The following is a 57671-nucleotide window of genomic DNA, read 5'->3' on the forward strand; positions in this document are numbered from 1 at the left end:
CACGGTTCCAGGCCAGTGTCGCCGTGCCACCCGTATCGGTGATCGCCGTGGGGTTGCCCGTGGCGTCGTACTGGTAGCCGACGGTCCTGGTACCCCCCGGCCCCATGGTGGTGGAGGTGAGCAGCGCGTGGGGGCCGCCCGTTCCGCCACCGGTGTTGGCTGCGTCGGTCGGGGTGTTGGTGTGCCTGGCCGGCCCGAAGGTCTGGCTGGTGGTGGTGTCGTTGAAGGTGTTGCCGGTGATGTCGTGCTGGACGTGTCCGGTGCGGTTGCCGGTCGCGTCGTAGCTGTAGGTGTTCCAGTACGGCGCGGGGCCGCCGACGGTGCGCCCGCCGGGTTCGACGTTGGCGGGGCCGTTCGCGTTGTTGCAGCCGCCGATGCCGGGGACGGTGCCGGAGCTGCCGCTGCCGTGGGTGGCGCCGCTGGAGTCGGTCCAGTCGGCGGTGGTGGAGGTGCGTCCGGTGTCGGTCCAGGCTCCGGTCAGCCGCCCGAGGTGGTCGTAGGTGAAGCACTGGGTGTCGGTCGCGGCGGCGTCCTGGACGTCGGTGACGGAGGTGATGCGGCCGGACGGGGTGTAGGTGTAGGTGGTCTGGTCGACGGAGGCGGTTCCCACCTGTCGGTCCAGGAAGGAGTTGACGATCCGTCCGGTGGCCCAGTCGTACTGCCGGGTGGAGACGACCTGGGTGCCGTAGGTGCCGACAGTCGTCCGGACGGGGCGGGCGAGGGCGTCGTAGTCGGCCTGGGCGACGACGGGCTGCTCCAGGCTGGCGGAGCCGACGAGCAGGCCGGTGATGGTCCTGCCGTAGGTGATCGATTCTGCCGGGAGTCCGCCCGCGGCGGGGACGGCGGTCTCGGTGACGGCGCCCAGGACCGGGCTGTAGGCGTTGGTGGTGGTGTAGGTGCCGGCGAGCGGTCCTTCCGCGGCGGGGACGGTGATCGCGGTGCCGAGCGCCCGGTAGGCGGTGTCGTACCCGGTCACGGCCGTGGTGTAGGCCGCGCCCCCGGTGCCGCCGACGTAGCGGGTGGAGGACGTGGGCCGGCCCTTGGCGAGGGTGTCGTAGGTCCACGCCGCCAGTTGGTTCGCGGGTGCGACGCTGTCGCCGTACGTGCCGGTCTTACGGCCGAGCAGGTCGTAGGTGAAGGCGAGGGTGTTGCCCTTGGCGTCGACCGTACGGTCGACGCGCGAGTTGACGTCGTAGAACACCTTGTTGAGACCGGTGTCCGGGTCGGATGCAGATGTTGGACGCCCGCGCAGGTCGTAGTTCTTGGTCCAGGTGTTGCCGCTGCTGTCGGTGCGGGACGCCGGCTGGCCGGTGGGCGTATAGGTGTAGGTGGTGACGTCCGCGTCGGCGGGGTTGCCGGTCGCGGTGGGAGTGCGGTACTGCCACAGGGCGGTGCCCCGGCCTCGGGCGTCGGTGACGGCCGAGGTCGGCATGCCGCCGCTGGGCGGGATCGTGTCGGTGCGGTCGGCGCCGGGGTAGGCCGTGGTGGTGGCCCACTGGAGGTTGCCGTAGGAGCGGAACTCCGCCCGCACGACGCGCCCGTTGCCGTCGTAGGTGTTCCACGTCTGGCCCGGGATCTGGCCGTCGGCCGCCGGTACGAAGATCGACGTGGTGGGGAAGGACTTCTCCTCGTAGTAGGCGGAGGAGGTCTTGATGGCCCAGCCGTGCGTGTCGTAGACGGTGTCGGTGATCAGTCGCCCGGTCGGCCGGGCGTCGCTGGTGCGCTGGCTCTGGCGGGCACGGCCCAGGCCGTCGTAGATGTCGACGTTGACCGCGAACGTGGCCGCGTCGTCGTTGAGCGACTCGGTCGTGACTGCGGACGGGCCTGCGGTGCCCTTGAGTTCGTAGGTGTACCTGCGGCTCGGCAGTTGCGAGGTCGGGCGGTCCGGTGCCCAGACCGCGGTGAGCCGTCCCAGGGCGTCGTACTGCGCGGTGATGACGCGGCCGTTGGCGTCGGTGCTGGTCAGCGGGGAACCGCGGGCCGGGTCGAGAGTGGCGGTGGTGGTCCAGTCCGCGCCCATCGGGCCGGTGGTCCGCACCTGGGTCGGCAGGGCGCCGGTGGCGGGAGCGGTCTCCGTCGTCGTCACGGCCGCGGTGACGGACGGGCCGCTCAGCTGCGTTCCGGCGTTGTCGTAGGTGGATCCGTCCGTGGTGGCCGTGGTCCGGGTCCGGCCGTAGACGTCGAACGTCGCACTGCCGCCGTGGACGTAGACCGGGTTACCGGACTGGTCGAACCGGTCGAGGACCTGGTTGCCGGTCGGGTCGCCGGTCGGGCCGGCCCGGCCGAAGGGCCTGCCGTCGTAGAGCGTGCGGCCGCTGGACAGGGTGTTGGCCGAGGTGGCCCCGCCGCTGCAGGGCCCCTGGAACGTGGTCTGCTCCGAGACGAGCGTGAGCAACTGCGGGTTGTCGCTCGCAGCGTAGCCGGTGGTGGTGCAGAGCTCGGGGGTGGCGGCGGTGCCGTCGCCCTTGTCGTCGACCTTGACGACGCGGTTGCCGTTGGCCGGCTCGCTGGTGGTGACGACGGTGGTTGTGCGCCAGCTGCCGTCGGCGAGTCTGGCCCTGGTGATGTGGGTTGTCTCGGAGTCCGGGCGCCAGGCGGTGAGTTGGGGTGCCCCGGCGCTCTGGGCGTGGGTCGCGGACTTCTGCTGTCCGTTGCGGGTGGCTCCGGAGACAGCGACCACGCTGCCGCCGGCCCGGTCGAAGGTCTCGGTGGCGACGACGCGGCCGGCGAGCTGGGCGCTGTCGGTCACGGTGCCGCCGAGCGGGCTGTCCACCGGGGGAACGGTGCGCAGGGTCTTGCCGTCGGCGAGGTGGTCGCCGACCATGCCCCGCAGGTAGGTGACCCTCTGCTGGGTCCTGGGTGCCTCGGTGCTGTCGCCGCTGCCGGTGGTGGTCGTCACCGACTGGTAGCCGCGGAACTGGTTCCAGGTCCGGGTCTTGGCGTCGATGAACTCGGCGTCGTTGCGGTGCCAGGCCGCCCCGCCGTTGTAGGTGTACTCGGTCACCCGGGAGACGTTGGGGGAGCTGACGAGGTCCTGCTCGACGACGGTCTTGACCAGTGGCTTGTCGAACCAGTCGTCGACCGGCTCCGGCGAGGACTGGCCCGGCAGATACCACTTGACGGGTATGCAGGCCATCGAGTTGCTGTCGGCGGAGGCTGGCATGCGGTTCTCGACCCGGGAGCACGCGGCGTCGGTGTAGACGACGTCGATCCGCCCGCCCGTCTCGGTCGTGATGCTCTGGATGCGCGGGCGCATGAACATCTTCTCGGCCGGGACGAGGCCGTCGACGCGGTTGGCCCGCATCTTGTACTGGAACTGCACCGGGGGCAGGTTCTTGACCTCGGCCTGGCCGTTGCTCGGAACGCGCTGGACCGAGTCGAGCTGCAGGAGCCGCTTGGTGCCGTCACCGGGGTCGGCGAGCTGCTGGTTCAGGATCCAGGTGTCGACGGTCCGGTAGGCGGAACCGACCAGGACCTGCGTGGTGATCGCGGTCAGGCGCTTGGTGGTGAAGAACGTGGGCGCGGAGTTGATGCAGGTGTTGTCGGTGCAGATCAGGTCGATCGGTGTGTCGGGCCAGGCGGCGGCGTTCGCCGCGGTGCGCTCCGCTTCGCCGCAGGTGATCTCCCCGTTGGGGATGCAGCGCTCCGCGACGGTGAACAGGACCTTGGCGGCCGGCTCGGCGCCGCCCTTCGCGGCCCTCTGCTCGTCCAGGCGCTGGCCGTAGGCGATCTCCGTGAGGTACCCGGACCGCTGGTAGTCCGTGAGGGCGCCCTTGCCGCCGCTCTGGGCGTTGCCGCGCTTGTACTTGTTGCCTTCGGCGGCGTACTTGTAGGTGATCAGGTTGCCGTGCGGGTCGACGACGTGGTCGAGCTGCCAGCGCCAGGCCATCTGGCACCAGGAGTCCTTGCCGGTGCCCGCGTCGTAGCAGGGGTCGCCGCTGTTGGGCGAGTACACCGGCGCGGTCAGGACCGAGTTCGCGGCCGGGTCGGAGGCGTCTCCGCCCGGCAGGTGGTTGAGGCCGAAGTAGTACTGGACACCGTCCGGGGTGGTGATCCGCCAGTACTCCATACCCTGGTGGGCGAGGTCACCGGCAGCCTTGGGGGCCCCGGTGAGCTGCTCGACCTTGGTGCCGTCGTCGCTCTCCAGGTGCCAGATGCCGCTCGCGTCGTCGCGCACGAGGGTGCCCGAGTGGCCGCTCAGGGAGAGCGTGGCGTTCTGGCCGCCCCAGCACTCGTCGGGCGAGCCGGCGATACCGGCCTTGTCGCAGGGCTTGTAGGACCGCTCGACGAAGCCCGGCTCGTACCCCCAGCCGTCGCCGACCCAGGAGGGCTGCGCGTTCGAGGCCGAGGTCTTGCCGTCGACGTCGGCCGAGTTGTAGCCGAGTGCCACGGACGGGGTGGAGCCGCCGAGCGAGGGCGGCACCTGGACGGGGTAGCCGTAGGTGAAGTTGCCCGAGTTCGACCCGGAGGTCCAGGCCGACGACGGGGAGAGGGGCGTCGCCTTGTAGTCGCCCAGAGCACCGGCGGGCGAAGGCGCCGCGGCGAGAACCACCGAGCCGCCGCCGGAGCCACCGGACCCTGCCGAGGCGGCCGCGACCGTCCGGGAAGAGGAGGACCCCGTGGCGAACGACGCCTTCACCGCTCCGCCGTGCTGCGCAGAGGCCTGTGCGGGCGGCAGCGTGACCTCGGCGGTGATCCCGCCGCGGCCGTCCGTCTTCGAGGGGACCGGTGTCTGCGTCCGGCACTCCGGCACGTCCGGGGTGGTGAGGGCACAGGTCGGCAGGGCGACGAGTCCGGCACGCTCGGACCATCCGGCCGCCAGGAGCGCCTTCAGATCGAGAGTGACGTTCGCCGTGCGCCCCCCACTCCCGTCGGCTGCGGCATCGCTCAGGGTCACGAGCGGACCGGTGACGCCGGCAGCCGTGCCTTTGTCCTGTCCGGTGACCTGAACGGCGACCGCACGGGCGCTTTCGCCCGGGTTGCTGCCGGGGGCGACCCGGACCGCCAGGTTTCCGGCCCTGGTACCGGTTGTGCCGTCGGAGGCGGGTGAGGCGCCTCCGGTGGCGGCGCGCGCGGCCGCGGCTTCGGGGCCCTCCGCTCCGAGCGTCACCGTTGCGGTGCCGGTCACCAGCGGGGCGGCCGGCTCGGGCTTCCACTGGGGGGCCTTGGTCGCGGGGGGAGCCGTCGGGCTGACGTCCCGTCCCTTGACCGGAACGGTCTTGTCGCCCAAGGGCGTGTTCGGGGGTGTCCAGACCTTCCCCTTCGGTGCGGGGTAGGTCCATGCCAGTGCCGGCGGTGCGGTCGCCGCGGTCATCGCCAGGGCGACCACTGCCGCCACCACGGGTGATCGCCATCGGTGTGCCACAGGTCCTCCGGCCCGTATGCGGGCAGGCCAAGTCATCGTCACATCTCCTCGTGATCCGTCGTCAATGGCATCCAGGCGGGTTGAACCGCGCCACGGCCGACGTGACGATATGCGGAGGAACGAACACGAACTCACCGATCAGAACGTCATAGCTCGAATATTTAGGAAGTCGTGATTTCGGAGGCACCCCCGGAGGCACTCCCAAACAAGACATATGCATTAAAGAGAACTTCCCGGTTGACGTACCTTCACTCGGAATCACATGGTTCTTGCTCGAACAGGACACGCAGTGGTCTCCCTGCCCTACCTGAAGGACGTACCGCACCGACATGCCCGCGAAATCACGGACAGTTGCGCTTTTCCCGTGCTCCTCGTCAAGACGCCGAAAGACCGGTCAGCTGACGGCTCTGGCAGTCGGATTCGCCCTGGGACTGGGGTTGATATCCGCTCCCACCGCACTGGCTGCTGCTCCGGCCTCCGGCCCGGGCCACGGTCCCGCCGCAGGGTCGGCACCGCTGGTCCCACCGACGCCTGCACCGTCTCGTCCGGCCGAGCAGCAGGCGCTCCTGGACGCGATGACCAAGGCCAGGTCGACCGGAAAGCCCGTCGCCGTCTAGGCGCTGACCACCGAGGTCTCGACGACCGTCGCCAATCCCAACGGGACGCTGACCACGACCGACAACGCGCAGACCGTGCGGACGAGGCGCGGCGGGGCTTGGGCGGACATCGATCCGACGCTGCGGGCCAACGCCGACGGGAGCCTGAGCCCGGCCGTGTCGACGATCGGGCTGAGGCTCTCCGGCGGCGGCACCGGACCGATGGCCACCGTCACCACCGACGACGGCAGGAGCCTCGCCGTCAAAGCGCCGTTCCCGTTGCCCAAGCCGTCGGTGTCCGGCGCCGACGCCGTGTACACCGATGTGCTTCCCGGTGTCGACCTGCGTCTGAGTTCCCTGCCCCAGGGCGGGTGGCGGGACGTCATCGTCGTGCGCACCAAGGAGGCTGCCGAGAGCCCGGCCCTGAAGTCACTGACCTTCCCGGTCTCCGCACAAGGGTTGTCCGTTTCCGCCGATCAGGCCGGTGGCATCACGGTCGTCGACGACCGGGGCTCCATACGCTTCCGCTCCCCGGCCCCCCTTCAGTGGGACTCCAGCAAGCCCGCTGCTTCCTCCGCCACCGGCAAGCGGGCCACGCGGTCCGTCGCGGCCGCTTCTGCCGGCGCACCGGCCGAAGCCGTCACCGGGACAACCGGGGCCACCGGGACCCCGTCGATCGCGGAGGAGCCGGGCGACGGCGCCAACGTCGCCGCAATCGCCACCAAGGTGACGCCCGCGGCGATCGAGCTGACACCGAACCCGGAGGCCCTGGGGTCGGGTGACGGTCCGTGGTACCTCGATCCCTCCCTGGTGGCGGCGACCAGTTCGTCCCAGGGCTCGGTGGAGGTGCAGGAGAACCACAAGGGGGCCGAGAACTTCAACAAGAAGTCGAACCTCGCCACCGGCTACTGCGGCTACCGCAGCAAGGACCCGAACCTGGACTGCGGAACGCTCGGCCGCCAGCGTGCCTACTTCCAGTTCGGCATCAACCCGGCCCTCCACACCAAGCCGGGCGGCGCCGACAGCGCCCCGACCATCTACAGCTCCACCCTCAACGCCCAGGTCACCGCCGCCTCCAGCCCCGGGACGGGCACACCGTTCGTGGTGTACTCGGCCCCAGGCCCGATCCACGAGCACACCAGCTGGAACAGCCAGCCCTGCGGCAACGACGGCAGGGTTGTGATGCAGAACTGCCCCGAGGCCAGTGACACGAAGTGGCTGGCCGGCACCGGCCCACTGGCCTTCGACGTCACCGCGACGATGAAGCAGGCCGTCGACGGCCAGTGGCCCTGGTGGACCGCGGCGATCGCCCCGCAGGGCAACGAGTTCGAGAAGCTCTACCGCCACCACCTCGCCAACAACCCCTCGATCACCACGACCTACGACATCGCACCGACGATCTGGTACCCGCGCACCTCGCCCGCGCCCGGGTTCGCCGGCAACAACAGCACGGCCGAGTGCACCAGCGGCGGCATCCGCCCCTGGGACAACCCCGGGTGGGTCGGCAACAACCAGAACATCCACCTCACCGCCAACAGCTGGTCCCCCGCAGGGCAGCCCCTCTACACCGGCTACCAGATGTGGGACGACAACGACCCCAACTTCACTGCGGTACCCGGATCATGGGGCGGAAGCTACAACGACCCCGGGCCGACGGTCGGCGTCGGATCGCTGTCCGACGGACACCAGTACGGCTGGCTCGCCCGCTCCACCGACGAGCTCCTCACCTCGCCCTCCAGCGCCTGGTGCTACTTCCGGGTGGACAGGACCAACCCCCGGGTCAGCATCGGCTCGACCGACTTCCCGCCCTCCGGCACCCCCAACCCCAGCCCGGCCAAGTACATGAACGACTGGGGCAGGTTCTGGATCAACGGCGAGGACCCCGCCCCCGGCGCGGGTCTGCAGGCCTCCGGCATCGCCTGCCTGCGGGTCAGCACCGATCCGACCCCCGTCGTCGGCTGGCGCTGCGGCCAGAACGACACAATCTCGCCCGGACAGCCCTACGACTTTCAGCCGCGCCGCTGGGGCACCAACACCCTGTACGCCTGGGCCATGGACAACGCCGGCAACTACAGCCAGCCTGCCGTGTACAACTTCTACGCGCCGTGGAAGCCCGGTACCCAGCCGCTGTTCGGTGACGTCACCAACGACCAGCAGCCGGACATCGTCCTCAGCGACAAGAACGGCGACCTGAAGATCATCGGTGGCACCGTCGACCCGATGAACTCCCTGGTCGCACCCGCCGCCGCCGCACCCGGCAACCTCCAGTACGGCGCGACCTGGGCGGACTACCGGATCAGCCACCACGGTGCCCTCCTCGCCGGCCAGGCCGTCGACCAGCTCGTCGTCCACTACACAGGGGCCTCGGAGGAACTGAAGAAGGTCCTCTACGTCATCCCCAACGACGGCACCGGACGTTTCGACCAGACCACCCCGATCGCCCCGACCCGGCCCACCAGCTGCACGGTCTACGGCACCACCACGCCGTGCCCCGGCTACAGCACCGCCGGGTGGAACAACGTCTCCCAGGTGCTCGCCCTCGGCACACCCAAGGGCGAGGCCGTCGGACCCAAGGTCGGCGACCCGACCAAGACGGTCTTCACCACCCAGACGTCCATCATGACCCTGGAGAACAACAACCTCTTCGTCTACACCCCCGCCGGCAACCTCCTCACCGGCGCGACCCTCATCCCCACCGCCTCCGGCAGCTGGAGCGACTACGAACTCCTGAACCCCGGCGCGGCGAACGGCGCCACCACCAACCCCCTCACCAAGACGGCCGCGAACCAGACCACCCTCTGGGCACGCAACCGAACCGACGGCAACATCTACGCCTACCCACTGGCCTGGAACACGGACGGCACGGTCGACTACACGGCCCTCACCAAGCCCGACGCCGGCACCCTGATCCTCTCCGGTTCCGGACTCCGTCCCGACAGTCACCCGCGCATCGGCGCCGGTGACCTCAACAACGACGGCCACCCCGACCTCTGGGTCGTCGACAACACCAACGCCATCGCCGTCTTCCCCGGAAAGAGCAGCGACGGCACGGCGAACAAGGTCGACGGCTTCGACAACTGGCAGCTCGTCGGCTACGCCGACGCCAGCGTCTCCGTGCACCCCAACAGCGTGAGCCAGCAGTGCCTGGACGCCGTCGGAGGCCCCCGCGACGGCGCCGAAGCCGCCATCCACGGCTGCTGGCAGACCGCCAACCAGCGGTTCAGCTTCGCCACCGACGGCACCATCAGGGGCGGAAGCTACTGCCTGTCCACCAAGGACAACGTCCTCGGCGACGGCGCCCCCGTCGTCCTCGCGACCTGCACCGGCAAGACCGGGCAGAAGTGGGCCATGCGACCCGACGGCCGGATCTACCTGCCCGCCACCGTCGACCCCGCCGACAACCCCGCCGGCAAATGCCTCGAACTCCCCGGCTGGGCCACCGACCAGGGCACCCGCGTCGGCATCTGGGACTGCCCCACCCTCCAGGCCAACCAGCAGTGGACCATCCAACCTGAGCGCAATCCGTAGCACCGGCCTTGCGTACGCAGCAGTGGGGCGGGGAAGCCGGTTTCCGGCTTCCCCGCCCGACCGGCATGGCGACGGCGTGCCGACGAGGCCCTCGACGACGCGCAGAGCCGGTTCGGCGGCGATGAGGCGCAGGTGCTCCCACCGGTCGAGGTCGAGGCTGACGTCGGCCGGCCCCGCCCGGACACCAGCCCCGCCCGTCAGACCCCTGACCGGATCATCCCCGCCTGCGCGGGGGTCGGCCGTCGAATGGCTCCTGGCCGCCCGGGTCGCCCGTGGTCGTGGCGACCCAGGTCGTCGAGCAGTCCCTCGACGGGGACTTCGATCTGCTCGTCCGCGACCTCGCCCCGATGAGCCTGCACCTCCAGCGCGCCGGGCGCGGCCCAGCTGCGGCCTGCCTGGGCGCTTACCGGACGAGGCCCGAACAACGCCAGCAAGTCGCTTGATCACACGATCACGGGGACTCCACGAAACTCGGGGCAGCTCACGCCTCCGATCAGGTCGATGAAGTCCGGCGTGACCAGCTGGGTATGGGTTGCCCGGGGCCGGCCAGCGTGGCCGGCGGGGGGTGTGGCGACGGCGGCGTACAGGACGGTGCGGGTCTGGGGCCGGCCGTTCGGCGGGGCGGGCACCTGGCAGAGGGTTCCGCATTTGAAGCCTCTCCGGCCGGGGGCGGTGATTCTTGTCGGAAAGCGAGCATTCTCTTTCCCGGCGGGATCTCCTGGACATGATTGATCCGGGGGCCTGCCGGGCCGAACGGGCCGGTGGTCAGCGGCCACACCAGTACGGAGGGCGAGAATGCCGATCATCGAAGACACAGAGGTGAAGGGCTACCACGGGTGCAAGAGCCGCCAGGATGCGGAGAACATCCGGGCGGGGATCAGGCGTGCCGGACATCAGGGCCATGGCAGCCCGGAGTGGCAGGCGTTCTATATCTGAGCCCCACCCGTCGTGGGGCGGCTGCCTACGCCTATGACCAGACGCACATGGCGACCGCGGGTGCCGTCGTCGAGGTGCGGGTCGAGCGTGTCAGCGTCATGCCGGTCGACAAGGAACTCGTCGAGTCCACGGGCGAGGACCAGAGGGACACGGAGGCCATCAACAAGATCAAGTCCGTCCTCGGCATTCCCGGGGACGAGCCCCTCATGGACGCACTCGGGGAACGCGGCATCGTCCTGCGGGTGGATGACACGGCCGGTGGCGGGGTGGACGAGTACATCGTTCCCTGGTCGATCGCCGAGACGATCAGCCATCGTGTGTTCGTCATGAATTTCGACGACGATGAGAACGGAGCCCGGGCGGCTGCCGAATACAGTACGAACCCGAGCAGCAATGGGAGGGGGCACGCGCACCGCGGTGACTACGTCGGGCCGGTGCCCGACGTGGTGGGAACGGAGCGGGTGACGATGCCGGAAACCCAGATCCCGGCGTACGACCCCGTGCCCGACCCGCCGTCCGCCCACACGGAACCGGGGAGTTCGAGGATTGAGCTCTGAGAGGCCCTTCCCGTCCGGTGCCTCGGCCCTTCGGCGAGCCGTCGGCCGGGGATTCCTGCGGGCCGGATGGGGCCGCACCACGCGCCTGGGAGCGCTCGGGGATCTTGTCGCGCCGGGTGCCGGCACGCCGGTCGCGGCCGTCGCGGCCGTCGCGGCCATGGGTGCCGGAGTGCTGGAGCAGCCCCCGGAGCTGGTGCCGACGACCGCGCTGTTCTGGGGCCTGGCCACGGTGGAACCGAGCCACTACTCCCGCCACCGCGCACAGGCGTGACGATCCACCCCGCGGCGATCTTCGACTGCCGCTGACACACGTCGTGCCCGGGCGGCCCGCGACACCGGTCGCGGGCCGCCTCGCCCGTATGGGCACCGGTCCCGGCCGGTGCCGGTCGCCTTCGCCCGGCTACGGGGTCGCCTACTGCCGACGGTCCCGCGAGCGGCACCGGAGCCGGGCCGTACCAGCAGTGCGGACCGGAGCGGCGCCGTTCATCGCGTACCGGTGTAGCCGGACCGTTCGCTCCGCCAGTTCTTGCCCATGGGCACCGATCTGTCTCTCCACGGTCCGGAGGTCTCGGCCGCGGTCGCCGCGGGTACGGCGTTGTGTCACGACAGGAGCGTGCCGACGATCGCGACCACGACGATGAGTAGTGTCATCGTCCTGACGAACCAGGGGCGGTCACCGATGCCCTTCCGGTCGGCGATGAACGTCGCGCCGGCTACTGCCAGCGCGGGCCAGATCAACCACCGCAGACTGATCGGCCGGCCGATGAAATAGGCCAACGGCATATAGAAGACGGCGTATCCGGCCGCCAGCACGGCTGCCCCGCGCCAGGGGCCCGACCGTTGGCTCGTGCCGTCTGCGTCGAGATTTTTCACGGAGGTCCCTTGAGGAAAGTACGGCGATCACTTCAGGTTGTCGAAGCACGCGGTCTTGATCGACTTGATCCCGAACAGCGTGGATCCGCCGCTTCCGAGCGCGGAGAGGGCCCCCTTCTTGGTGTCCACGCTGGCAAGGGTGGCAAGGACCTTCTTGACCCCGCCGGCATTCTTGATCACCTTGTAGGCGGACGAACCGGGAATGAACGCGGCACCCAGCGCGCCACCGCACTTCATGGAGTTCCACGTGTCGCCGACCATACCGCTCGCGATCTCCTTCGTCTTGTCCCACCACTTGGGGTCGGCAACGACGGGGAAAACCGTGGAATTGTCGGTCTGGACGGTCTGGACGAGGGTATTCCCCTCCAGCCGGTAGCTGGTGGGCACGGGCCTGCCGTTGGCGTCCTTGGCCCAGGGGGTGTCGAAACCGCCGAGGAGGGTGCCGCTCTCGGCGATGGCGGCGACGGCGCCGTTGTCGAGCTCGACCAGGCGGGCGCCGTCGGGCAGGCCGATGTCGTAGCGCTGCTCCCGCGGTGCGGTGGCGTCCTTGAGGACAGCCAGGGCACGGATGCCACCGTCGGTGGTGGGCTGGACGGCGAGGTCGGTGGCCTGGGCTGCGCCGGGGTAGACGGTGGTGTTCTTGCCGGCTGTGGCACCGGTGACGTTCCTGGCACTGGGGAGTGTGATGGATACGGCGTGGCCAGTCGCGGTGCCGGCCTTGACGTTTGCGGTGGACTGCTGGGGGACGGTGGTGCCCGGGGCCGGGGCCGGGGCGATGTCGCTGGTGCCGGTCGCCGCCTCGACGACGGCCGCCGTGCGGGCGGCCTGGCTGTCCGCGTCCGGGACGGGAGCGGCGGCCATCGCCTGGCCGGACGCCAGCAACACGGAGACCGCCACCGAGGCGCCCACGGTTGTGGCCGCAGGCGTGAGGGAACGGCGGAACGACGTACGCACTTCAGAACTCGATTCGTATGCACTGAGCACCGAACCTCGGGACACGCTGTTGTCAGGCGTGCCGGGATTCGGAACGGAATGGGGGGAACAGCGGAATGGCGTCAGAAGACACCTCGAGGCTTCGCGGACGACAGCGAGGCGAGGACCAGGTTCTCCCACACGGAACGGCCTGCGGTAGCCCCCTCTCAGCGGGTTCGACCCAGCCACCCGGGTGGTCCCGCTACCGCCGGTTGGGGGCTTCTGACTCTGATCATGGAACACGGAGGAACCTGTCCGACGCTTCCACTCCCCGCAACACCTTTGATCTCTCAGTCGCCGAGCGGGGCACCGAGCCGTACGCCTTCACCGTCGAGGGCTGCGGGGTTCGCGCAGCGGCGGCCCGGTTGCACCGGGGCTCGACCCCGGACGCCCTCTTCGCCGCCCCGGCCGTCTCCTGTGAGGGCACGCCCGACCGGAGCGGCGACCCCGACGACCGCTGCCGAAGGACGCCTGCGAGCACCCGCGCCGGCACCCCGTGCGGCCCGACAACGATGACCTGGGCGACGCCGTCGAACCGCTGCAGCCGTCCCGGCCGGGCCCGCGCGACGCCGGCCTTGTCGGGCCCCGTGCGACGCCGGCCCTGCCGGCCCCCGACTTCGGCCTCTCGACGGCCGCGATGCTCGAGGACGAGGCCGCCGCCTACCGCGCGGCCGTCGCCGGCGTCCGACGGGGCCGGCCCGCCGACGGGACCTGCCGCGACGGCTGGCCCGCCAGCAGGGAACAACCCGCACTGCCACTACCGTTGGCCCGGGCGGTCGGGCGGCATGACCGCAGCCTGGGCCCCACCGGACCGCTGACGGCGGGCGTTGGCATCATGACCGCATGGACTTCGAACTCGCTCCGCCGACCGGCATCGGCCCCCTGCAGATCGGCATGAGCCGGGAGGCGGCCGACGTCGCGTTGGACTCGCTCCGCGATCTCTCGTCGGTGTCGGAGTCGGACCGTCCGGGACAGCACATCTTCAGGCCCAGTGGGCTCATGATCAGCATTCACTGCACCCGCGGCCTCCTCGAATCGGTCGAACTGAGCCGCCCCTGCGATGCCACCGACTGCGTGACGTTCCGGAACGTGGACGTCTTCGCCCTGCCGGCCCGGGAGGTGGTCACCCGAATGCGCGAGCACACGGCAGTTCACGCAGACCCTGACGAACCGGGCTGCTTCATCGCCCCCGACCTGCTCCTGAGCTTCTGGCGCCCGTTCGCCACCGACGACGATCCAGAGGACGAGCAGGGGTACTACTTCACCACGGTCCTCCTGGCCCGGCCCGGCTACTACGACACGCCGGCCGAGGCCGAAGAACGGCTTCGCCGGAACCGCTGAGTACGTCCCGCACGCCAAGTGCCGTCCGTTTCAGCGTCACCGTGACGCTGAAACGAACGGCACTATCGCATCCTGGCCGCGATGCCGCGCCGGACCAGCCACGGCAAGGTCGAGACACCGCCACTGAGCTTGCCGTTCGAGGTCCGGCTCCGAACATCCGGCGGGACGACCTGCGGTTGCGGGCATCCCGGCGCGGTGGACCGCCCTTCCGGGCCGTGGGTGGTGGTCAGTACTGGCGGGTCTGCTTCCAGTCGACCCGGCCATTGCCTCCGGTGGCCAGGACGTAGATCGCCGCCTGGTAGGCGAACAGGGCGAAGGCGCGGGCGGTGAAGCCGTTGCGCTCCATGTCCCATCCACCTTGCCAACCGCCGTTGGCGCTGACGCGGGTGAGGGCGATCCGGTTGTCGCCGGCCCGGCGGACGGCCACCTGGCCCTCCCCGTTGTCGGTGATCGCCACGGAGGGCGAGCCCTCGCCCTGGATGCCGGCGAGGATCTCGTGCCCCCACCAGTTGCTCTGGCCGTACGTCTGGCGGATGACGTTGACCTGACGGTCGGTGCCGACCCAGGTGCCGATGATGGTGCCCCGCCAGTGGAGGTTCCACGAGCTGAGGTCCATCTCGAGGTGCAGAGGGGCGTTGCTCCTCGCATCGGTGATCCGGGTCGGGTTGTTCCAGGAGTTCGACGTCCCGTCGAGGAAGGCACTCCAGTTCTCGTCGCTGCTGGAACCCCGGAAGGCCATCAGGGTGCTGCGGTTGGGGAGCGCGACCACGGACACGGCCATCGTGTTCGGCGTCGCCACGCCGTTGGGCACCTGGGTCCACCCGGGCCGCACCTGGGGCGTCTGGCTCCCGGCGTTGACCGTCACCTCGGTGTGGAACACGAATCCGTTGGTCCCGGTGTGGAAGACCCGGAACGTCGAGGACTGCCCGCTCGAGACCGCAAGTTCCAGCGCCGGGTCCGCGTACGTGGTGGCCCCGGCCAGCTCGACCTCCTGGCCGTGGCCGACCGAGACGTGGATGGTGTTGCTCGTCGTCCGCCACACCTGGAGGAGGTTGTTGTTGTTCGGGTCGCGGGACTCCGCCATCGCCCCGGGTGTGGTGACGTAGTTTCCCCCCACGGTCTCGTGCGCCCAGTCGCTCCCCTCCCCGGGCTGGGAGGCGTGGGCCGAGGAGACCCCCAGGAACGCCACCGAGACCGAGGTGAGCAGAGCCACAGCCGGCAGGAGCCGCCGCTTCGGAAGATCGCGCATGTCCGGTTCCCTCTTCTTCCCTGTCGGTCGAGGCCCCACTGCCGTGCGGGGCCTCGACCGACGCTCGCACTCGCCGGCGCGGCGGCGCATCAGTCATTCGACTGCCGACTGCTGACTGCCGACCGACAATCCTCCGGAAGGCGGCCGGACGCGCTCCTTCGGCACCGCTGGCGGAGCCCGGCGCGACTGGTCCACGGTCGGCTGCTCCGCGGTCGGGGGCTTGCCGGTGCCGACGGCGTCCACCTGGGCTGGTGCTGGGGCCTCACCGGCCGGGGACGGCGATGCCCTGGGTCGTCCTGCCGGTGCCGCTCCAGTCGCCGGTGACGGGGAATCCGCTGTCGCCGTAGGAGACGGAGGTGGTGGAGCCGTCGGGGGCGGCGCCGCGGAAGTGGAAGACGCTGCCGGCAGCCCGGTAGACGCCGACCTGGGTGGTGCCGGTGCCGTTCCAGTCGCCGGCGAGGGTCGCCGTCGTGCGCGCCACCGTCGCTGTGCAGCAGAGCCCGAGAGCGTGCGCGTGAGCGGAGCATGACAAGTGGGCGCTCTGTGGCTGGACGACGAGGGCGGCGTGTGGAACGACGTCCCGACCGCTGGCGGCGACGGCGGTGACCTGGTGCTGCCACTGGTCCACGCCCGCGAGGAGGCCGTCTCCCGCCGCGACCTCGAGGAGCGGGGCCACCGCCTCGCCCTCCTCGGCTGGAGCTGCTGAACCCCGGCCGCCCGGCGCCGACCGCCGGACGGCCACCACCGCGGCCACCCCGAGGAAGGAGAGCCCGATGGGGGAGATCGACGAGGGCCTGGAGCGCGCCGAGCGCACCCGCCCGATCTCGCAGTCCGTGCCGGCGCGGATGCGGTTCCCGTTGAAGGGGGCCAACGGCTCCACCAAGGCCCTGGCCGCTGACCTGGGCGTGTCCCAACGCACCGTGCAACGCTGGCTCAAGGGCCAGGGCCCCGAGCCGGCCGCCGCGAATGCCGTCGAGGCCAAGGTCCGCGCCGCCTGGCAGCCGTGGGTGAAGCAGCGGGTGCGGCGCGATGCCGAGAAGAACGGCTTCACCCTCCACATCTGCGGCTCCTTCGGTTTCAAGTCCGGTCCCAAGTCCACCGACAACCCGCGCGACGGCCGCGTCCTGCGGCAGAAAATGCCCGGGGAGGTCGCCCGTCGCCTCTTTGCCGCCCGCGACGCCGGAGCCGGCCAGGCCGAGTAGGAGGAGATCCTCGCCGAAGCCCTCGGCGAGCACTGCTTCCGCCAGGGCGGGCGCGCCCGCGGCCTGGAAGTCGCACCTAACGACGTCGCCTGGATGGACCTCGAGCTGTAGGGCCAGGCCGCACCGCTGCGCCGACCGTCCGGTGTGACTGAGCCCTTCAGTTGGCGGCTGAGCGGCTGAGCGGCTGAGCGGCTGAGTCGGCGAGTTGAGCGGTCCGCTCCGAGCATGCGTCCGCGCTGCCAGGCAGCGGTCACGCGGCGGTTGCTGCTGCCCGCAGTGGTCTCCGCCTCTCCAGAGGATGCGAACATCTCCCATGACCTACTCGTTCTCCGTCGACCGGATTCTGGGCGCCCGATCCTTTGCCGAGATCGGCCACCCCGCCCTCACTGTGGCTGACGGCCAGCGGGGCCTGCTCGCTGTGGCAGGGACGCACAGCTTCTCCAAGCACCCGACGGTCGGCGTTTACGACCGTGCCACCCTGTCCTGCCGCGCACTGATCCGCTCCCGCGACGTGGTGCAGGCGATGGCCTTCCACCCCACGCTGCCGCTGCTCGCAGTCGGAACCGGCTCGTACGACGGCGGGTACTTCTTCTCCGGTGACCTGCTCCTGCTCAATCTGGAGACGGGAACGTCCGTCTCGGCCTTCGAGCATTGGAGCGGGCGCCAGGTCCTGGAGCTGGAGTGGCTCGACGAGCAGCGACTTCGCTTGCTCATCGCCCCGCCCGATGACTGGCAGGACGGGGAAGCGCACACCCAGGGCCACACCGCTGTGGTCGTCCGGCCCGACTGGACGTCGGTTGCGCCCGGGTCCATCGCCCCCCACGAACTGGTCGGCCCCCGGATACCGGCGCCGCGCCCCGAGGGCAGGGCGGCCGCGTACCAGCTGGTGAGCGAGCTGGGCCCGGACTGGGATCCGCGTCTCACTGTGCAGGCGGTCCAGGAGCTCTCGGACGGCCGGATCCTCGCCACGCTCGGCGGAGTGCAGCTGGAGTGCTGGCTCCCGTCAGGAACACGGGAATGGGCCGTCCCGGACGAAGAAGGGGGCCGCGAGATCGCCGTGGCCCGGGACGAGAACACGGCCTGGGTCTCCCTCGTACGCCCCGAAGGACACAACCGGCGCACACAGTCTCTGGTCCGGCTGTCCCTGGCGGACGGTGCTGAAGTGGACCAGGCCGAACCGTCCGGCTACGTATCGCTGTCGAGAGCGGCGGACGGCGATCCACTCCTCGCCCCGTCCGGGTACCGAATCCGGGGTGTACCCGTTGCCGCCAAGTACCCCTTTCACATCCGGCACGCCAGCCGCGCCTGGTTCCTGTCCTACGTGAAGAAGGAGGGCACTCGTCGTTCACATCCTGGAATTCCATGGGTAGCCACCGCCGAGCTGAAGTCCGGACGAGGGCCCGACCGGCCGACCGAGACGAAGAAGACGGACGGGCTGCGCCTGTTCCCCTACTCCTGGGTCCCCGATGAAGAACATTTCGGCGGACCGGGCGTGGAGGCCGCAGACGGAAGCCTGATCCACGCCGGCACCGTCTTCAGGCAGAGCCGTCAGCCCGGTGACTCGTTCGTCGTACGCCGCGAAGCTTCGGACGGAACACCGCGATGGGTCTTCCTCACCGACTGCAACGCCACCGCGCTGGACACCGACTCGACCACCGCCTTCATCACCTACGACGACGGTGAGATCGTCGCCCTCGACCTCGACGACGGCACCGTGCTCTGGCGCCACCGTCTCACCCTCGGCAACGTGACCGCGATACCCACCGCACTCACTGTCTCCCAACCGGGTCGCCTACTGATCGGGACCCGCGACGGCCGAATCCTCATCTGTTCCGTCACCACGTAAGGGCCCTCCCGTACACGGCACCGACCCGATGCCGTTCGTCTTGGCCTGTGAGCGCCGAGCCTGGGTGACCGGCCGTAGGAAGCCGGTGAGGCGGGAAGCGCGTCCAGGGCGTGCAGGAGGACGCGCAGTATCGCCCGGGCCGGACCGATCGGCGCACCGGCGTCCTCGTCGACGAGTACGATCCCGACCAGCCGCCCGCCCAGGTTCTGGCCGGCGCGCCCGCGCTCGGCCCACTGCAGCACCAGCCACCCGCCGCCCCGTACCCCGCCAGCGCACCGCGGAGGCCGGTGTCCGCGAGCAACGCCGGTAGTCAAGGCCGAGCCGACGGGCGTGGACGTCGCCGACCGCGGCGCGGATCCGGCATGCGGGCCGCTGCTGACGATGGAGGAGATGGAGCACCGGATCGCGACCTGGGTGGTCGCCGGCGTCAGCGTCCGGCGGCGGGCACGCAGGACGTCGGGGTCGGCCGGCGCGGACACCAGCTCGGGAACGTTCGTGGCGGAGATCGAACAGGCCGTCGCTCACAGCCAGGAGAGGACGAGCGGCCTGCGGCTCAGGGCAGGAGCGCGCTCATCGCGTCTGTGGGGAGGGAGGGATTGGCGGCGGCGGCCGTCGCGACCTGCCAGTCCTCGTCGGCCAGCAGGCTGACGAGGACGGCGGGAGGGAGTTCTGGACGGGCGGCTGCGACGGGGCGGGCCTGAGGGTCGGCCAGACAGGCGAGGAGCGCCGGGAGTGAGGTGTTCGGGTGGCGGGCGATCTCGCGGAAGGCCTTGCGTGCGGAAGCGGGCTGACGGATCAGTTGCTCAAGGACGATCGCGGTCGCGTCGGGGTTCGTGGCAGCTTTCGCGGCCACGCGGGGGCCGTGGCGGTCGATCATGGCGAGCAGCTGGTCCTTGGTGAGACCTGGGTGCGGGGCGATCGCGTTGAGGACCTTCGCGTCGCAGTCACGGGCGAGCGTGTCGCGGATCGCGTCCGGCAGGTCGCGGCGCAGGGCGACCAGCATGCGCAGGGTCGGGTCGGCCGCCGTGGCGAGGCCGGCGACCTCGGGGGGCGTGGCCGCGGCGATGCGCGGGAGCAGCGGGGAGCCGAGCTTGGTCGAGCGGGCGAGCTGCGCCAGGACGTCGAGGGGCAGGTTCGGGTGGTGTGCGAGCGACCGCTGGACGTCGTGGCCGTAGTCCTGGGCCAGCCTGCGGACCAGGGGCTCGTCGATCGACGGGTTCTTCGCCAGTTCCGCGCGGACCCCCGGCATCGGATCCCCGGCCAGCCGCGCGTACGCCTGTTGTGGCAGGCCCTCGCGTGCGGCGACGAGTTCACGCAGCAGCGCCGACGGGTGGTCGACGAACCGGGCCACGGCCGGCGCCGGGGTGGCCGGGTTGTGCAGTGCCTGCCATCGGATGTCGTGTACGGCGGACTGGTGGGATCCGTCGCATGCGTCCCCCGGCAGCAGCCGGCAGTCGGCGCGGGGGCAGTCCGGGGCATGGGCGAAGGGAACCCGCTCCTGGTCGCAGACCCGGCACAACTGCACCGGAGGTATGCCTTCGCCGGTGAGCAGCGCCGCCAGCAGCTTCGGTGGCGTCGCCTCGTTGCCGGCGACCGCGCGGCGGACCTCCGCGTGCGGATGCGGCGCGAGTTCGGCGGCCAGGTGGGTCGGGGCCCATCGGGCGAGTTCGGCGACGACCCGGATGTCGGGGTCGTCCCCGAGGCTTCGGGCCACGTCCGGCGGGAGCCCGGGACACGCGGCCAGCTTCTCACGGTGTTCCACGCGCGGATCCGCGGCGAAGTACCGGCCCCACTGTGGCGGCCCGGTCCCCTGGTCGAGCAGGGCGAGTGCGGCCAGCGGCTGCGAGGCCGGGTCGACGTCCTCCGGCGGCAGCTGGCCGCCGTAGGCGAGTTGGACGGCGGCCGCCTCGGACCGAGTCGCCAGCGTGCGGACCTGAGCGCGGTTCAGGTCCACACGCAGCGCCAGCTCACAGGCGAGATCCTCGTCCGCTTGGTCGATCAGCCGGTCGACCAGGTGGGACGGGAGGTTGGGGTTCACGGCGAGGCCGAGCAGCGCGGGTTTCACACTGCGTCATCCTGCTGCATACGCCGTGGGGTGTCCTCAGGAATTCTCGACCCCCGCCCGGCTTCCGCCCGAGCCGGCGTCGGGAGCGGCCCGCCGGACGCTCCCGGTCCTTGGTGAGGCCGCGGTCCGTGGCGCCGGCCAGGATGGCGTCGCGGGCGATGAAGGAGATGAAGGAGTCGACGACCGACGGAACGGTGACGCGGGTGTGACCGTTGCCGGTCTTCGAAGGTGGCGGCGTCGAGGCGGGCGCTACCGACCGACCGAGGTTTCGTCCACGTGGCTATTTCTGAGCCGCGATCACAGTGATGACCGGATGCGGAGCAGCGGTGCCCTCCCCGCCGATCGGCGGAGGCGAACCCGCCACCTGTCCAGTTATCCGGTTCATGACAGAAGTTCCATGGGCAATCCGGAAGCGATGCACTACGTTCTTCCACAGAGCAGAGCTCGGTCCGACGGCCATTCATATGCGAATGCCAAAAGGACAGTTGCCGCGGGATTGAGGCTGAACGCGAGCGCGGGGCCGAAGAGTTTCCAGGCCTATCGGCCGCACGACCCGTCGTCCAGCCCTACCCCTCGATAAAAACAAAGGGAGAATACATGAACCGCACCACGGTGCGCCTCGGCGGCGCCGCCGTACTCGCCGATCGTTCTGGGGGTCGGTGGCACTGCCGCGCAGGCGAGCACCGGCGCTCCGGAGCGCCCTGCTGTCACCGTCACGACGCCGGACCAGCAGCGGGCGATCCGGTCGCTGGCCACCGGCCTGCTGAACTCGCCGGTCCTGTACAGCACTTCAGAGCGCGCGGAGTTGGAGTCGATCGCCACCGGCCAGGCGGCCGTCACCGGCAAGTTCGACGGCTTCGTCAAGCTGCTGAAGAAGGTCCCGGGCTTCGCCAAGGCTGTCGGGGGATCGTTCGAGGCCTTCAAGAAGTGGTACGACAGCCTGTCCTGGGCTGTGAAGGCCCCGTTGACGATCGCGAACGTGGGTTCCAACCTCTACGGAATCTGGCAGGTCTTCCACTGACGGCCGGGCTGATCGGATAGGTGACGGGGCGTGCCACAGGCACCCCCTGCGGCACGCCCCGTCACCTGTGAGTGACGAAAATATCGACTACTTCACAAAGCAGGGTCTCAATTGACGTTTTCCGCGCGAACGGAACGTACGGGCGAACAGGAGCGGGAACCGGGGTGGTTCCTGACCGCAACACTGTGCGGTGCGCTCCTCGTCGTGCTCAAGTACGCTGATATCTGGTCCTGGTGGAGCGCCTTGTGGCTCCCGCTACTGGGATTCGCGGTCGGCTCCGCCGTGAACGAGTGGGTACTGATGTTCCGCAGTCAGTGGCGTGCGAAGCCCATGGAGTGGGTGCTCCTGGTCGGCACCCACTGCTCCTTCCTCGTCTCGGGATCCCTCCTCCTGGGTCTCCTGCCACGATGACCCCCCCGGCTCCACCGCGGAGGGCGGCATGCTCACCAGATGCCCTGTCCGCTTCAGCACCGCCGGGCTCCTCGGCCGGCACGACACCGGCACCTCGGTCCGGTGCCGCCCCACTGTGAGTTCCTGCCGCTGGCACGAGGGGTGACCGGCCCCTGCCGGCGCTACTCGTGAGTCGAGCGGGAACCGTCTTCTCCGCCCAGCAGTGCACTCCGGGGTGTGCGCCGGCGGTCGTGCGCCGGTCACCGCACCACGTTCGCGTGCCCGTTCGTGGGCGTGGCGCCCGGTGGTACGCGGAGCGGGCCGGCGCCCATGGCGGTACCCCGGCCGTCCGGCCGGGCCCCCGGCGGTTCGAGCACGGCAGCCGGCGTCCGTGCTCGTCGAGCACCGGCCGGGCCGCTCGGCAGCAGCGCAGTCGGGCGCCGCGCCGGACGCTGTCGTAGGCCGTCCCACGCCGACCTCCCCGCCCGAACACCGCCGCTCCGTCGGCGACGACGGTGCCACCAGCGGCCGAGAACCGGGCCGGAACGGTGCACCGGGGTGGCAGGAAGCAGCGTGGTCCAATCCGCTCGGCCATGCCGTCACCAGCGAGTTCGACCCTCGCCGGGGAGTCACCACCGCGACCGTGGATCCCAACGGCAAGCGGACCGACCTGGTCTACGACGCCCTGGGCCGCCTCGTCCGGGGATGGGGCGCGGGCTGGAGAAAGGCCGAGCACTGGTCCTGTCCCAGCGTCCAGTGCACCTACGCAATCACCCGTAGGGGCCGGGCGGTGATCACCTCGAAGAGCCTCTCGTCGAACGAGGCCCACCGCACGAGCCACGCGGTCCACGACTCGCGCGGACGGGGCTCGACGGCGAATGCGTCGTCGGGCCCCGTCCCGGGAGTCGTCGTCTTCCGGCCGGTTCGTTCCTGCGCCTGGGCGGGAGCGTGGTATCGCGCCGGGCGGGACCGGTTCGTGGCGGTGGCCGTTGTCACCCGGCCCGTCCCTGCCGTAACGGTCCGGTGACAGCCGCGCGGTCGCCTGCCCTGCGGGCGGCGCCGGCCGGGGCGTAGCGGTGACGGTCCCCCGGGACGTCGTGCCCGGGGGACCGTCTCACCGGTGCCGGTCGGACCGGCACCGGACTACCTCACGGGGCCCTCACTCGTGCCGGCCGCGGCGCGACCGGTGCTTGGCCGTGTACAGCCCCGCTCCGACCAGCGACAGCAGCAGGGCGATCGGGCCGAGCACGCCCACCGGCGAACCGGTGTCCGGCAGCGGCTGCCCACCGGAGGACGGCGAGTGCCCCGGCGTCCCGTGGCCGTGCCCGTTCCCGTGGTGCTTGCTCGGGGACGCGGAGGGTGTCCCGCTCGGAGCCGGGGTCGACGGTGAGGGGGACGGCGTCGTCGACGGCGACGGGGAGGGCGACGTCGTGACGGTCGGCGGCACGGTGGTCACCGTGACGGTCGACGGCGGGGAGGTGACCGGCGGACCGGTCGGCGGAGTACCCGTCGTCGTCGCCGTGTTGGTGATCCGTCCGGCGGCGAGGTCCGTCTCCGTGACCGTGTACGACGCCGTGCACGTCATCGCCGCCCCCGGCGCCAACGACGCCGCACCCGCCGGGCACGTCACCGTCGGGGCGGTGCCCGAACCCGAGAACGCGGTCTCGGTCACCGACACGTTCGTCAGTGTCACGTTCCCCGTGTTCGTCACCAGGAACGCGTAGGCGATCGTCGTGCCGACGGCGGTGACCCTGGTGGGCTCGGCCGACTTCACGATGGTCAGTGCCGGGGTCGGCGTGTCCGGCACGCTGGTGGACGACGGCGGGGAGGTGACCGGCGGGCCGGTCGGCGGCGTACCCGTGGCCACCGCCGTGTTCATCACCGAACCCCGGTCGATGTCGGCTTGCGTCACCGTGTACGAGGCGGTGCAGGTCACCGACGCGCCCGGGGCCATCGAGGCGGCGCCGGCCGGGCAGGTCACGGCCGGGGCGGTGCCGCTGCCGGTGAAGACCGTCTCGGTGACCGACATGTTCGTCAGTGTCACGTTGCCCGTGTTGGTCACCAGGAACGAGTAGGCCAGCACCTGGCCCGGCGCCGTCAGCCGCGTCGCGTCCACGGACTTGACGATCGTCAGCGCAGGCGTCGGGGTCGCCGTAACGACCGCGTCCGACGGCGGCGAGGCGACCGGCGGGCCGGACGGCGGAGTACCCGTCGCCACCGCCGTGTTCATCACCTTCCCGGCGTCCACGTCGGCCTGGGTGACGGTGTACGGGGCGGTGCAGGTCACCGACGCGCCGGGCGCGAGCGAGGCCGCGCCGGCCGGGCAGGTGATGACCGGCGGCGTGCCGGTCCCGGAGAACGCCGTCTCCGACACCGACACGTTCGTCAGCGTCACGTTCCCTGTGTTCGTCACCAGGAACGCGTACGCCACACTCTGACCCGCAGCCGTCACCGTCGCCGGATCCACCGACTTCACGACGGTCAGCGCGGGGGTCTTCGTGCTCGGCACACTCGCCGAGGACGGCGGGGAGGTGACCTGTGGGCCGGTCGGCGGGGTGCCGGTGGCGACCGCCGTGTTGTCGATGGTGCCCCGGTCGATGTCGGCTTGCGTCACCGTGTACGAGGCGGTGCAGGTCACCGACGCGCCCGGGGCCATGGAGGCGGCGCCGGCCGGGCAGGTCACGGCCGGGGCGGTGCCGCTGCCGGTGAAGACCGTCTCGGTGACCGACACGTTCGTCAGTGTCACGTTGCCCGTGTTGGTCACCAGGAACGAGTAGGCCAGCACCTGGCCCGGCGCCGTCAACTGCGTCGCGTCCACGGACTTGACGATCGTCAGGGCCGGGGTGGGCATGGCGATCACGACCGCGTTGGAGGGCGGCGAGGTGACCGCCGGACCGGTCGGCGGGGTCCCGGTCGCCACGGCCGAGTTGGTCACGCTACCGGCGTCCACGTCGGCCTGGGTGACGGTGTACGGGGCGGTGCAGGTCACCGACGCGCCGGGCGCGAGCGAGGCCGCGCTGGCCGGGCAGGTGATGACCGGCGGCGTGCCGGTCCCGGAGAACGCCGTCTCCGACACCGACACGTTCGTCAGCGTCACGTTCCCGGTGTTGGTCACCAGGAACCCGTATGCCACTGCCTGGCCGGCGGCGCCGACCGTGCCCGGGTCCACCGACTTCACGATCGTGATCGCCGGGGCCCGGGTGGCCGTGACGATCGCGGAGGAGGGGGGCGTCGTCACCGGCGGGCCGGTGGGCGGGGTGCCCGTCGCCGTCGCCGAGTTGGTGACCTGCCCGGCATCGATGTCCGCCTGCGTCACGGCGTAGGTGGCCGTGCAGGTGGTCGCGGCACCGGGGACGAGGACCGCGACCGGGCAGCTGATCACCGGCGGCGTGCCGGTGCCGGAGAACGCCGTGTCGCTCACCGTCAGGTTCCGCAGCGTCACGTTCCCGGTGTTGGTGACGCGGAAGCTGTACGTCACGCTCTGGCCGGCGGCGGTCACCGTGGTCGGGTCCGCGGTCTTCACCAGGGTGAGCGCCGGCGCCGGGGTGTTCGGAATGTGGGCGGACGAGGGCGGCGAGGTCACGGGCGGGCCCGAGGGCGGGGTGCCGGTGGCCACGGCCGTGTTGTCGAGGGTGCTGCGGTCGATGTCGTCCTGGGTGACCGTGTAGGTGGCCGTGCACAGCACGGACGCACCGGGGGCGAGGGAGGTGGCGCCGGCCGGGCAGACCGCCGCCGGTGCGGTGCCGCTCCCGGTGAACGCGGTCTCGCTGACCGACACGTTCGTCAGTGTGACGTTGCCGGTGTTGGTCACCAGGAAGCCGTAGGTGAGGACCTGTCCGGCGGTGGTGAGCTGTGTCGCGTCCACGGACTTCACGATCGTGATCGCCGGGGACTGGGCGACGGGCGTGTTGGTGAGCGTGCAGAGCACGGCCGGGCTGTGGGAACCGGAGACGGTCGGCGGGAAGGGCAGGGCGAACGAGGTGCCGCTCCCGGAGGCGACGGGCGCGTCGCCGTTCGCGGTGTCGACGCAGCTGTAGGTCGTGGTGTAGTTCGCGAGGCTGCCACCGGCCGCCGCGCTCTCGCCGAGCGTGTAGGTCGTGCCGGAGACCGCGATCAGCGGGCCCACCGTGACCGGCTGGACGCCGGTGGCGGTGCCGGTGGTCGTCGCGGTGTTGCCGGTGTCGATGCCGCCGCCGGTGACCGACAGCGTGAACTGGTCGTTCGACGAGGCCGAGGAGACGAAGCGGCCCACCACGTCCTTCTGCAGCTCGATCGTCGGGTTGGTCGAGCAGGCCCCGAGGTCGACGGAGAGGAAGGCGTTGTCGGAGTACGGCTTCGGGCCGCTGATCAGCGCACCGGTGTTCGGGTCGAGTTCCTTCAGGTAGGTGTTCGTCCCGTCCGTGTACTCGACGAACAGGTGGCCCGCGTTGTCGAAGGCGATCCCGTTGTACGAGTTGGAGCCCGGGTTGTCGATCACGCTGACCGTGGTGGAGGCGAGCGGGGTCCCGGTGGCCGAGCCGGTGGTCGGCAGCGGGCCGTCGACGCGGCCGATGGCGGCGGTGGTGCCGAGCGAGCTGAGGGCGTAGAGGTTGCCCGCGGCGTCGAAGGCCAGGTCGCCGTTGGAGCCGCCGGTCGCGCTGATCGGCAGCGGGAAGGTGGCGACGATGCCGGGGATCGCGGTGTTGGTGGCGGTGTCGAAGCCGTAGAGGGTCGCGATCCCGTTGGTGTAGTCGGCGTAGTAGTAGATGCCGTTGGCGGGGTCGACGGCGCCGGCGACGAAGTTGTCGGCCGGTCCGGTCGCGCTGCCGGTGAAGGTCGTCCAGGTGTTGGTGGCCGTGCTGTACGCGTAGACGTCGACCGAGCCCGCGACGAGCGGGGTCTGCCGGACCAGGTAGGCGGCGGTGCCGCCGCCGGCGATGCCGAGCGCGTTGGCGAAGCCGGCTCCGGGGACGGTGCTGATCGCCGTGGCGGTCACGCTGGTCGGGGTCGGGCCCGCCAGGGTGGGCGCGCTGAGCGCCAGCAGGGTGCCGTTGGCCGTGGCGTCGGCGCCGCGCTGGTAGGCGTAGATGACGTTGCCGGTGCAGTCGAGCGGGTCACCGGGGGCCCGGCCCTTGGGGACCGTGCCGGTGGCGCCCGGGGCGGGCGCCGAGCGGGCGGTGCCGTCGGGCGTCGCCGTGGCGGCACCGGACGGCACCGCCGTGGCCCGGGCGGTGGCACCGGACCACGAGGGCTGGGCACCCGGCTCCGCAGAGGCGGACGCGGACGCGGCGGCCGTGGAGGTCGTGGCGGAGGCCGATCCCGGCGCGCTCGGCGACGGGGACTCCGCCCGGTCGGTGTCGGTGCCGGCGTCGCTGCTGCCGCCCGCCCGGCGGTCGGCCACCGACCTGGTGGCCGCGGGGCCGGACCACTCCAGGACGACCAGGCCGTTGCCGCCCGCTCCCCGGGCGACCTCGGCGGTGCCGCCGGCGGCGATCCCGGCGACGTACTGCGCCTCGTCGCGGTGCGGGGCCTCGGCGCCGGGCGCCTTCGCGGCGGTGGCCCCGCCGGCGGCCGTCAGCGAGGACTTGGCCGGCTGCTCGCGCGCGTCGGCGCCGGCGGCCTTGGTGGCGACGTCGCTGCCGGCGTTGGCACCGGCGACCCGGACCCGGGAGCGACCTCCGGCCCCGCCCTGCTGCGCGGGGGTCCCCGCCGCAGCGGAGACCCCCGCCCGGCCGCCCAGGCCGGGGGAGACGGTGAGGGTACGGTCGCCGTCGACGGCGAGCACACCCGTGACGTACTCGCCGGCCGCGCCCGCGCGCTCGCCGTTCGCGCCGGAGCCCGCGCCCCAGACCTTGGCGGTCACGGCGGAGACACCCTCGGGCACGGTGAAGGAGTGGGGTTCGTTCCGGTAGCCGAAGGCCGCACAGTGGTCGAAGCCAGGGTCGGCCACGCACTCGGGGAGCGGTACTGCGGCCTGCGCCGGCGGGCTGTCCATCAGGGGGCCGAGCGCCGAGGCGACCAGTATCGAGGCGACGGCCATGCCCGCGAGTGAACGTCGTACCGGGGCAGCGAGCGAGGCTCGCCAGGTGTGGCCTTGGTGTGCGGACATCCAGAACTCCGAGCAACGGGGCCGGGCAGCGGCCGTCACAACCGCACGGACTTGTGCGATCGGATGCTTATCCCACTCTCGCGCTGGAACAGAGTGCCCGAAACGGCCCCGTCATTCGTCCAGCCCTGCAACAGACCCGATCTGGCCGACACACCATCAGCTCCGGATCCCACGCACCGCCACCGGCAGGGGTGCCGCCCTCCGACCTGACGCTCCGTCCGGCGCGCCGCCACCGGACGCGGGCCGCCCCGGCCGTCCCGTCGGCATGGTGGTGGGCCCGCGAGGTCGCCGAGTCCGCGCTGACCGGGCCCAGGTCGACCACGCCACGGGCCGCCGCCTCGGCGATCACCGCTTCCGTCATCAGCTGAAAGGTGCCCTGCTTGGACCGGACCCGGAACCGGTCGTACGCGCTCCGCCAGGGCCCGAACTCGTCCGGCAGGTCGCGCCACGGGCTGCCGACCCGGAAGCGCCACATCACCGCGTTGAAGTGTTTCCGCAGGTCGGGGACAGGCCCGACCGCAGCGACGGGGGAGATGCGGCTCGATCAGGGTCCACTGCTCGTCGGTGGGATCGCCTCGCGCCATGCTGACGGCTTACCAAAGCCGAACCGCCGCGCGCAGGCAGTCCACCAACCGGGTCACCGACGGAAGCCTACTGAGCCGGGCCGTCTCAGGGGCTGCTGTTCGACGCCGGACGCCGCATCGCCGCCCACCGCGCGGCCGACGAGGTCCGAAGGGGCCTGATCCGGCTCGCCGACCACCTGGACGCGGCCGCGCACCTTCCAAGTACGCGGGATGCCCGACACGGCAGGGGCGGGGTCTCCTTCTGGAAGGGCTCGTGGGCGTCGTTGGCGGTTCAGAGCCACCCATTGTGTGCGGCCCTGATGCCGGCTTCGAAACGACTGCTGGCGCCCAGGCGTTCCATGATGGAGGACATGTGGCGGCCGACGGTCCGTGAGGAGATGCCAAGTCGCTGGCCCGCAGTGTCGTCGGTGAGGCCGGTGCCGAGCAGGCGCAGGAGTTCGCGTTCGGTGGGGGTGAGGCCGCACTGGGGGTCGTCGGTGTGGGCGGCACCGAGGGGTACAGCTGTGCTCCATGCCTGTTCGAAGAAGTCGAGGAGAGCGGCGAGGATGCCGGGTTCGGTGACGTACAGGGCGCCCAGGCGGTTGTCGCCCGGGTCGATGGGCACGAGGGCCTGGGCGCGGTCGACGACCACGAGTCGCTGGGGGATCGTGGGGGCGGTGCGGACCTCGCCGCCCTGGCTGAGGAGCCAGTGGGCGTAGTTGGCGACGTGGGGCTGGTTGCGGGTGGCGTCCTGGTAGAGGGTGCGCATGGTGATGCCGCGTCCGAGCGCCTCGGCGTCGGCGAGACGGCCGACGGCGAGGTCTTCGGCGCGCTGATTGCCGGGCTGGCTGCTGAGGACCTCAGTGGTGGCGCTGTGGCCCATCCGTTCGAGACGGCTGTGGATGGCGTCCATGCCGAGAAGACGTTCACCATGCGTGGTGCGATGCTCGGCGCGCTCGGCGACCATGCGGGTCACGGCGGCTCGCGAGGCTGCCAGCCGGGCCTGGCGGGCGGCGAGTTCGGCCTCCTGGTTGGCGAGGATGTCGGCGAGACCGATCTCGGGACTCACCGCGCGCATCTGGCCGGGGCGTTCGGCGGAGACACGCACGAGGGTGAGCCGGCTCAGCTCGTCGAGGTGGTCGTGCACCTGCGTGACGGTCAGGGCGCAACGGGCGGCGATCTCGTCGACGCTGTAGCCGGGGTGGTCGAGCATGGCCCGGTACACCGCCGTGGCTGCGGTGGTCAGTCCGAGCACCTCGAGCATCGTTCCCCCGGTTCGTCTGGTTCGTCTGGTTTCGCCGGCCCCTGCCGGACGCCCGGAACACTCGGCCTCATCAAACACTCTTTCGATGCTTCGTTCAAGATCCATTCGGGCCGAATGCTGAGTTCGCAGTCGGCCCTACGCAGTGTCCTGTGCCTCGATCAGGTCGAGGTCGCGGCCGCAGAAGCGATGGTGCTCGAATGTCTCGTTGAGCACCGTGCCGAGGCACTGTCGCACCGAGCGGCCCCGGGCGTACGGCGGCCAGACATCGTCGTCGGGCACCGGCGCCGCCACTGCGAGCTGCGTGGCGGTGATCTTGTCGAGCCAGGTCTCCAGCTCTGCGGCCTGCGCCTCACGCACGCTCACGATCTCGTCGAGGGATGGATCGAGCGCGAGGTCAAGCCCGTGCGCCCCACGGTAGGGCTCGACGGTCGGCCCGATGCCCATCGGGGTGAACAGCTCCGTCGAGCCCAGACAACAGCGGCGGAACCACGAGTCGTGAACGAAGACCAGGTGGCGCAGAGTCTCCACCGCCGACCACTCGTCGTTGACGCTGCGGCGCTCGATGCCGGGCGTACGGCGGATCCGCTCGATCGTGGCGGCCCAGCCGGCATGGAGCCGATGCGCTGCCTCGCGCAGATCGGCAGGGTCCTCGGAGCGGATCAGCACCCGTACCGGATGACGCCGGTCGAGCTCCGCCTCGACGTATTCGGTGACCTCGACACCGTTCACCACGAGGTTGGTGACGAGCCCGTCGATCACGGCATCCTGCATGACGACGCCGATCAGGCGCGACCCCGTCAGGTCGCACTCGCGGAACTCCGCACCCTGCAGATCCTCATCGACATATCGTGTCATGCTCCGCATGCTAAGCCCCACCACCGACAAGCCAGCCCCCCTGCTTGATCCGTGGCATGCGGCTGGGCGGCTGGGCGGGTCGTCCTCCGGCCTGCCGGTGGTCGGCCCGTACGTTCTCCACAGGGTGCGGAGCTACGCGCACCGGTCCTGGCAGACCCACGGAGGGCCCGGGTACCAGCCCGGGTGCGAGGAAGCCGGTGTGCCCAGCGCCACGGCTTGGTCCGGGCGAGGAGTGGGCCTCGAACTGGCGTCGTAGAGTGCCGTGTGTGCCTCAGCTTGAGATTTCTGACCTGATCACCGCGGTGGACCCGGCCGACGGCCGACGGTTGCCGGTGCGGCGCGCCGAGGTCGTCGAGCAGCTTCGTGCGAACGGCGACGGGCGGGCGGCGCGGATCGTGGCGGGGCTGCCCGCCGACCGGGACGGGGTCCTGGACGCGGGCGCCGTCGACCGCCTGCTGATCAGCGTCCACACCGAGCTCCAGCGACTGAGCGAGGAACTGCGCATCGGCGAACGCCTCGTCCACCTGCTCGACCCCCTCTTCACCGCGATCCGGGCCACCGGCCACCCCGGGCCGTACCGCCTGGTCGACATCGGCTGCGGGCTCGGCTACCTGGTCCGCTGGCTGGCTGCCACCGGCGCACTCCCCCCGGAGGTCGAGCTGGTCGGAGTCGACCTCGACGCCGCGCTGGTCGGCGAGGCAGACCACCTTGCCCACGCCGAAGGACTCGACTGCCGCTTCGTCCACGGCAACGCCTTCACGCTGCCGGAGGCTGCCACCGTCTATGTCTCCACCGGCGTGCTGCACCACTTCCCCGAGCCCGCGCTGACGGACTTCTTCCGGGCCCAAGGCGCCTCCCCGGCCCTGGCGTTCTGCCACTACGACATCGCCGCCACCGGCCTCGCCCCCATCGGCGCGTGGATGTTCCACCGGGCCCGGATGCGCCACCCACTGGGCCGACACGACGGCGTCGCCTCCGCCCGACGAGCCCACAGCGACGAAACCCTGCTGCGGGCCGCCTCGGCCTCGGGCATGCGCCCACTGCTCTACGAGCCCCGACGAGCCGCCAACCCTTTCTGCACTACCCTGCGTCCGGTCCTCGGCCTGCGGCCGCACCTGGAGGCGCCGCTGCGCCAGGCCCTTGGCCGCGCCTCCCGCCGACTCCTCGGCCTCGAGCAGTTCGCGCAGGCCGCCCGATGACGCCCGCCCTGCCACTGGCCGTACTCGGGTTGGTCGACGCGGCATTCAGCGGTTTTCGTGCCTTCGCCGGCCGCGACGCGCGAATCCGCAAACACCGTGCCAACGCGCACGCCGCACTGCGCGGGCTGGCGGTCGGGGCCGTCCTACTGCTCGTTCCCGCACTGGCCGCCGTCCTCTGCCTGCTCGCCGCCGCCGACCCGGCCCGCGTCCACGCCGCGCTGGCCGCCGGCGGCCTCGGCTACCTGCTTCCGCTCGCCGTCTACGCCGCCGCCGTCCTGCTCTCGCTCGCCGCCTACTTCCTCCTGCCGTTCCGTGCCAGCACCCTCGCCATGGTCATCGGACTCGGCCCGCTCACCCTGTTGCGCCCAGTGGCCATCGCCGCCGCCTGCCTCGCCGCGTTCCTCAACGGCGGCGGCTGGAGTTCCCTCACCGTCGGTGCGGCGGCCGGGGCAGCGGTGCTGTCCGTCGAGCCGGTCGTCCACCGCCGCTGGTACCGCCAGGGCCACACCCGACGCGAGCAGACCACTGCCACGACCTGATGACCACCCCGATACCGCGAGGCACCGATGGGGCCGTACGCGGGCCGATGGACTCGATCCGGCAGCGGCCTGCAGAACCGGAGCATCGGGCCACAGGCCGGCCGCGCTCGGCATGGTGAGCGGTGCACATTCCCGTGTTCCGAGCGGAGCATGCCGTACGTACGCCGACACCTGTCAGGTGGCGCTGTCGGTGCTCCGCAGTGCATCGTGCGGTGGTGAGTGAAACATCGTTGGCTGAGCACGAGGACCGTTGGATCATGAACCTTCGGGGCCTGGCCGTTACCCGGATCAGTGTCGGCCACCAGCTGTTCCTGCACCTCGACTCGGATGCCCGCGTGGATCTTGGTTGCCCCTTCAAACTCACCCGGCCTGTCGGCGAGGGGCGCCAGGATGTGCTCCTCGACCCGGGACGACAGGACGTGGCGGCGGCACTCGGGCTGTTCGGAGCGAAGGTTCTGTCTGCGGTGGCCTTCAAGACGGGCTCGCTTCGGCTGCTCCTCGACAACGGCTTCCGCCTCACCAGCAAGGCGGACCCCTTGTTCGAGGCATGGGAAGTGCTCGGACCGGGAGGTTGGCGGATCATCTCGATGCCGGGCGGGAAGCTCGCGGTCTGGGCCGACCCATCCCTGACCTCCTGATACTCGTGAAGAGACGCTGTTCCGACCGCGCTGTTCCCTGGGAGCTGTTCAAGGTTCGGATCTTGTTGTGGTTCGGTCGTGGAGCAGCCTTCCAGGGTCTGATGGAGGCGTTGATCGCGGGCCGCCGCACGCCCCGCAGAGTGTCGTCGGCCCCTGCTATCCAGATCCGTATGACATCGAATGCAGAGGGTCCTCACAGTCCGGAGACGTTGTTCGAGACGGCGCGCGCGGCCCTCGCCGAAGGCCGTGATGACGTGCAGGAGCTGTTCGACCGTGCCGCCGCCGGCGCGGGGCCCGAGATGCTGTGGCGGATCACCGACGCGTTCGTGGGGGCGTTCGACGGTCGGGCGGCGGGGTGGATGAGCCGCGCGATCGAGTCGTCGGAGGTGGCGGAAGGGATCCGTGTGCACCCGGGGACCTTGCAGATCGTCGTGGATCACGGCTACCCGGTACACCAGTGCTGGGACATCGAGGTCAGGTCCTCGGCCGAGGACCGGCCGGCGGTCGTGGCGGCGTTGAACGCGGCCGAGCCGCGGCTGATACGGCTCACCGACGACGGCCGCGAGCTGTCGGCCACCGAATGGGAAGTCGCGCTGGAAAGGGGCGTCGACTTCTACAGCCCGAACTACGCCGCGGTGGAGCCGGATCCGGTGCCACGGATCCGGCTGGACTGCAAGGACGCGGTCATGCCCTTGATGAGTCGTGCCGTCATCCGGGTGCTGCTGGAGGAACTCGCCTCTGCGGGCGTTCGGCAGGCCGTGCTGAGCACGGATCCGAGGCCGAGGTCCCAGTGACGGCCGGCGGCATGCCTCCCTTGCCCCGAGTACCTCCCGCCGGGTCCGGCCGGCGATCCGCAGAGTGGGGCAGGTGGCACGTTCGTGCCCTGAGGGTGGCAGGTCGAAGGACTGCTGGCCGTCACCGCGCGCGTGAAGCGGGGCCGATGTCACTGCCGGGGGAGGAGGATGCGGGGTCGGCGGGGTCGGGAACCGACGCGGCCCACTGGGCCATGCTCTCCAGCACGGGGCCCAGGCTCTCGCCCAGTGGCGTGAGGCGGTACTCCACACGCGGAGGGATCTCGGCGTACGCGGTCCGGGTGACGAGGCCGTAGGTCTCGAACCGGCGCAGACGGCTGGTGAGGGTGTGCGGGCTGATCCGAGGGAGCGCCGCGCGCAGCTCGGTGAAGCGGTGCGGGCCGTGCAGCAGCTCGCGCACGATGAGCGTGGCCCAGGGCCCTTCGAGCAGGGTGAGGAACCGGGCCACGCCGCATTCGGGAAGAGGATTCGTCGACACGGCTTCACTGTAGGCCAATAGTGCAGTTGAAGTAACTGGTGCACTGTATGCACTAATGGATTCATGAGCTATGTGATCCACGGCGCCACCGGCGCCCAAGGCGCCCCCGTCGCTGCCGCCCTCGCCGCCGTCGGCGCTTCCGTCACCGCCCTGACCCGCAACGCCGACGCGGTCGTCGCCGGCGCTCGGGTGCGGCCGGTCGACCTCGGCGCCACCGACACACTCGCCGACGCCTACCGCGGTGCGGACGGCGTCTTCGTCCACCTCCCTATCGGCGGGCCGGAGGACCGGCTGCGCCACGCCCACAGCATCGTTGCCGCCCTGAACGCTGCCCGCCCGGGCCGGGTGGTGTTCTCCACGAGCGGCGGCGTGCCCGTGGAGTCCGCCGACGGGGCGGTGGCGGCTGTCGTCGAAGGGCTGAAGCGCAGCGGCCTCTCCCACGCGGTGATCGCACCGCGCCTGTTCCTGGAGAACCTCCTCCTGCCGCCCGTCGTCACCGGGGCCCGTGAGCAGGGCCTGTTGCGCTACCCGCTGCCCGCCGCCCATGCGGTGTCGTGGGCCTCGCACCTGGACGTCGCCGACGCGGCGGTCGCACTGTTCGGCCGACCGGACGTCACCGGTCTGATCGAGGTCGGCCTGCACCCCGCGGTGACCGGCCCCGCACTCGCCGAGGCGTTCGCCGCGCGCCTGGGCCACGCCGTCACCTACGAACCGCTCACCCCGGCGGAGTTCGGTGACCTGCTCGCCCCGCTCCTCGGTGCCGATGCCGCTGGTGGTGTGGCGGGACTCTACGACTTCCTCGCCACCCTCCCGGACAGCGCGATCGCCCCCGACCGCTCCGCCGGGACGCTGCTCGGCCTGCACCCCCGCACCCCCTTGCAGTGGCTGACGGACGCGGTCCGGTAGGTTCTGCCGGCTCGGCCGGGGCCTGAAGGAGGCGTCGCACCTCCACGTCCCGCTCCGACGGGCCGCACAGGCCTCCGATGCGTGACGATCGGTCAGGACCGCCGGCTCGAAGGGGTTCCGCGACCGTTGTGCCGCCCGCGGACTCCGTCTCACATGCCGGGACAGCATTGGCGTCGGGCACCTGCTTCGAGCAGGATCTCCGCGGCACCGATCAGGGGGATCGGTGCCGCGGATCCGAGGGGGACCCATGAGTGAGACGAAGGACCCGAAGGTTGCTGCGATCGAGGCCTTCTTCGCGGCCTACGGCGCGGGTGACGCCGACGCGATGAGCGCGGTGCTGGCCGAGGGGATCGAGTGGACCATCCCGGGGCGGCACCCGCTCTCCGGTACCAAGCACGGGGTGGCCGAGGTGCGGGCCTTCTTCGACCAGCTGGGCAAGTCCGGCTTCAAGGCGGAGCCGATCTTCTTCGGCGTCAACGACGAGTACGTGGTGGACGTTCACCGGGGCTGGACCACCGAGGGCACCGGGAAGGTCGACACCACCTGGGCGCTGGTCTGGCACTTCGACGCGGCGGGCAAGGTCGACCGGGTGGTGAACCTCTCCGGTGACCAGCACCAGATGGACGCGTTCGTCTGGGCCAACTACGCGCTCGCCCCGATTCCGGACCGCCTGGCCTGATCCGGCGTACGGCCCGCGCGGCCCGAGCGGCTGAGACGGCTCCGGCCGCGCGCCGACGTCCTCCGACTGCCCTGCGTGACGGGGCTTCGCACATGCTGCACCGATGTCGGACGACGGCGGAATCCCGAGTATCGCGGACAGCGGTGCGGACCTGCCCGCAACGCTGCGCATTGCTGGGCTCGCGTTGGAACGGACGCAGAGCCTCCGTCCCTGGCCTGCTGGACCGGCTGCTTCCCGGAGTCGGCCGGCGGCGACGCGGCGGTGGTCAGTCCGGTGGTCGAGCCGGCCGCGCCGCCCGAAGAGGTCGTGCACCAACTCGTTCTCGACGTCGTGAGGGATTTCGACGTCCTCGTCCTCGTCGACCGAGCGGTGCGGTACTGCCGGACCCGGCTCGGGAGCGGCACTTCGGTATCACACCCGAGGAACTGAGCCGGCTGGACCTTCCGGAGCTGCCGTTGGCAGGCCCCGAAGTGGTGGTGCGGACCGACCGGACCTGGGCGATCCGGTACACCGAGAGCAGGTTCCGGCCGGTGGCCCGGCGGCGTCCGTGGCCGGCCGTGCCGCGAGCGTCTCCGGTGAGTCGTGGGCGGGTGCGGGTCGCGCCCCTGGCATGCTGCTGAGCGCGGCTCCGTCCGGCGCCACCCGAGCGGGCCGAGCGGGCCGGCCAGCTGGCGGGCAGCGGCAGCGGCAGCGGGTTTCAGGAGTCCAGGAGTCCAGGAGCCCGCCGGACCCCCGGTATCCCCGGACCCCGGGTGCCCCCCTGGGAGTCCGGAACGGACGAGCGAGCACGGAAGGGCTGCGTGCATGGACCCGGTGACGAAGGCACTCGACGAACTGCACCGGCGGATCAGCGGGTTGAGGGGTGGCGAGGTCGCCTCGTACATCCCGGAGCTCGCCCGGGCCGACCCCGAGGACTTCGGCATCGCGATCACCAGCATGGGCGGGCGTCGTTACCAGGCGGGCAGGGCCGACACCGAGTTCACCATCCAGTCGGTGTCCAAGCCCTTCGTCTACGCCCTGGCCCTCACCGACCTCGGACCCGACGAGATGCTCGGACGGGTCGGCGCCGAGCCCAGCGGCGAGGCCTTCAACGCCATCAGTCTGGAACCGGGTACCGGTCGGCCGGCCAACCCGATGGTCAACGCCGGCGCGATCGCCACCACCGCCCTGGTCGCGGCGGCGGACCCCGAGGCGCGGTCCGCCCGGATCCTGGACTGCCTGTCCGCGTTCGCCGGCCGTCGGCTGGGCTACGACGAGGAGGTCTACGCTTCCGAGGCCGCCACCGGCGACCGCAACCGCGCGCTGGCCTACCTGATGCGCTCGGCCGGCTCGTTGAGCGAGGACCCGTACGCCGTGACGGCCACCTACTTCCGCCAGTGCTCCGTTCTGGTCACCGCGGCCGACCTGGCGGTGATGGCCGCGACCCTGGCGAACGGCGGCCGCAACCCGGTCACCGGCGAGCAGGTCGTGGAGCGCAGCGTGGCGGTGCGGACCCTGGCGGTCATGGCCACCTGCGGGATGTACGACGGCGCGGGGGAGTGGCTGCTGAACGTCGGTCTGCCGGCCAAGAGCGGGGTCTCCGGTGGGCTGATCGCGGTCGGCCCGGGCCGGTTCGGCGTCGCGGTCTACAGCCCGCCGCTGGATCCGGCGGGCAACTCGGTGCGGGGCGTGGCCGCGCTCACCGAGATGTCGGAACGGCTCGCCCTGCACCTCATGCACGCGCCGGTGCACCTGACGGCCACCGTCACCGACACCGGGCACGGCGCCCGCTCCTCGCGCGCCCGCAGCCCGGAGCAGACCGCGCTGCTCAACCGCAGCCGCCGGCGCATCATCGCCGTCGGCGCCCAGGGCGAGCTGGAGTTCACCGAGACCGAGCAACTGCTGGGTGCCGTCGAGGGGGCCGTTCCCGAGCCGCCGGGCTGGCTGGTGCTGGACCTGATGGCCGTCACCGGAATCCGGCCGGGCTCCGCGGCGTTGCTCGCCGCGGGTCTGGCGGACCTCGCCCGGCGGGGCCACCGGATCGTGGTCGCCGCCCAGGAGCCGTTCCTGGGCGCCGCCGACGGGCACTCCGGCTGGCACGCCTTCGGCAGCCGCGACGACGCGGTGGCCTGGTGCGAGGACCAGCTCCTCGCGAACGAGCCGCCCGCCGGCCCGCCCGCTGCGCAGAGCGGGGGCTGACCGCCTGCCGGGGCCGGGCCGGGCGGTCGGTCTCCGAAGCCGGACGCCGCCGCCCGGGCAACGTACATCGCGGCCCTCGTCGCGATCGATCCCGAGATCGTCGGCGACGAACCGGACAGGGCCGTGTCCCGGGGGCGCGACCAGTGCAGTTCGGTCGCGCAGAAGAAGGACCAGGCCGCACTCGTCGCGCTGGTCGGCCAGCGCTTCACCTCGTCGCAGCACCGGTCCACCGGATCGCACCGGTGACCGTCGATCGGATCCTCGACAACGGCGAGAAGCTCTCCCTGCTCCTGGACGCCATCCCGGTGGATGTGCCGTTTCCGTCGGCGACCTGGTCCGTCGACTCGTCCTCGCCCGCCAGGGGCGAGCCGCTGTGCTCCCGCTCGACGACCCCGGCCGGCTCTTCCCGGGTGGCTTCGCAGGCCGACACATCGCCTCCGACCAGCTCGGCCACCGACTCGAGCTGATCGGCGTGCGCGCCCGCCACGCCCGCAAGACCGCCCTGACGGACCTCGCCGTCGACCTGCCAGCGGTGGTCGTCAGCTGCCTACTCGGCCGCCACCGGCCGGTCCGTGCCGCCACCGCTTACGGAGGGACTGGAGCCCGAACTCGCCAGGCACGGGCCGGCCGGGCCCGAGGCGACCGGCGGCCGGTGAGGCCCGCTGCGGCGTCGTGACGGGCCGCCGGGGGGCTGTCCATCGCGTCCGGACCGTCCGGGGTGTCGGCGGTGGGTTCGGCGCCGGTCCATCCCTGGTTGGCGTCGACGGTGGACAGCGGTGCCACGGAGGTGGGGCCGGCGGTGCCGAAGGCGGCGCAGACGGGATCGGGGGTGTCGACGGTGACCAGCGGGTCGCGCAGGCTGGTGTCCAGCTTGGCGTAGAGCAGAAGGGTGCCGCCGGTGGTGCGCTCCGGGGTGCCGGGCTGCACCGTCACCGCGTGCTGCCATCGCCAGGCGCCCCAGGTCAGGGTGACGGTGGTGTCGGTGGCCGTGGCGTCGGGGCGGGCGAGCAGGGCGTAGACCTGCCCCTGGTACGCGTGGTCGTACTGGTACACCCAGTGGGTGCGGGCGTCGCAACCCGACCCGGCCGCCGGCCAGGGCGGCGGCACGGGTGCCGGGACGACCACGACGGTCGGCAGGGTGCGGGAGGGGGTGGGCTGCGGTGAGGACGTGGCCGGTCCGGTGTACGGGAGTTGACGGCCCGCCAGCAGGCCTGCGGCGAGGCCGATGAGCAGGGCGGCCGCCGCGGCGGCGGAGCGCGAGGACCACCAGCGGGGCGCGGACGCGGGAGCGGATTCGTGCGCGGGGCCGGGCGGAGCGGACGGCGGGGCGGCGGCCGGTTCTTGCGCGGGGCCGTCCATCGGGGGCGAGGGCTCGCCCAGGGCGTCGCGGGCCCGTTCCCAGTGGTCGCGCCACGGCGCGGGGTCGCGCTCGCCGCAGGCTTCCAGGAAGGCCTCGACGGTCGCCCAGGTCGGCAGGTTCACCCCGCCTGCCGCCTCGGAGAGCACCGTCGTGGAGCGGTGCACCCTGCGGCTCATCGCGGCGAAGGTCGGGGTGCCGGCGCTCTCTCGCAGAGCGCGCAGCCGCAGGGCGAATTCCGCGACGGGCCCCGCCTGCGGATCCAGGCTCCGTTGTCTGCGGCCCACCGACGGCCTCCCCTGCGCTGCGGTTTCCCGCCGATTGATTGTCCGCACGTGATTGTCCGCAGCGGACCGGCCGGTGACCAGGGGTTGATCTTTTTCCGTGATTGTTTGTCCGAGTCGCAACGGTGTTGGCCGTACCCGACCGGCCCGCCACTGTGGTGGGCGCACCGGGACCGCCGGACCCACGGGTGCACCGCCGGTCCTGCCCGAACGCGGCCGAGCCGCCCGTCCATCCCTCCGGGAGACCTCATGAAACCCATCGCTCGTTGGTTCGGGCGCGTCGTCGCCGTCCTGGCCGTCCTCGCGGGCGGCCTGGTGGCCTTCGCCGCTCCCGCCTCGGCCGCCACGATCTGCGGCAACTCACCGGTCCCGCCGGGCCAGGTGATCGTCTCCGAGCGCTCCAGCAACAGCTGCGGCGGCTACCTGGAGCTGACCGTCCAGCCGCCGTTCGACGGCATCGGCATCTGCGGCGACTCCCCGATCCCCGACGGCTGGGTGATCGTCTCGGAGTCCGGCGGCAACGGCTGCGGCGGCCACCTCAACGCCACGATCCGTGTCGCCTACCCCCGCGTCGGCATCTGCATGGACTCGCCCGTCCCGGCCGGCTGGGTGATCACGGGCGAAGCCCTGACCAACAGCTGCGGCGGACACCTGGGCGGGACCATCACCAACCAGCTCTTCCCCGGGATGGGCGTGTGCGCCGACTCCGCCCTCCCGGCGGGCTGGGTGATCACCGCGAAGTCGGCCGGGAACGGCTGCGGCGGCCATCTCGGCGAGATGATCACCAACAGCCTGTTCAACGGGATCAGCGTCTGTGCGGACTCCGTCGTCCCGGCGGGCTGGGTGATCACGGCCGAACAGCAGACCAACGGGTGCGGCGGCACCCTGTCCGAGTCCCTGAACGCGCCCTTCCCCGGCGTCAACATCTGCGGCGACTCTCCGGTCCCGGACGGCTGGGTGATCACCTCGGCGCGGTCGGCCACCGGCTGCGGCGGCCACCTGATCGAGATCATCACCAACAGCCTGTTCAACGGCATCAACGTCTGCGCCAACTCGACCGTCCCTGCCGGGTGGTGGATCTCCTCGATGTACACCACCAACGGCTGCGGCGGCTACATGGGAGAGATCCTGCAGCACTGACGCCCCGTCGGAGCCCCGGCCCCGGACCCGCCCCCGCGCGGGGCATCCGGGGCCGGGCCGTACCCGCACCGGACCGCGCCGGACGGGTCCGGTCCGGGGCCTGACGTTCGGCCGGACTCCGGACCTCCTCCACCACCTCGTCGCGCCATGGACCGGGGTCGGGTTCTGGACGGTCTTCGGCGTGGCGGCGTCGTCCGGGAGGGTGAAGCTCGGAGGGGCTTCGGGCCGGGTGTGCAGGGGTGTGGGCTGATGGTGTCTGTCACGGCCTGCGGGCCACATGGTCGGGTGAGGAGAGGGTCATGGCGACAGCCGGCACTGATGAGGGAGCGGGCGGTCTCGACTTCGCGGGCGCCATGCAGGCGCTGCTGCGCGGCACTGGGGCCGCCGCGGACAACAGGTGCTCGTCCGGACGCCTGCCGGGAGCCGGATCCGCGACGAACACGAACGTCTCCGGCGCGGCGGTGAGCACCGTCCGCTGCACGCGATCCTGGTCGTCGCACGCCTCGTACCTCGTCGTCGGCGGTTCCACAGGTCACCTCCGTGCCGGGCTGCGCTTCTTCCACGGTGGGCGCGCGCCGCTGGCGCCAGCCGCACTGGACGGGTCGAAGAGCGCGCGATCGGTCCCACCTCCGAAAGAACCCTCGGGCCGCGCCGGCTTCTACGATCAACCGGTGACCGATGACGAGATCATTGAAGCCTGCCGGAAGATCGCCCAGGAGCGGCAGGCGCCCCCGCCCGCCCCGCCAGAGGCCGTTGCCAAGGCGGAACATGTCATCGGGTTCGCCTTCCCCACGCTCCTGCGGCGGCTCTGCACAGAGGTGTCCAACGGCGGCTTCGGCCCCGCTGATGGGGTCCTGCCAGTCGACGTGGGGCAGTGGAACGAGCACATCGCGGAAGCCTATGAGCACGGACCGGACCCCACCGGCGGAGTGCCCGCCGGAGTGGTGCCGCTCTACGACTGGGGCTGCACGATGTGGTCGATGATCGATTTCCGTGATCCGCACGGCGTGATGTGGTCCAACGCAGACGGCGATTGCTGGCCCCAGGGTGTCGACCTGGGCCAGTGGCTGCTTGCCGCGATGGACGGGGAGTTGCGCTTCGCCTGGCCGAACGGAGTGCCTCCGGAGAGCGAATGGCACCGGCCGGAGACAGCGGCCGAACGTCAGGAGAGCTCACCGGAGCCCGCGGCGAGCTGTCTTCCGTCACCCCTGTGAACGTTCCCCAGCAGGGACAGCGGCCGAGGTACTGGGGCCGACGGCCGGTTCCCCCGGCTGACCGGCGCCTTGCGTGACCGGGCACAGGAGGAACGGTGGATCGGACGGCGGTGCCGAGGTGGACGGTGCCGGGCAGGCGCCGCGTCGATCCTGGCCCCGGCGGTCGTCGGACCCGGGCGCAAGATCCGCTCAGGTCAGCGCCGGACCGTGGCCCGCGCTGCCTACCCAGCACATGCCCGCCGGGCTTCGGCAGCCCGAGGGCCGGCATCGGCGCCCTCCCCGCCCACCGCGGTATCACCGTGGCGCAGCACCGGATCATCGGCCTGGCCGGCAACCCGTACCGGTGAGTGGTGGTCAGGTGCCGTTGTGGCAGGAGTACCGGTGTCCGTTTCCCGGGTCTGGTGACGGGCCCGTCGGCTCGGCCAGGCTCCACTGCCCACACCGTCGGGCGAGATCAGGGTCCTGGCGGACCAGCGCGTCTTCGAAGGCCTCCCAGCCCTTGTCACAGATGAAGGCGGTCTCCTCTGCTGTGATGGGGATGAGCCAGACGATGGCGACCTCACTGCCGTTCTCGACGGTGACCGAGAAGAAGTTGTCGTCGAAGTAGACGGGCAACCCCGCGTAGAGGGACGTCATCGATCCGCCGGGCAACGGTGCGGGAAGCGGTACCACGTCGCCGCGAAGAATCGCCTGGCCGCTCGCCCTCAGCTGTCCGGCGACGTATGGCGAGGACGTCAGCCGTACCGAGGAACAGGTGCGAGCCGCTGATGAGAGCTGTTGAAACTCCCTGTGCTCGTGGGTGGGAGAGAACCGTTCTGCTCGACTCCCACTGCAGGCGGCTGATCTGGGGAGACGTCGCATCTCCGGGTTTCCCGTCAGTCGGACCGTTCCCAGGGCCGGCCTGGTGAGGCCGGTCACTGGTGGCTGTTGACCTGGGTTGATCTCGGGACTGCCTCAGGTCGGGGCCCTGCTCCGGGCCCTCGGTCGACGTCCCCTAGGCTGCCCGGATGATCACTGCCTTCTCCGACGCCTTCCTGGACGCCGCCGAGTACCACGCGGCGTGGGGCGCCCAGCAGCTCGAACTGATCGGCCGGGCCGTCCCGGGCGGCCCGTGGAGCGCGGACCTCGACGAGTGCCGCTACGAGTCCGGCGGCCGGACCCTGCGGGTCGGGCTGCTGGGCAGCTACGACACGGACGAGCAGACCTGGCTGTGGGGCTGGGCCAACCCTGGGCTGCGCGGCAGCGCGGTGGTCGCGGCCGGTGAGCGGATCGCCGAGTTCGGCCGCCGACACGGTATCGCCGAGCTGGCGCAGGAGGGCGTGGACCTGGACGGCTTCGACGATCCGCGCCGTGCCGCGGAGGCGCTGGCCTTCCTCGGCGCGGCGGTGCTCGGTGCACCCGGCTACCTCGGCCAGGAGGCCGGTCCCGCGAGCCGGGTCTACTTCGTGCCGCAGGACCCGCAGCTCCAGCCAGCAGGGTTCGACCCGGTCGCCATGCCGCGCCACCTGCTCACCGGTGCGCAGCTCTTCGCCCGCTCGCCGCGGCGGGTGGTCGAAGGCTGGTTCGCCCTGCACGGGGTCCAGGTCCAGGAGGAATCCGACCGGACCACCGCGCAGCTGCCCGGCGGCGGCACCGCGGTGGTCTCCTTCGACGAACTCGGCCGCATCTCGGGCGTCGACGTCGGACCGGTCTCGACCTAGTGCTGTGACCGAGAACGTTCGCCGGATTGGCGATGGCACTGCCTGAACCAGTTGGATTGTGCGATGTCCGATTCGGTGTGGAGAGGCGTGGTGGCAGAGCCGGTCAGGGGCCGGAGGTTGACTGATCAGGAGGGTCAGCGGTTACAGCGGATCGTTCGGCGGGGCAGCACCAGCACGGTGCGCCACCGGCGGGCGATGATGCTGCTGGCATCGGCCGACGGGAACCGGGTGCCGGTGATCGCCCAGTTGGTGCAGGCGGACGAGGACACGGTGCGGGACGTGATCCACCGGTTCAACGAGATCGGCCTGGCCTGCCTGGACCCTCGGTGGGCGGGAGGCCGTCCCCGCCTGCTCAGTCCTGACGACGAGGACTTCGTCGTCCAGACGGCCGCCACCCGCCCGGGCAAGCTCGGGCAGCCCTTCACCGGCTGGTCGATCCGGAAACTGCTCGCCCATCTGCGCCGGGTCCACGGCCGGGTGATCCGCATCGGCCGGGAGGCTCTGCGCTGTCTGCTGGTACGACGCGGCGTCACCTTCCAGCGTGCCAAGACCTGGAAGGAGTCCACCGATCCCCACTACGACGCCAAGCTCGATCGGATCGAGCACGTCCTGGACCGCTTCCCGGACCGCACGTTCACCTTCGACGAGTTCGGCCCGCTCGGCATCCGCCCCACCGCCGGCAGCTGCTGGGCCGAGCAGGGACGGCCGGACCGGCTGCCGGCGACCTACAAGCGCACCCACGGTGTGACCTACTTCCACGGCTGCTACTCGGTCGGCGACGACACCCTGTGGGGCGTCAACCACCGCCGCAAGGGCACCGTGAACACCCTGGCCGCGCTCCGTTCGATCCGGGCCGCCCGCTCGGACGGCGCCCCGGTCTACGTGATCCTGGACAACCTCTCCGCCCATAACGGCAGGAAGATCCTGCGCTGGGCGAAGAACAATAACGTCCACCTGTGCTTCACCCCGACCAACGCCTCCTAGGCGAACCCGATCGAGGCGCACTTCGGACCGCTGCGGCAGTTCACCCTGGCCAACTCGAACCACCCGAACCACCCGGTCCAGACCCGTGCCCTGCATGCCTACCTGCGCTGGCGCAACGCCAACGCCCGCCACCCCGACGCCCTGACCGCCCAGCGCAAGGAGCGCGCCCGCATCCGCAGCGAGAAAGGCATCCGCTGGGGAGGCAGGCCGCTCCAAACCGCGGCCTGACCTGATCGGAAGTCCGTGCGGTCAGGGGGCCAATGATTCGAGCAGTGCCTCGAACATGTCACGGAGTTCGGTGGCGTCGATGGGATCGATTTCCATCTGCAGGTGACACACCTCGTCGTCGCCGTTGGGAGTCAGATACACGAAGAAGGCGAACCTGTCTTCTACGGGTTCGGCTCTCAGCCTCAGTGGGTTGTTGCGGCCGGGAGTCACCGCTGCCGAGAATCGAGATCCCGACGGGGCGCGCAAATGGGACAGCATCCGTGCGGCGAATTCCGCAACCTCCTCCCCGGTGAGGTACGCAGTGAAGTCGGCCGACAGTGCTGAGCACCAGTCGGCAGCAACCCGCCAGCTGTCCTCATCGGTCTGAACCAGCTCCAGCCACGACCCATCGTGACCGAGGCGTATCTGCGGCATTTCCATCCTCACACTCCGGCCCTCGCACCCTGGGCCCGTGATCCTACAGAGACGGTTTCCCCAGCTTCATCAAGCCTCCATGCCCAACACGGCGAACGTTCTCGGTCACAGCACTAGAGTCCGAGTCCTTCCAATCGGACGGCCACGTTCAGGGAACGCTGTAGGTCTGGTCCGAAAAGACCGGGGTTGGTGTCGGCGAGGGCGCGGCGGATGGTGATGGCTTCCCTGATGGCGGCCAGGCCCTCGGCAAGCCGGCCCGCGTCGCTCAGCAGGGTGGAGAGGTTGTTGAGGGAGGCGGCGAGGTTGGGCAGGTGGGCGTCGGGGTCGGTCTCGGCGAGGGTGCGGTAGTGGTCGACGGCTTCCGTGACGGCGGCCAGACTCTCCTCCCGCCGACCTATCTCACCGAGGCCGTTGGAGAGGTTGTTGAGGGCGCTGGCCAGGTCGGGGAGGTGGCTGTCCGGGTCGGTCTCGGCGAGGGTGCGGTACTGGTCAACGGCCTCCTGGGCTGCGGCGAGGCCCTCGGCTACCCGCCCGGCCTGAGTCAGAGCGACGGCCAGGGTCCGAAGAGCCCACGCAAGGTCCGACGGATCCGAATCGGGGTCGGTGCGCGCGAGTGTTCGACAAAGGTCGACGCTTTCCTGGCCTACGGTCAGACTCTCCTCCCGTCGTTCCGTCTCGACCAGGCCGGCGGTGAGGTTGGTCAACGCCCTGGCCAGGCCGGGGCGGTGGGTGCCCGGGTCGGTCTGGACGAGTGCGCGGTAGTGGTCGACGGCTTCCTCGGCAGCAGCCAGGAACTCCTGGCCCCGTCCGACCTGGCCCAGGCCGGCGGCGAGGTTGTTGAGGGCTCCGGCGAGGTCGGGGAGGTGGCGGTCGGGGTCGCTCTGGACGAGGGCTCGGCGGAGGTCGACGGCTTCCTGGGCTGCGGCCAGACTCTCGGGCCACCGCCCGGCCTTGCCCAGGTAGATGGAGAGGTTGTACAGGGCCTTGGCGAGGGCAGGGAAGGGGGTGTCGGGGTAGTTGCGGACGAGAACGCGGCAGAGGTCGACGGCCTGCTGGGCGGTTGCCAGGCTTTCGGCCCGCTGGCCGAGCGCGTCCAGGCCGTTCGCACGATTGATGAGGTCTACGGCGAGGTTTGCCGCAACGTCGCTCCTGATGGACGTGGACCAGGCCGCGGAGCCGGTCGCGGTACTCGGGGGCGCGGTAGTGCTGTCCTGCTCGTTCGGGGGACCCTCCTCCTGGTGGATATGTGCGGCCGGCGGCGGGTCGCGGTGGGGATGCCGGGTGTCGGGGCTTGTGGTGGCCAGTGTTCGGTAGCAGTCGGTGGCCTCTTGACGAGCGGCCAGGGCCTGCCGTTGGCGGCCGTTGTCCTCCAGTCGGATGGAATGCATCTTCAGTGACCTGGCGAGGCCGGGCAGGTGCGCCTCGGGGTCTTCTTCGACGAGGCTGCGCCAGAGGTCCACGGCTTCCTGGCCTGCGGCCAGGCCCTCCGGGTGCTGTCCTGCTTGCCAGTGTCCCAGAGCGAGGTTGTCCAAGGCGGCGGCGAGGCCGGGCAGGTGTTCCGGGCCCGTCGTGACGAGTGCGCGGTGGGCGAGGACGGCCAGTCGGCCGATGTGGACGCACTCGTCGGTGCGCTCGGCCAGCGACAGCCGGTCGACGAGGATGTCCAGGGCGGAGGCGTAGACGGCCAAGTGGGCGTCCGGGTTCTTCCTGACGAGTGTTTGGAGAGCACTCACGGCCAGTCGGATCGCTTCCAGGGATTCCTCGAGCCGTCCCGCACGGTGCAGGTGGACGGAGAGGTCGGTCGCCGCGGTGGCGACATTGGGCAGGTGCTGGGTCAGGCCGGCCGAGACGAGCAGGCGGTAGCCGAGGACGGCCGTCTCGAATTGCTCGACGCTCTCCTCCACTTGTCCCAGCGCTGCCAGCTCGCGGGCGTGAGTGTACCGGGCGGCGGCCATGCCGGGCAGGTGGGCTCCGGGGGTCTCCCGCGAAAGCAGGTAGCCGTCCGGGTTCGTACTCGCGGATGCGCAGTGCAGATTGACCGCCTCCCGGCTTGCCTCCAGGGCTTCGTCGTGACTTCCTGTCGCGCCCAGTCGACCGGCGAGTCGGACCAGGGCACCGGCGAGGCGGGGCAGGTAGGTGTCCGGGTCCGTGCCGGCTGCGACCAGCGCGCGGTGCGCACTGACGCATTCCCGGTGGGCGAGGAGAGCGTCGCCGGTGCGACCCACCGCGAACAGCTCGTCGGCGTAGACGGCCAGGAGGGCAGCGAAGTCGGGAAGGTAGTCGCCCGCGTGTTCGGCGTCGTAGTCGGGCAGGTACGTATCGGGATGCGCCGCGGCGAGTGCACCGATCGCTTGCTGGATCGCCTCCAGGCCTTCCTCGTGCCTCTCCATCGAGCCCAGGTGGAGAGCTCGGTTCGCCAGGGCCCGGGCGAGGTCGGGCAGATATTCCCGCGGCCGGGATGCGCCGAGCAGGTTCCAGGCTCGCACGGATTCCAGGCCTGCGGCCAGTGCGTCCTCGTCGCGCCCGCACTCGATCAAGCGGCCGGCGAGCATCCCGGCAGCGGTCGCGAATTCCGGCAGATGGGCGTTCCCTACCGCCGAGATCACGGTGTCCCACGTGTCCACGGCCTCCTGGAGCGCGGCCAGACTCTCCTCCGAACGCCGCACCGCCTCCAGTATGACGGCGAGGATCGTCAAGGCCCTGGCGAGGTCGGGCAAGTAGGTCCGCCCGTCCACCTCGGCCAGCGTGCGGAAGTGTTGGGCACCTTCTAGAGCCGCCGCGAGTCCGTCCTCCCGCTCACCGCAGGAGCCCAGTTGGTTGGCCTGGTCGCTCAGGGACCGGGCGAATTCGGCCAGGTAGGCGTCCGGGTTCGCCGACGCCAGTGATCGGTAGAGGTCGGTCGCCTCCCGGCGGGCGGCCAGCCCCTCAGCCTCGTGCCCTGTCTTCACCAGTCGGAGGGAGTAGTTGCCCAGGCTTCCGGCGAGGGCTCGTACGTCCTCGTCGTCGCCGGACCTGGCCAGCGTTCGGCAACGGCCCACCGCCTCCCGGGACACGGCCAGGCTCTGCTGCTCGTGCCCGGCCAGGCCCAGTTGGAGGGCGTAACTGTTGAGGAACGCGGCGAGGTTGAAGAGGTAGACCGGATCCGCGTCGGCGAGGGCACGCCAGGTGGGCTCGGCCTCCTGAGCGGTGGCCAGGGCCTGGTCCAGTCGTCCTGCCACCATGAGCTCGCGAGCGAGGAGGGACAACGACCGTGCGAGGCCGGCCAGGTAGAGGGTTTCGTTCCCGTCTGCCGCGATGAGCCTGCGGTAGGTCCTGACGGCTTCCTCGGCCAGCGCCAGCGACTCCTGGTGCCGCCCGGCACTTCCGAGAAATAGGGCTTGGGCGTGCACGGCCTCGGCGAGGTCGGGCAGGTGCTCGCGCGGGTTCGCCCGGTTCAGCAGCCGGTAGCGGTCGGTGACGACCTTGCTGAGGCGCAGGGCGACGGGGTTGAGGCGTCGGCTGTAGTCGGGCAGGTCGTGCGTGAGGGCGGTGAGGTCGGCGAGGGAGGTGGAGGGGTCGGCGACGATGGAGTCGAGGGCGGCGATCAGCGGGGCGGGATGGCCGGTCCGGGTGGCCGTGGTGACGATGTGAGGGACGATCCGGCGGTATCGCGTGCACAGATCGGTCAAACGGCTATCGAGGCGGGAGCGGAAGACGGGGTGGGCGGCGGCGCGGCTGTAGACGGTCAGCAGTTGGGTGGCCTGGTTGTCGTCGGCGCCCTCGAGGAGTTGTTCGGCGAGGGCCGGGCCGGCGTCCAGGACGCGTCCGGCATGCCGCTCGGCGAGGCGGTCGGGTTCGAGGCCGCCCCACAGCCGGCCCGGACCGGCCGGTGGGTAGAGACCTCCGATCCATGCGGTGACGGCATCGCGGCGGTCACGAGCCTGGTCAGCCAGGGTCGGCAGCCGGGTCCAGATCCGGTCGGCCTGCTCCCGGTCGTCGGCGCCGACGAGATGGGCGGCGGCCAGCGCTGTCTCCAGCGTTGCGGGGCTCAGTAGAGGCTCCAGGCCACGTTCGACGGCGTTGCCGTGCCAGTAGCGGCGCTCATGGCGCAGGAGTCGGTCCTCCACCATCTGCGCCTCGTCCCCCGGAGAACCGCCGTCCGCGGAGCCGATCTGATCGGTCGGCTCCGCGGTGTCGAGCAGGTCCGCGAGAGCGGTCATGTGCAAGGTGAGGGCGTTTCCGTAGCCGTCCTGCTCGAGCGGTGGGGTTTGCAGCGCGTCGGCCACCGACGGCCAGACACGTTGGGCCAGCCCCTGAACGCGGGGGAGGGCATCGGCGAGGGCGTGCGCGGCGGTGCGGTAGGTCTGGGGCCGGTTCGCGACGTCCGGCTCCAACGGGGCCAGGGAGCGGACGGTGGCGGCATGGAGATGGTCCTCGGCAAGGCTCGTGGCGCTCTGTGCGTGGTCCCACCAGTCGCCGTCGGTCCGGGCCAGGAGAAGGAGCTTCAGGGGCGTGTTGGCCGGGTGGTCGGCCGCAGCCTCAAGGAGGGCGGTGAGCTGGGCGGTGCGGGTTTCGGCGTAGTCGAGGACGACCAGCAGGGGTTTGGCGGCGTGCCGCAGATCGCGCAACTGGTCCGGGCCGGCGGTGGTGCGTGGCCACAGCACGGCCCAACCGTCGGCGGCGAGCAGGTGGGCGAGGTGGTGCGCGAGGCGCGTCTTGCCCTGCCCGCCGGGTCCGTGCAGGAGCCAGGCGCCGAACCCGCCGAGCCGGCACCAGGTGGTCAGTTCGGCGAGGAGGTCGTGGCGGCCGTGGAAGGGGACGATCTGGTGGCGGGCCTGGAGCAGCGCCGCGGGTGAGGGAAGGCGCTGGGTGCGGTCGGGGTCCTGCGCACGGTCGGCGAGATCCTGGAACTCGACCGCCTGCAGACCTCCGCTCGGGCCGACGCCCCACTCCGCGAGGGCGGCGCGGAACGCCGGGTCGTGGTGCAGGACGTAGGCGGGCACCGCGTTCAGCCGCCCATGGGCGGAGTGCGCGCGATCGGCGGCGACGACACCGGTCAGGAGCCGATCGCAGAACACCGCAGCCCCGGACAGCCCGGCGAACGGCGATGCTCCGTCGGCCCGCCGCACGGGCGCAGGCTGGTCGAGGTCGATGACGTGCTGGTTGCCGACGAAACCCGTGCCGGGGTTGAGGCGGCCGCGGCGCAGCTGCTCGGCCTCCACGGCCCGGCCCGACCGCTGGGCGACATCGGGCGTACCCCACGTCTCACAGGGGGTGCCGGGGCGGTCGGTGACAGCGCGACCCCAGCGCACCGGAGTGGTGGGCGGCTGCCAGTCGGCACTGTCATGGACGAGGACGAGCGCGGCGTCGTCGCGCCCGCCCGGAGTACCGGACCACACCACCCGGCCCTGCGCGGCGCCGCCGCCGGCCGGGTGGAACACCTTCACCCTGGTGCCGACAGGGCCGGTCACGTGGGCGGAGGTCAGCACCAGGCGCCCGCCGACCGCGTACCCCGACCCGCGCCCGCCCGGCCCGTCCACCCCGGCCAGCCGTACCCGTTCCATGCAAGCCCCCTACTGCTTGGCCCCTGGCACTACGACGTGGCCGTGGCCGGACCAGGGGGCCGGCCACGGTCCGGTTGTCAGCCGTCGATGCGCCCGGTGCTGTAGCCGGGGCCCTCAGGGCCCGGCGCGGTGCAGCTGACGAGCAGGTCGCTGCCGTCGGGGCGCTTGGGAGCGAGGGTGAAGGAGACCCGGTGGGTGCGGGCACGGGAGAAGCCGGCCTCGGTCTCCGCTCCGACCGCCCAGAGCTTGAAGCCGACCTCGGCCTTCGCCTCGGCACGCAGTTCGACCTCGAACTCCATCTCCACCGGCCCGACCGCGAACACCACCCGCGGATCGTCAACTGCCCGTGCGGCGGCTTCCAGCAGTTCGTCGCGCACCGCCGCGACTGCGTCCGCCAGCGGAACATCCACCTGACACACACCCACCTTTCCTGACGGTTCGTCAACCGATGCGAATACCGTAGGGCCCGCGCGGTCGCCTGCGCAGGGGAAGGCCGAGTTCGACCGGACCAGCCCACCCACCCGGAGACAGGGCGCGCCGGCCGGTCGCATCGGTGGCCACGCGCGGGTCTCTGGCAGCTGGTTCAGCGCCGCCTTCTCCGGCTCAGTGATGCTGAGGACGTGGACGTGCTTGGTGCCGCTCCAGGCGCGGGAGTACGCGCACCAGTAGCCGGTGGCCGGTGGGCGCCACACGTCCGGGGTCTTGTCGCCCTTGGACCGGTTGGAGGCGGCGGACACGGCGATCAGCTGCGAGCGCTGGAGGTCGTTGGCGAAGGCCCTGCGCTGCACGGTGGTCCAGCCATCGGCCCCGACTGGCGGAGAGCGTCATTCCGTACATGCCGTATTCCTCGTGCCGGAGTATCGGCGGTTGCCGCCTTTCCCGCCTACGGTTCGAGTCCTTCAAGCCAGACGGCAGTGTCCAAGGACTCTTGCAAGGCTGGTCCGAAGAGATCGGCGTTCGCCTCGGCCAGGGTGCGGTAGTGGCCGGTGGCTTCCTGGACGGCGGCCAGGCCCTCCTCCCGCCGGCCCACATCGGCGAGCCGGTTGGAGAGGTTGTTGAGCGCCATGGCGAGGTCGGGCAGGTGGGCGTCCGGGTTGGCTTGGGCGAGGGTGCGGTAGTGGCCGACGGCTTCCTCGACGGCAACCAGGCCCTCCTCCCACCGGCCCATTTCACCGAGGTCGACGGAGAGGTTGTTGAGGGCCCCAGCGAGGCGGGGCAGGTGGGCGTCCGGGTTGGCTTGGGCGAGGGTGCGGTAGTGGCCGACGGCTTCCTCGACCGCGGCCAGGCCCTCCGCCCGCCGGTCGGCGTCGGCGAGCCGGACGGAGAGGTTGTTGAGGGCTGTGGCGAGGTCGGGCAGGTGGGCGTCCGGGTTGGCCTCGGCCAGGGCACGGTAGTGGCCGGCGGCTTCTTGGACGGCGGCCAGGCCCTCCTCCTGTCGGCCGGCGTCGGCGAGCCGGTTGGAGAGGTTGTTGAGGGCTGTGGCGAGGTCGGGCAGGTGGGCGTCCGGGTTCGCCTCGGCGAGGGTGCGGTAGTGGCCGACGGCTTCCTCGACGGCAACCAGGCCCTCCGCCCGCCGGCCCATTTCACCGAGGTTGGCGGAGAGGTTGTTGAGGGCCCCAGCGAGGCGGGGCAGGTGGGCGTCCGGGTTGGCTTGGGCGAGGGTGCGGTAGTGGCCGACGGCTTCCTCGACCGCGGCCAGGCCCTCCGCCCGCCGGCCCATTTCACCGAGGTCGGCGGAGAGGTTGTTGAGGGACGTGGCGAGGTCGGGCAGGTAGGCGTCCGGGTTGGCGTCGGCCAGCGCGCGGCGGATGGCGACGGCTTCCTCGACGGCAACCAGGCCCTCCGCCCGCCGACCGGCATCGCCGAGCCGGATGGAGAGGTTGTTGAGGGATGCGGCGAGGTCGGGCAGGTGGGCGTCCGGGTTCGCATCGGCCAGGGTGCGGAAGTGGCCGGTGATGGTGTGGGTGAGGCGGACCGCGGTGGTGGTGAGGCGATGGCTGGTCCGGGGGAACAGACCGTGAACCGTAGTGAGGGTGTCGAGGGTGGTGTCGGGGTGGGTGGTGAGGGTGTCGAGGGCGGTGATGAGGGGTGTGGGGTGGTCGGTGCGGGTGGCGGTGGTGATGATGTGCGGGGCCAGAATCTTGTGGTGGCGGACGCAGAGTTCGGTGAGCCGGCCGTCGAGCTGGCGGAGGGCGGGGTGGGTGGTGGCGCGGCTGTAGACGGTGAGGAGCTGGGCGCTCTGGGCGTCGTCGGCGCCGTCGAGGAGGTGGTCGGCCAGGCGGGGGACGGCCAGGAGGGTGCGGCCGATGTGGCGTTCGGCGAGACGGTCGGGCTGCAGGGCGCCCCAGGGTGGTCCGTCGGCCCTGCTTGAGGTGGAGGGGTAGAGGGTGGCGAGCCAGGCGGTGACCTGGTCGCGGCGGTCGCGGGGCTGGTCCGCGAGAACGGGCAGGCGCCGCCACAGCAGATCGGCGCCTTCGTCGTCGGTGGCGCCGGTGAGATGCGCTGCGGCGAGCGCGGTCCTCAGGGTGTTCATGCCGACGGCGGGGGTGAGGCCACGGGTGGCGGCGGTGTCGCGCCAGTAGCGGGCTTCGTGGCCGAGGAGCCGGTCCTCGACGTCCTGCACGTCCTCGTCCTCGTTGCCGTTGCCATTGCCTGCAGGTTCGGTGCGGGCGGTATCGAGGAGATCGGCGAGGGCGGTCATGTGGAGGGTGAGCGCGTTCCCGTAGGCGGTGTCCCGAGCCAGCTGCCGGGGCAGCGTCAGGGCTGCGGCAGCTGCGGCAGCTGCGGTCCAGGTGTGCTCGGTGAGGCCCGCGACGGACGGGAGCGCGGTGGCGAGGGCGCGGGCGGCGTCGTGGTAGTGGCCGACACGCCGGGCGGGGTCGTCCTCCAGCGGTGCGAGGCGGCGGGTGCGGGCGGCGGCGAGGAGTTCCTCGGCCTGCTGGCTTCCCGCGCGGGCCTGCTGCCACCAGTCGCCGGCGGTGCGGGCCAGGAGCAGGAGTTTGAAGGGGCTGGTGCCGGGGTGTTCGGCGGCGGCCTCGACGAGGGAGCCGAGTTGTTCGGGGCGGGTCTCGGCGTAGTCGAGGACGACCAGCAGCGGCTTCGCCGTCCGTCGCAGCTCCAGCAACTGGTCGGGGCGGGCAGCGGCGCGCGGCCACAGCACCGTCCAGCCCTGGAGGGTGAGTTCGTGGCCGAGGTGGTGGGCGAGCCGGGTCTTGCCCTGCCCTCCCGGGCCGTGCAGCAGCCACGCCCCGAACCCGTCCTGGTCGCACCAGGCCCGCAGTCCTGCGAGCAGGTCCTCGCGGCCGTGGAAGGGGACGGTCTGGCGTCCGGCTTCCAGCAGGGCGGCCGGTGTGACCGGGGCGCGCCGGACGGCGGCGTGGACGGTGGGGTCGGTGACGTCCTGGAACTCCACCGCCGCCAGTCCGCCCGCAGGGCCGCCGCCGTGCTTGGTGAGGGCGGTGCGGAAGGCGGGGTCGTGGTGCAGGACGTAGGCGGGCACGACGTTGAGGCGGCTGTGTGCGGAGTTGGCCCGGTCGGAGGCGACGACGCCGGTCAGGTACCGGTCGCAGAACACCGCCGCCCCCGACAGGCCGCCCCACGGCGAGCTGCCGTTGTCCAGCCACCCGGCCCCGTTGGTGTGCAGGTCCATGACGTACTGGTTGCCGACGAACCCACTGCCCGGGTTCACTTCCCCGTACAGCTGGGCGGCCTCGACCGGGCGGCCCGTGCGCTGGGCCTCGTCCGGCACACCCCACGTCTCGCACGCGGCACCGGGACGCTTCGTGTCCGGGCGCCCCCACACCACGGGGTCGGCCGGCGGCCGCCAGTGCGGTGAGTCGTCGACGAGAACCAGTGCCGCGTCGTCGCGCCCGCGCGGCGTCCCCGACCACACCACGGTCCCGACCGCAACACCATCGGCGCCGGGGTGGAACACCTTCACCCGGGTCCCCGCCGACCCGGTGACATGCGCGGAGGTCAGCACCAGACGACCCCCGACGGCGTACCCCGACCCAGACTCCGATCCGGGCTCCGCGCCCTTCGGCCCCGTCACCCCGGCCACGCGCAGCTGCTCCACTCCCCGCCCCTCCCTGGACTCCCCGCCGCCCTGCCCGGGTCCGGCCGTACGCGCCGGACCCGCCCGCCTGTCCGTCAGTCCGGGATACGCTCCGACACGTCACCGGGCCCCTCGGGGCGCTCCTGTACGGAGTGGACGAGCAGGTCGGTGCCGTCGGCGCGCTTGGGGGTCAGAGTGAAGGACACCCGGTGGGTGCGGCCGCGGGAGACGCCCGCCTCGGCCTCGGCGCCGACCGCCCACAGCTTGAACTTGGCCTTCGCCTTCGCGTCCGCGCGCAGCTCGACCTCGAACTCCATCTCCACCGGCCCCACCGCGAACACCACCCCCGGGTCGTCCCCCGCCCGCGCGGCCGCCTCCAACAGTTCGTCGCGCACCGCAGCGACCGCATCCGCCAGCGGAACATCCATCGGACTCACCCCTCAGAGAACACCCTGACATTCGGTCAGGTCGATGCGAACACCGTAGAACCCGAGATCCCAACTCCGCAGCCGAACGCTCGTTGACCGGAAGGCCACTCCACCAGGCCCGGATCCACGAACGGGTACCGCCTCGGCCTTCCGGCGGTCACGCCCCTTCCCGCGACGCGGTCCTCGGCGTGCTCGGGGGTCGGGATGACCAGGTGCCGGGCGGTGGTGGGTTCGGTGGGGTGGTGCTCGCCGGTGGTGTCGCGGCGTGCGGGGGGTGGGTCCGGGTGCGGGGGGGCGAGAGTCTGTGCCCGGGAGGTGTCCCGCGCCTGCCTGTGGTGCGGGACCGCCGGTGGTGTGGGGCCGGGCCGTTGTCGCGTACCGCGGCGGGGCCGGAGTCGTCCGTCGGTGCGGCCGCGAGGGGGTGGCCGCACCGCGAGGTCGAACGCGGTCCGGCGGGGTGCTCTCATCGCGGTCCGGCTGTCGCCGGGTGGGGCGGGCGGGGACGGGGAGGACGCGCGGGGGGCGATTCCTTGTCCGACCCGCACGACAGGTCCCGCTCCCCGGTGTTCGTGGGGCGGTCCCGGCCCGGGGTGGTCGAGCCGCCGGGGGCGTGCGGGGGTTTCTTCCGTTCTTCCGGCGGGGCCCGTTCACCGGCCTGTGCCGCCCCCGTCCGGCCGGGGCAGGGCCGGGGGCGGCACGGCGGTGGCGGGTCAGGCCTTCGCGTCGGCGGAGGATTCGGCCCGCTGTTTGGCGACCAGGCGATGGCGCAGGGCCGCGGCGGCGGGGTCGGCGTCGACCTCGCGCCAGCGGCGGCGGTCGAAGCCGGGTGTGTCGGCCCATTCCTCGGCGGCTTCCACCAGGGACTGCCAGCTCTGGCGCAGGCTGTTCAGGTTGTCCGTGCGGTGCCGGTCCTCGGGGGCGTCGGTCAGGCGCTGGAGCGTGGCCTCGGCGCGGGCGGTCGCGGTGCGCACGAGACTGGACAGTGCCCGTGCGGCGCGCTGTTCCGCGCTGCCGAACGCGGTGTCCCCCTCCAGGGGGCGGATCTGCTCGCGCAGGAAGGCGTGGATGGCCCGGACATCGGCCGGGGTGAGGTCGACCGCGTAGTGCAGCGGCTCGGTGGGCGGGGCAGTGGTGTCGGCCACGGGTGTTCCCTCGGTCTCGGGAAGGCGGCCGGACGTGTCGTCACGCCGGCTGGATCGCCTGGGACAGGCCATGTCTATCGGATGCGACGGGATGTGACGGGTGTTTCGGTGAGAACTGTCCGGCGGGGCGGCGGGCCGGGTGCGGTGCCGGCCGCCGCGCCGGCCTCCTCCGGGAGGTGCGGGCGCGGGGCCGCAGTGCCGGGGATGCGGACGCCCTCGCCGGGGCGGTAGCGGGACTCGTCCGAGGGGCAGGGCAGTGGTGGCGGTGGATGTCGGTGGTGGCGGGGCCGGGTGACACGTGACTCGGCGGACTGTGCGCCTGTGGGTGTCCCTTCTGATCGGTGCGGAGTGCTGCGGGCCGGGCCGACCGGTTCCGGACGCCGGTTGTCGGCGGGTCCGTCGGCGCCGGCCCGCACCGCGCGTGTCGGCGTCCCTGGCAGCCCCTGCCCGGGGCGCGTGGACGATCGGTAGATCCCCCCTTGGGCGCGCCCGGCTGTGACGTGGTGAACAGCAACGGTGGCCGCTCCCGGGCTCCCGGGGCCGTGGGCCTGCCGGGAGGTGGGGACGACCCACTCGCCCGACCGGCCCGGGAGGTTCCGACGGCGGCGACGAAGAGCGGCAGTGACGCTCCTTCGCCCAACGCGGTGGGGGCGGTGCTCCGAGCGTGTCCTGCGGCGGTGCTCGTGGCACTCCGGCGTGGCGACGGGAAGACCGCTGTGCTCTGTGCGCTGTTCGGCGGCGTGGCGGTTGCGGCGGTGGCGGCCGCCCCGGCCTGGTCCGCCGGACCGGCGCTGCCGACGGCGGCCGTGCTGTGCGGGTGTGTGCTCCTGGTCGGCCCGTTCGAGGTGGCAGGGGCGGTGACGCGATGCCGGAGGGCCGGGCAGGATGCCTTCGAGGTCGCCTTCGACGGCCGTCACTGACTCGGCCCGGCCGGGTCGGCCCGCTACCCCGACGTGCCCGCTCTCCCGCTGTGGCGGGAGAGCGGGCACGGTGCCGGGGCAGCCGGTCGTCATTCCTCGGATTGCTCGGCTTGCTCGGGCTCC

General features: G+C 71.6%; 42 protein-coding genes and 2 pseudogenes (2 of these 44 running past the window's edge). 24 read left to right on the forward strand and 20 right to left on the reverse strand.

Translation table 11 applies throughout. The features are described from left to right. A protein-coding gene (locus ACIPYS_RS09590; RefSeq protein WP_400745102.1) for a polymorphic toxin-type HINT domain-containing protein crosses the window boundary here: on the reverse strand, nucleotides 1-5341 show its 5' portion. 1847 nt of this gene lie to the left of the window's left edge; 5341 of the gene's 7188 nt are visible here — the first part of the coding sequence; its start codon is at nucleotides 5339-5341; its stop codon lies off the left edge, out of view. A 797-nt stretch (nucleotides 5342-6138) separates the two neighbouring features. Here ACIPYS_RS09590 and ACIPYS_RS09595 point away from each other — a divergent pair. From ACIPYS_RS09595 to ACIPYS_RS09615, 5 genes and pseudogenes are all read left to right on the forward strand, one after another. Then, entirely contained in the window at nucleotides 6139-9489 is a 3351-nt protein-coding gene (locus ACIPYS_RS09595; protein WP_400745104.1) for a ricin-type beta-trefoil lectin domain protein, read from the forward strand. 272 nt (nucleotides 9490-9761) lie between these two features. Continuing rightward, nucleotides 9762-9869, forward strand: a pseudogene (locus ACIPYS_RS09600) (hypothetical protein); the annotation flags it as partial. 415 nt (nucleotides 9870-10284) lie between these two features. Then, nucleotides 10285-10425 (forward strand): hypothetical protein, encoded by a 141-nt coding sequence (locus tag ACIPYS_RS09605; RefSeq protein WP_400745106.1) that lies wholly within the window; start codon nucleotides 10285-10287, stop codon nucleotides 10423-10425. Nucleotides 10426-10472: 47 nt separating this feature from the next. Beyond that, a complete protein-coding gene (locus tag ACIPYS_RS09610) occupies nucleotides 10473-10982 on the forward strand; it encodes a hypothetical protein (RefSeq protein WP_400745108.1) in 510 nt (169 codons plus the stop codon). Continuing rightward, nucleotides 10972-11253 carry a hypothetical protein gene (locus tag ACIPYS_RS09615; protein WP_400745110.1) on the forward strand — a complete coding sequence of 94 codons (282 nt, stop codon included), beginning with the start codon at nucleotides 10972-10974 and terminating at the stop codon, nucleotides 11251-11253. Before ACIPYS_RS09610 ends, ACIPYS_RS09615 begins: the two co-directional genes overlap by 11 nt. Before the next feature lie 329 nt (nucleotides 11254-11582). Here the strand turns inward: ACIPYS_RS09615 and ACIPYS_RS09620 are convergent, their stop codons facing one another. Beyond that, entirely contained in the window at nucleotides 11583-11855 is a 273-nt protein-coding gene (locus ACIPYS_RS09620; RefSeq protein ID WP_400745112.1) for a hypothetical protein, read from the reverse strand. Between the two features lie 27 nt (nucleotides 11856-11882). After that, a complete protein-coding gene (locus ACIPYS_RS09625; protein ID WP_400745114.1) occupies nucleotides 11883-12752 on the reverse strand; it encodes a hypothetical protein in 870 nt (289 codons plus the stop codon). A 918-nt stretch (nucleotides 12753-13670) separates the two neighbouring features. Here ACIPYS_RS09625 and ACIPYS_RS09630 point away from each other — a divergent pair. Next, nucleotides 13671-14168 carry a hypothetical protein gene (locus ACIPYS_RS09630; RefSeq protein WP_400745115.1) on the forward strand — a complete coding sequence of 166 codons (498 nt, stop codon included), beginning with the start codon at nucleotides 13671-13673 and terminating at the stop codon, nucleotides 14166-14168. A gap of 226 nt (nucleotides 14169-14394) precedes the next feature. Here ACIPYS_RS09630 and ACIPYS_RS09635 read toward each other — a convergent pair whose 3' ends face one another. Together ACIPYS_RS09635 and ACIPYS_RS09640 are read right to left on the reverse strand one after the other, a co-directional pair. Beyond that, entirely contained in the window at nucleotides 14395-15417 is a 1023-nt protein-coding gene (locus ACIPYS_RS09635) for a hypothetical protein (protein ID WP_400745117.1), read from the reverse strand. A 262-nt stretch (nucleotides 15418-15679) separates the two neighbouring features. After that, nucleotides 15680-15898: a hypothetical protein gene (locus ACIPYS_RS09640; protein WP_400745118.1), complete on the reverse strand. Its 219-nt coding sequence runs from the start codon at nucleotides 15896-15898 to the stop codon at nucleotides 15680-15682. Nucleotides 15899-15949: 51 nt separating this feature from the next. Between ACIPYS_RS09640 and ACIPYS_RS09645 the strand changes: the two genes are divergently transcribed. The 3 genes from ACIPYS_RS09645 (at nucleotide 15950) to ACIPYS_RS09655 (ending at nucleotide 18465) form a co-directional block, all read left to right on the forward strand. After that, entirely contained in the window at nucleotides 15950-16123 is a 174-nt protein-coding gene (locus tag ACIPYS_RS09645) for a hypothetical protein (protein WP_159424704.1), read from the forward strand. A 67-nt stretch (nucleotides 16124-16190) separates the two neighbouring features. Then, on the forward strand, nucleotides 16191-16619 hold the full coding sequence (gene tpg / locus ACIPYS_RS09650) for a telomere-protecting terminal protein Tpg (RefSeq protein ID WP_400745120.1): 429 nt from the start codon (nucleotides 16191-16193) through the stop codon (nucleotides 16617-16619). A gap of 313 nt (nucleotides 16620-16932) precedes the next feature. Further along, nucleotides 16933-18465, forward strand: coding sequence for a hypothetical protein (locus ACIPYS_RS09655; protein ID WP_400745122.1), 1533 nt, complete (start codon nucleotides 16933-16935; stop codon nucleotides 18463-18465). 553 nt (nucleotides 18466-19018) lie between these two features. Here ACIPYS_RS09655 and ACIPYS_RS09660 read toward each other — a convergent pair. After that, nucleotides 19019-20530, reverse strand: coding sequence for a hypothetical protein (locus tag ACIPYS_RS09660; RefSeq protein WP_400745124.1), 1512 nt, complete (start codon nucleotides 20528-20530; stop codon nucleotides 19019-19021). Between the two features lie 805 nt (nucleotides 20531-21335). Between ACIPYS_RS09660 and ACIPYS_RS09665 the strand changes: the two genes are divergently transcribed. Next, nucleotides 21336-21551, forward strand: coding sequence for a hypothetical protein (locus ACIPYS_RS09665; protein ID WP_400745126.1), 216 nt, complete (start codon nucleotides 21336-21338; stop codon nucleotides 21549-21551). Between the two features lie 1549 nt (nucleotides 21552-23100). Here the strand turns inward: ACIPYS_RS09665 and ACIPYS_RS09670 are convergent. From ACIPYS_RS09670 to ACIPYS_RS09685, 4 genes are all read right to left on the reverse strand, one after another. Then, on the reverse strand, nucleotides 23101-27960 hold the full coding sequence (locus tag ACIPYS_RS09670) for a beta strand repeat-containing protein (protein ID WP_400745128.1): 4860 nt from the start codon (nucleotides 27958-27960) through the stop codon (nucleotides 23101-23103). A gap of 136 nt (nucleotides 27961-28096) precedes the next feature. After that, nucleotides 28097-28564: a transposase gene (locus tag ACIPYS_RS09675; RefSeq protein WP_400745212.1), complete on the reverse strand. Its 468-nt coding sequence runs from the start codon at nucleotides 28562-28564 to the stop codon at nucleotides 28097-28099. Between the two features lie 320 nt (nucleotides 28565-28884). Next, nucleotides 28885-29856 (reverse strand): LuxR C-terminal-related transcriptional regulator, encoded by a 972-nt coding sequence (locus tag ACIPYS_RS09680; RefSeq protein ID WP_400745130.1) that lies wholly within the window; start codon nucleotides 29854-29856, stop codon nucleotides 28885-28887. Nucleotides 29857-29991: 135 nt separating this feature from the next. Further along, nucleotides 29992-30711: a DinB family protein gene (locus tag ACIPYS_RS09685; protein ID WP_400745132.1), complete on the reverse strand. Its 720-nt coding sequence runs from the start codon at nucleotides 30709-30711 to the stop codon at nucleotides 29992-29994. Between the two features lie 266 nt (nucleotides 30712-30977). Here ACIPYS_RS09685 and ACIPYS_RS09690 point away from each other — a divergent pair, with 266 nt between their 5' ends. From ACIPYS_RS09690 to ACIPYS_RS09705, 4 genes are all read left to right on the forward strand, one after another. Continuing rightward, a complete protein-coding gene (locus ACIPYS_RS09690) occupies nucleotides 30978-31910 on the forward strand; it encodes a class I SAM-dependent methyltransferase (RefSeq protein WP_400745134.1) in 933 nt (310 codons plus the stop codon). Next, nucleotides 31907-32449: a hypothetical protein gene (locus ACIPYS_RS09695; protein ID WP_400745136.1), complete on the forward strand. Its 543-nt coding sequence runs from the start codon at nucleotides 31907-31909 to the stop codon at nucleotides 32447-32449. The genes ACIPYS_RS09690 and ACIPYS_RS09695 overlap by 4 nt, the downstream gene beginning before the upstream one ends. 215 nt (nucleotides 32450-32664) lie before the next feature. Next, the gene (locus ACIPYS_RS09700; RefSeq protein WP_400745138.1) at nucleotides 32665-33087 is read left to right on the forward strand and encodes a DUF6188 family protein; all 423 of its coding nucleotides are present in this window, start codon (nucleotides 32665-32667) and stop codon (nucleotides 33085-33087) included. Between the two features lie 209 nt (nucleotides 33088-33296). Next, a complete protein-coding gene (locus tag ACIPYS_RS09705) occupies nucleotides 33297-33881 on the forward strand; it encodes a hypothetical protein (protein WP_400745140.1) in 585 nt (194 codons plus the stop codon). A 121-nt stretch (nucleotides 33882-34002) separates the two neighbouring features. Here ACIPYS_RS09705 and ACIPYS_RS09710 read toward each other — a convergent pair whose 3' ends face one another. Beyond that, a complete protein-coding gene (locus ACIPYS_RS09710) occupies nucleotides 34003-34377 on the reverse strand; it encodes a helix-turn-helix domain-containing protein (protein WP_093858245.1) in 375 nt (124 codons plus the stop codon). 63 nt (nucleotides 34378-34440) lie between these two features. Between ACIPYS_RS09710 and ACIPYS_RS09715 the strand changes: the two genes are divergently transcribed. The 5 genes from ACIPYS_RS09715 (at nucleotide 34441) to ACIPYS_RS09735 (ending at nucleotide 38607) form a co-directional block, all read left to right on the forward strand. Continuing rightward, nucleotides 34441-35283, forward strand: coding sequence for an SDR family oxidoreductase (locus ACIPYS_RS09715; protein ID WP_400745142.1), 843 nt, complete (start codon nucleotides 34441-34443; stop codon nucleotides 35281-35283). Between the two features lie 247 nt (nucleotides 35284-35530). Next, entirely contained in the window at nucleotides 35531-35962 is a 432-nt protein-coding gene (locus ACIPYS_RS09720; RefSeq protein WP_093858243.1) for a nuclear transport factor 2 family protein, read from the forward strand. Between the two features lie 804 nt (nucleotides 35963-36766). Further along, nucleotides 36767-38140, forward strand: coding sequence for a glutaminase A (gene glsA, locus ACIPYS_RS09725; RefSeq protein ID WP_400745144.1), 1374 nt, complete (start codon nucleotides 36767-36769; stop codon nucleotides 38138-38140). Between the two features lie 123 nt (nucleotides 38141-38263). Next, nucleotides 38264-38386 (forward strand): hypothetical protein, encoded by a 123-nt coding sequence (locus tag ACIPYS_RS09730; RefSeq protein WP_400745146.1) that lies wholly within the window; start codon nucleotides 38264-38266, stop codon nucleotides 38384-38386. Then, nucleotides 38383-38607: a hypothetical protein gene (locus tag ACIPYS_RS09735; RefSeq protein ID WP_093858240.1), complete on the forward strand. Its 225-nt coding sequence runs from the start codon at nucleotides 38383-38385 to the stop codon at nucleotides 38605-38607. Before ACIPYS_RS09730 ends, ACIPYS_RS09735 begins: the two co-directional genes overlap by 4 nt. 118 nt (nucleotides 38608-38725) lie before the next feature. Here the strand turns inward: ACIPYS_RS09735 and ACIPYS_RS09740 are convergent, their stop codons facing one another. Next, a complete protein-coding gene (locus ACIPYS_RS09740; protein ID WP_400745148.1) occupies nucleotides 38726-39784 on the reverse strand; it encodes a helix-turn-helix domain-containing protein in 1059 nt (352 codons plus the stop codon). Between the two features lie 246 nt (nucleotides 39785-40030). Here ACIPYS_RS09740 and ACIPYS_RS09745 point away from each other — a divergent pair, with 246 nt between their 5' ends. Both ACIPYS_RS09745 and ACIPYS_RS09750 read left to right on the forward strand, forming a co-directional pair. Then, nucleotides 40031-40921 (forward strand): hypothetical protein, encoded by an 891-nt coding sequence (locus tag ACIPYS_RS09745; protein WP_400745150.1) that lies wholly within the window; start codon nucleotides 40031-40033, stop codon nucleotides 40919-40921. 299 nt (nucleotides 40922-41220) lie between these two features. Next, nucleotides 41221-42135, forward strand: coding sequence for a hypothetical protein (locus tag ACIPYS_RS09750; protein WP_400745152.1), 915 nt, complete (start codon nucleotides 41221-41223; stop codon nucleotides 42133-42135). Nucleotides 42136-42489: 354 nt separating this feature from the next. On the opposite strand, the gene ACIPYS_RS09755 is transcribed toward ACIPYS_RS09750, so the two are convergent. Then, nucleotides 42490-42996 (reverse strand): suppressor of fused domain protein, encoded by a 507-nt coding sequence (locus ACIPYS_RS09755; protein ID WP_400745213.1) that lies wholly within the window; start codon nucleotides 42994-42996, stop codon nucleotides 42490-42492. Nucleotides 42997-43142: 146 nt separating this feature from the next. Between ACIPYS_RS09755 and ACIPYS_RS09760 the strand changes: the two genes are divergently transcribed. Both ACIPYS_RS09760 and ACIPYS_RS09765 read left to right on the forward strand, forming a co-directional pair. Further along, nucleotides 43143-43835: a DUF6882 domain-containing protein gene (locus ACIPYS_RS09760; RefSeq protein WP_400745154.1), complete on the forward strand. Its 693-nt coding sequence runs from the start codon at nucleotides 43143-43145 to the stop codon at nucleotides 43833-43835. 90 nt (nucleotides 43836-43925) lie between these two features. Further along, nucleotides 43926-45047 (forward strand): annotated as a pseudogene (locus ACIPYS_RS09765) (IS630 family transposase). Between the two features lie 21 nt (nucleotides 45048-45068). On the opposite strand, the gene ACIPYS_RS09770 reads toward ACIPYS_RS09765, so the two are convergent. The 6 genes from ACIPYS_RS09770 to ACIPYS_RS09795 form a co-directional block, all read right to left on the reverse strand. Further along, on the reverse strand, nucleotides 45069-45461 hold the full coding sequence (locus ACIPYS_RS09770) for a hypothetical protein (protein WP_400745156.1): 393 nt from the start codon (nucleotides 45459-45461) through the stop codon (nucleotides 45069-45071). 113 nt (nucleotides 45462-45574) lie between these two features. Next, entirely contained in the window at nucleotides 45575-51004 is a 5430-nt protein-coding gene (locus tag ACIPYS_RS09775; protein ID WP_400745158.1) for a tetratricopeptide repeat protein, read from the reverse strand. Nucleotides 51005-51081: 77 nt separating this feature from the next. Continuing rightward, on the reverse strand, nucleotides 51082-51414 hold the full coding sequence (locus ACIPYS_RS09780) for a trypco2 family protein (RefSeq protein ID WP_400745160.1): 333 nt from the start codon (nucleotides 51412-51414) through the stop codon (nucleotides 51082-51084). 473 nt (nucleotides 51415-51887) lie between these two features. After that, nucleotides 51888-54752, reverse strand: a complete 2865-nt coding sequence (locus ACIPYS_RS09785) for a tetratricopeptide repeat protein (protein ID WP_400745162.1) — start codon at nucleotides 54750-54752, stop codon at nucleotides 51888-51890. 401 nt (nucleotides 54753-55153) lie between these two features. Continuing rightward, nucleotides 55154-55486: a trypco2 family protein gene (locus ACIPYS_RS09790; RefSeq protein WP_400745164.1), complete on the reverse strand. Its 333-nt coding sequence runs from the start codon at nucleotides 55484-55486 to the stop codon at nucleotides 55154-55156. A 710-nt stretch (nucleotides 55487-56196) separates the two neighbouring features. Continuing rightward, nucleotides 56197-56628, reverse strand: coding sequence for a hypothetical protein (locus ACIPYS_RS09795; protein ID WP_400745166.1), 432 nt, complete (start codon nucleotides 56626-56628; stop codon nucleotides 56197-56199). 677 nt (nucleotides 56629-57305) lie between these two features. Here ACIPYS_RS09795 and ACIPYS_RS09800 point away from each other — a divergent pair. Then, a complete protein-coding gene (locus ACIPYS_RS09800; protein ID WP_400745169.1) occupies nucleotides 57306-57548 on the forward strand; it encodes a hypothetical protein in 243 nt (80 codons plus the stop codon). An 89-nt stretch (nucleotides 57549-57637) separates the two neighbouring features. On the opposite strand, the gene ACIPYS_RS09805 is transcribed toward ACIPYS_RS09800, so the two are convergent. Continuing rightward, on the reverse strand, nucleotides 57638-57671 hold the 3' portion of the coding sequence (locus tag ACIPYS_RS09805) for a choice-of-anchor A family protein (protein WP_400745171.1). 1301 nt of this gene lie beyond the right edge of the window; the window shows 34 of its 1335 coding nt (coding positions 1302-1335); its start codon lies beyond the right edge, outside the window; the stop codon is at nucleotides 57638-57640.

The organism is Kitasatospora sp. NPDC089913 (genome assembly GCF_044748625.1).
Lineage (GTDB): Bacteria > Actinomycetota > Actinomycetes > Streptomycetales > Streptomycetaceae > Kitasatospora.

What these genes read in the sequence shown, in the direction of transcription:
- ACIPYS_RS09605 (WP_400745106.1), top strand. Translation starts at nt 10,285, where the DNA reads ATGCCGATCATCGAAGACACAGAGGTGAAGGGCTACCACGGGTGCAAG.
- ACIPYS_RS09610 (WP_400745108.1), top strand. Translation starts at nt 10,473, where the DNA reads ATGGCGACCGCGGGTGCCGTCGTCGAGGTGCGGGTCGAGCGTGTCAGC.
- ACIPYS_RS09630 (WP_400745115.1), top strand. Translation starts at nt 13,671, where the DNA reads ATGGACTTCGAACTCGCTCCGCCGACCGGCATCGGCCCCCTGCAGATC.
- ACIPYS_RS09635 (WP_400745117.1), bottom strand. Translation starts at nt 15,417, where the DNA reads ATGCGCGATCTTCCGAAGCGGCGGCTCCTGCCGGCTGTGGCTCTGCTC.
- tpg (WP_400745120.1), top strand. Translation starts at nt 16,191, where the DNA reads ATGGGGGAGATCGACGAGGGCCTGGAGCGCGCCGAGCGCACCCGCCCG.
- ACIPYS_RS09655 (WP_400745122.1), top strand. Translation starts at nt 16,933, where the DNA reads ATGACCTACTCGTTCTCCGTCGACCGGATTCTGGGCGCCCGATCCTTT.
- ACIPYS_RS09670 (WP_400745128.1), bottom strand. Translation starts at nt 27,960, where the DNA reads ATGGCCGTCGCCTCGATACTGGTCGCCTCGGCGCTCGGCCCCCTGATG.
- ACIPYS_RS09680 (WP_400745130.1), bottom strand. Translation starts at nt 29,856, where the DNA reads ATGCTCGAGGTGCTCGGACTGACCACCGCAGCCACGGCGGTGTACCGG.
- ACIPYS_RS09685 (WP_400745132.1), bottom strand. Translation starts at nt 30,711, where the DNA reads ATGACACGATATGTCGATGAGGATCTGCAGGGTGCGGAGTTCCGCGAG.
- ACIPYS_RS09695 (WP_400745136.1), top strand. Translation starts at nt 31,907, where the DNA reads ATGACGCCCGCCCTGCCACTGGCCGTACTCGGGTTGGTCGACGCGGCA.
- ACIPYS_RS09715 (WP_400745142.1), top strand. Translation starts at nt 34,441, where the DNA reads ATGAGCTATGTGATCCACGGCGCCACCGGCGCCCAAGGCGCCCCCGTC.
- ACIPYS_RS09720 (WP_093858243.1), top strand. Translation starts at nt 35,531, where the DNA reads ATGAGTGAGACGAAGGACCCGAAGGTTGCTGCGATCGAGGCCTTCTTC.
- glsA (WP_400745144.1), top strand. Translation starts at nt 36,767, where the DNA reads ATGGACCCGGTGACGAAGGCACTCGACGAACTGCACCGGCGGATCAGC.
- ACIPYS_RS09745 (WP_400745150.1), top strand. Translation starts at nt 40,031, where the DNA reads ATGAAACCCATCGCTCGTTGGTTCGGGCGCGTCGTCGCCGTCCTGGCC.
- ACIPYS_RS09750 (WP_400745152.1), top strand. Translation starts at nt 41,221, where the DNA reads ATGGCGACAGCCGGCACTGATGAGGGAGCGGGCGGTCTCGACTTCGCG.
- ACIPYS_RS09755 (WP_400745213.1), bottom strand. Translation starts at nt 42,996, where the DNA reads ATGCGACGTCTCCCCAGATCAGCCGCCTGCAGTGGGAGTCGAGCAGAA.
- ACIPYS_RS09760 (WP_400745154.1), top strand. Translation starts at nt 43,143, where the DNA reads ATGATCACTGCCTTCTCCGACGCCTTCCTGGACGCCGCCGAGTACCAC.
- ACIPYS_RS09770 (WP_400745156.1), bottom strand. Translation starts at nt 45,461, where the DNA reads ATGCCGCAGATACGCCTCGGTCACGATGGGTCGTGGCTGGAGCTGGTT.
- ACIPYS_RS09775 (WP_400745158.1), bottom strand. Translation starts at nt 51,004, where the DNA reads ATGGAACGGGTACGGCTGGCCGGGGTGGACGGGCCGGGCGGGCGCGGG.
- ACIPYS_RS09790 (WP_400745164.1), bottom strand. Translation starts at nt 55,486, where the DNA reads ATGGATGTTCCGCTGGCGGATGCGGTCGCTGCGGTGCGCGACGAACTG.